Genomic DNA, 54,174 nt, shown 5'->3' on the forward strand with positions numbered 1-54,174 from the left:
ATTCGAGCTCTGGAATCAGCGGCCACTGGTACCATGAACGAAATCAATTAAGCCTTGCTATTTCATAAATAGAAAAGCAGGGCTTTTTTGTGCCTGCCGTTTGGGTAGAGCGATATAGGGGATTCGCTTTCTAAAAGATCATCGCCCGCCCTTAAAAGCGTGCCGTTCATGAACCCGATTCAGTGGTCTCTGACACCATGAACGACATCAATTAAGCTTTGTTTCTTAACAGTTTTTGTGTCTCCTCCCAAGTCGATATCTTAGCTTTCGTCTGCACGGTTTCTTTGCGTCACTTCATCCAAGGATATCCATCGGAAGGCAACTCTATCCAACATCGGAGTTTGAGCGTCGTTTGACGATACAAGCCTGTCTATCTTTCATATAAGCCTCCCCTACATCCGTTTCCCAATATAAAACTGAAACGCGGAAGTTCACTATCTGACCCGATGCAGACATTAAGAATGTGCAATAGTCTATGACTGGCTATCGACACAAAGTAGAAATGTCATTAGTGCTATGTTAGCTTGGATATTCACCAATTTCAGATTCCGTGAATACCATAGCCTAACTCAAAGGACGAGAAATGATTTCCATAAAAAATTTGTGGAAATACTTTATAGCTTCAATATTAGTATTGATAGCTATTAACCATAGCGCCTATGCAAAAGAAAGCCTGTATCAACAGAAGCTAAGAATAGTCAACGAAGTGCTCTGGCCTGTGATGGGAAGTATAACCTTAGAAGATTTACGCTCTCGAACAATTGGAAACTCCTCTGTGAATGATAAATTTTCCCACTTATCTGATGAGAGCCTCCAAGTAACATCAAAGATGTATTTGATGGTTATAGCAAACATGCTCAACTTGGAAGAAGTAAAAGCCTTGAAGGCGATGTCATTAACAATGGTTGGTGGAGTGATAGTTCAAGACCTTCCTATGACTATATATGGTCATCCTGCATTAAAAATTTCCGAAGAGATGTATTCTCCAGAAGAATGGCAAGAGTGGGAACACTTTCTTATCGGAAATTCCACCTTGATTTATTCTATACATTATAAGATGAAAAATAATTTAGAGGACGAACTAGAAAAAGCTAAAGCAATTATTGCGTCTCAGAAGAAATCAACATAAAGGGGTCAAAGCCCTTTTAACCAATAAATCTCTTTGGTCGCCCCGTCTTGCCTACTCCATCTTTGGGGTCAGGTATTGAGTTTTGCATTTCGGCTTACTACCCAATATAAATAAAAAGATATATATATTTATTGAGATAAGAAAGAGATAGGGCTGGCGCTAACAGCCCACCCACCCGCTGCTAAAAATTCACGACGAACAGCTGTAATGAGATACGCCGCCAAGCTCTCTGAACTCGGACGGTTTCAGCCGATAGTATTTATCTTCAACCTCCTGTGATTGCTCATCATAGGGCTGGGTCATCACCTCCTGCAGTTCCCGCACCAACGCGTAGTCGCCTTCTGCGGCTTGCTGATAAGCTGGAGCAACCAACCACTCCCGCAGGCTGTATTTCGGGTTAACCTGTTTCATCTGCTGCGCAATCTCCTCACGGGAACCGGACTGGCTGTCGATCAGGGTATTCCATTTTGCCAGCCACGCTGACCAGCGCTGATCCATCGTTTCCGGATCGGCCTGGTAGACCGCGCCTTTGTAGAAGCTTTTCTTGAGTGAACTGATGTCGTCAGGCAGATTCGATAGTTCGCGAAAGAGGATGGTGTAATCCACCGGTGTTTGCACCATCAACCCGCCCAGCTCATTGAGTAGTTCTTTGTTAAAGTGTTCCAGCCCGAGTTTGGCGGCCCACATCGCTTCCAGCTTCGCCTGCATCACGGTAGCAAAACCACTGCGAATATCGTCCAGCTGCTGCAAAGCCGCCTCATCTGCGGCCAGCAGCGGCCGCAATGCGGTCCAGAACATGTGGTAGTTTCGCTCAGCAGCGGCGGGCTGATTCAGAAAGGAGAAGTGTTGGCCGCCGCCGGTCCAGGGTTGATATTGCGGATCGAACTGCTCACAGAATCCGAACGGGCCATAGTCGAGGGTGAAACCACCCGCAGCACAGTTGTCGCTGTTAAAGTTGCCCTGACAATATCCAACGCGGATCCAGTTCGCCACCAGCGAGGTCAGGCGGTCGCGGAACGCGTCCGCGAGCAACACCACTTTCTCAGCGAGGGACTGGGCGTTGTCAATAACGTCGGCGTACTCTCGTTCGATCAGATGCAGCACGATCATCACCAGCTCCTGCAGCGCATGGGGATGCGCCTGTTTACGGGCCCGGCGAGCGAACAGCTCCAGTTGTCCAACCCGCAGGAACGATGGTGCGACCCGGGTCGAGATAGCGACGGGCTCCGATACCATGGTGTCGGGATCCATCGAGTGCGAACCCTCTGTGTACCAGGGTCGTTGAACCTGCTCAATGGTAGATACGTACAGGCTCAGCGAGCGGGAGGTTGGCACGCCCAGGGCGTGCATATGCTCCTGCGCCAGAAACTCACGGACACTGGAGCGCAGCACCGCGCGCCCATCCGCGCCGCGGCAGTACGGAGTCCGACCGCCACCTTTGAGCTGCATCTCCCAGCGCTGCCCCCTGATCACCGCCTCAAGCACTGAGATAGCCCGACCATCGCCATAGCCGTTGCCGGTTCGGAACGGACACTGCTGATCGTATTCAGTGCCATAGATGGACAGTGCATAACCACAGGCCCAACCGGCCCTGCGCAGAGGCGCAGGCACCTGAGAGAGATCGCCTGAGAACATCCTCATAAAGTCGTCTGACTGTGCCAGACTGTCAGCGAAACCCAGTTCGCGAAACAGCGCTTTACTGTGGGTGATGTACTCGGGATCGGCGATGGGCGTGGGTTTTACCGGGACATAGTGGCCCGTAAACACTTGGCGTGGCGCGTGGTCAGCGCCATCGGCTTTGGCATCAGGGTCGGCGTTGAGCCTGTCCATGAGCGAGTAGTTTGCCAACGGTGCGAGATCGTCAAGGGTCGCAACAACGGGTGAGGCTTCCTCGGTCTTTCGATTGTTCATAGGGGTACCTCATAATGCAGCCAGAACAATGATTTCCCTTAATAACAGGAGTTAGGCGTATTATCAGGATCAACCTCTCCATATACTTCTTCAGGGTCCACATCATTCAGCAGCAGGATCTCTCTGACAGTTTCAATATGAGCAAGAACAGCCTGGTAGCGATCACCGTACTCATACTGAGTCACTTCAATTGCTTTGGGCATATAAGTAAAGGCTATTTTTAATGCCTTCAGTGCATCTTCGTCCATCTTTTCACTCATATCAGATCCTGTGTATTGAAATTGAATAGACAAAGAAAAGGGTAAAACGTCAGGCTTTGAACGTAAAGGCCCATGCAGAATGCCCGAAGAATCCACGCATAATGGATCATTCACCGCGAAAAGCATTAAGAATCGATGAATGCAGCCGGGTTTACACTACAATCCTGGAGAAAATGAGTGGGAAAAACGTCAGAAACGGGAGCACTTTCTTTACAGTACCAAAGACTAGCATAACTATACGATCAAAGCTGACCCAATCAGATAGGCGGTGCAATCAATTTTCCCGCTCGTCCCCGTTTTCCTGCTAGAATGCCGCCCCTTTCACTACGATCAGCAACGGTCAGCGAAATAACACGATCAGGAGTCACCCATGTCTAAATGTTTCTATAAAGGTACTCCCGATATAATGGGCCACTACGGTAAAAGCGGTTATAACACCAAAGCGAAGGTTAAGCCGGGTAGCGACATCAGCCCATTATCGCTGACGGTCAATTCGCAAGCGCGCGAGCAGGAAGTTGCCGCACTGGTGGCACAACATGGACTGGTCGCAACGATTGTTGTGGATGGTGATGCTGAAGAGAATATCGCTGAACTGACGGCGATGTTGGCGACACCGAAGACCGTGCAGGTTGAAAAAACACCGGAAAGAAACGCACCCTGCTCCTGTGGCAGCGGCAAGAAATACAAAAAGTGCTGCGGTTAACCTCTGATCACAGCAGTTGACAGTAGGGCCCATCCTACCCGGTTATAGAAATAAACCGATGCGCCCTGATATCACAGACCGCACCGGTTCACTGACGCTGACGTTAGCGGGTTATTTGCAGCTTTCTGCCAACTCTTTAGCACGCGCATAGACGGCTCGTGCGGGTAGTCCTTTCGCTTCCAGTTCGGCCAGATAGTCTTCAGACGCTTTATCCAACACCGGTTTCCAGGCCGGGTTTTCACTGCCGCCTTCAACGGTATAGATCTCATGCCCCAGCGCTACCGCCTGCGCACGCCCTTTAATATCCGCGTCATCGAACACACCGGCGGCGATCTGAGACCAGGTTTCACCGGAGTTATCATCAATGACCTTTTGCAGATCGGCAGGCATACTGTTGTACACATCCTTGTTCATAGTGACCAGAAACGACAGGGTGTACAAACCACCCACCTCAGTATGTTTCGGTGTCAGCTCATTCATACGAAAGGTCAGTTGTCCCTCCCAAGGTAATGCAACGCCATCGATAACTCCCCGCTGAACCGATTGAAACGCCTGCGGCGCAGGCATACCGACAGGTTGTGCCCCTAATCCTTCCAACAGTTTTGCCACAACCGCAGTAGGGCGACGGATTCTCAGCCCTTCAAAGTCAGCAGGTTCTTTAATCATTTTTTCGGTGGTATGAATATGACCGGGGCCGTGGGTGAACAGGAACAGCGGTCGGGTATCGCTATATTCGTCACTGATCAGCTTTTCATCGTACAGGCGCTGAATAATACAGGAGCCCTGGGCTGCACTCTTGGTAATGCCGGGCAGCTCAACCACCTGGGTCAGCGGGAAACGGTTGGCAGTGTAACCCTGTACGGTGAGTGACACATCGGCGATGCGACTGGTCACGGCATCATACAGCGCCGGGGGTTTAGCCAGTGTTGAAGAGGGATACACCTCTACCGCAATACGCCCGTTGGAGTCAGCCATCACTTTATCTGCCCACGCCTGAGCAACATTTTTATGTATCGCCGCCACCGGAGGAAAAAAATGCGCCAGACGCAAGGTGAAGTCTGCCGCCTGAACAGTTTGAACCATTGCGCCTGCTGCCATAGCCAGAACGCTGCCTAAAATTAGTTTTTTCATTGCATAGATTCCATTTAGATTATTTTTGTTTTGTTATTTTCAGGACATAACATTTATAACCAATTGATTTAAATAATATATCCAAAAGGTGTTATAAACTGACGAGTACGGCTCAACACTCACTGCAACATGCGGACCTGAAGCCGGAAACCGGGATATTGTTCCGTGTCGGGTTTGGCCTTAAAACCGCCACCACAACAGAAACCAGAGGATCAGAGAAACGGGGATATCCCCGATAAGCGTTTTCAACATAAAGCTGCATCGTTAATCTGCCATTCTTATTATTAGAATGATCACTTTAAACCACAGACAATATAAGGAATAATCAGTTTTTAGCCCCAGATACAAAGAATGCGTATATATGAATCCTAACCTGTTGAAACAATTAGCCATCGTCGTTAAACAAGGATCGCTCACCAGTGCCTGTGAACAGCTGCATGTGACCCAACCCACCCTCACCCGGAGTATTCAGCAACTGGAGATGAAGGTGGGGGCTCCTCTGTTAAAGCGCACCCGCTATGGTGTTATTCCCACAGAAATTGGGGCACGGTTGTCGCAGATTGGTGAGCGGATTCTGGCAGAAACGGTCCGGGGCGAAGAGGTTATCCGCCAGTTTCACAGCGGTTATAAAAGCGAGTTTGTTATCGGCATCGATCCACTCTGGGAGTTTGCCACGGTGAGCAGCATGACCGATTACTTTTTGCAGGAGAAACGCTACGCATTTCACTTCCGCACCGGCTCCGCTGCATCACAAATCAACCTGTTACAGAACGGTGAGTTAGATTTCCTGCTGGCGCCGGCACACCTGTCGGTATCACAGAAATCGCTGGACCGTCAGATTCTGTTCCGTGACCGCTCAGGCATATTTGCAGGCAAGAAATCAAAACTGATCGATTCAAACACGCCGGTGACAAAAGAGGATATCGCCCGGCAAAAGTGGTTTATCGCCGGGGCCAGCGCCGGTTTTCTCGAGAGCCAGACGGAAGTGACCGGAGCCAATGCTGCTCAGATGGCCTTTACCGGCAGTATCCGCTCAGTAATTCACCTACTGAACACAACCGATATGCTGGTCTGGCTGCCTGCCCGTTTAGCCCTGATGACAGAGCAGATCGCTCCCGGGCAGATGCTCAGGGTGGAAGGCGTCACCTCCTCACGACGGGATATAGCACTGTGGTCATCGCTGGAACACAACGAGCGTCCCGAAGTGCTCAAGGTTCAGGCGCTGATCAGCGACTTTGTGAAGCAACTCGATCAGCAGAGCTCAACCTTTGGCCTTGAAGTGTGATTTTGCCGGTTAAGACTGCCTGCTTTTAGTGCGATCAGCCGGTCTGATATTGTTCACTGCTCTCCCCTGAGAGCCTGAAAACGGCAGGACCTCCCTATCCGCCACAGAACTACCACTAACCTGCAAAAGTGCTACTCCTGTTTGTCGACAGGCGTCACGGATCGCCCCTTTGCGAACCCCCTTTGCAAACATAGTTATCCTGAAACAGAAAAGATTGTGCGAAATATTTTCAGTTGATTTATACCAATGTTACCGGTAAAGTTAATTATGTTACCGGTAACAATGTAGCAAAAAATCAATTAAGCACTTGCTCACTCACACTGACCCTAAAATAAAAAACACAGGAACCTACAGATGAAACTCTCTTCCAAGCTGCTGACCGCAGCGCTGTCCGGTCTGATCTCTGTCTCGGCCTTCGCCGCTGACTTTACCTTTAAAGTGCAATCGTCAGATCCATCAGGTGACAAGAACTTCCAGATTCAGCAACAGTGGGCAGAGCGGGTCGGCAAGATGTCCGGTGGACGCCTTGAGATCAAGCTGCTGCCCGTGGGCAGCGTTATCAAACACACCGAAACCCTCGACGCGATTAAGATGGGGATTCTGGATGGTCACGTCACGGCCACCGCCTACTTTTCCGGCAAAGATCCCGCATTCGGTCTGATCGGTAATACGGTTGGCGCATGGTCTGACACCTCTCAGTTGCTGCAATACATCAACTATGGCGGTGGTTATCAGGTGATGACCGATCTCTATGCCCCCTATGGCGTGAAATTTGTTGGGGGATCGACCACCGGTGTTGAATCTTTCGTTTCTAAAGTACCGGTCGATGGTGTTGATGACCTTAAGGGGTTGAAGCTGCGTGCACCGGAAGGCCTGGTGCAGAAAGTGTTTGCGGCGGCCGGTGCAGCGCCGGTTAACCTGCCGGGTTCCGAGGTATTTACTGCGCTGAGCAAAGGGGTTATTGATGCCGCCGATTACACGGTGTTCTCGACTAACCAGAAAGCCGGCCTGAATGATATCGCCCCCCATCCGGTACAGCCGGGGTTCCATTCACTGCCCCTGATCGATGTCTCTGTCAGCCAGAAGAAATGGGACAAGTTGCCCGCTGATCTGCAGGAGATCCTGACCGTATCCGTACGTGATTTTGCTCAGGATATCACCACCCAGCTGCGTATCGCCGATCAACAGGCGGTGAAGGAAGCGCAAAGCACCCCTGATATCACTATTCACAACTGGTCTGCTGAAGAGCGCAAAAAGTTCCGTGCGATCGCCCGTTCCCAGTGGGAAGAGTTTGCCAAGGGGTCGGATAACGCAATGAAAGTGTATCAGTCGATCACAGCATATCTCGAAGAAAACGGCCTGCTCTAAGCGGTTATCACCGCACTGTCCGTTAACTGACTGTGGGGCGTTCAGCCCCACTTAATTCTCTGGATGACTTTATGAAAGCTCAAGAACGCATTCACGAAGAAGCAGTTCGAGAAGCGGACGCGCCCGGCCGTACCTGGCTGGACCGCGCTATTCTCCGGGTGGGCAACCTGCTCAGTCTGCTGTTCGTATTCACTGTCGCGATCTCGTTTTTCGAAATTCTGATGCGCTATCTGTTCAACGCCCCCACCATCTGGGTGCATGAATCAGCAGCCTTTATTGGCGGTTCGCTGTTCATCATCGGTGGCGCCTATGCGCTGGCTAACAACAAACATGTCCGGGTGGTGCTGATCTATGATGTGGTCTCACCCCGAACCCGCTGCTTCCTGAATATCTTTCATGCACTGGGGGGGCTGCTGTTCGCCGGAATGCTAGCCTACGGTGCCTGGATGATGACCACCAATGCCTGGTTAACACCACTGGGCGAGCTGCATCCGGAAAGTTCTGGTTCTGCCTGGAACCCGATATTTCCGGCATTATCGAAGGCGCTGATTCTGTTAGTTGTATGCGTTATGTTTATTCAGTTTCTGCTCCATCTGATTGACGATTTCCGTCAGTTGGGACGGATCAATCGTGGAGAGGTATCCGATGTTTGATCTCTCTGTAATCGGTATCGCCTACGGCAGTCTGTTGATGTTAGGGCTGCTGATATTTCTTCTCCTCACCGGTATGCAGCTGGCGTTCGTCACCGGACTGGTCGCACTGGTGTTCACCATCGGCTGGTTTGGTGTCGATGCGATGCCGCTGATCACCAGCCGCATGTACAGTTTTGTGAATGGTTACGTCTTTCTGGCGGTACCGATGTTCGTACTGATGGCAGCGCTGCTGGACCGTTCCGGTATCGCTGTGGATCTGTTTGATGCGATGAAAAAAGTGGGCCGTAAACTGCGCGGCGGAGTGGCGGTACAGACCCTGGTTGTCGCCGTTATTCTGGCCTCAATGTCCGGTGTTATTGGCGGCGAAACGGTATTGCTGGGAATTCTCGCACTGCCGCAGATGCTGCGTCTGGGCTATGACCGTAAACTGGCGATCGGCACCACCTGTGCTGGCGGCGCTCTGGGCACCATGATGCCTCCCAGTATCGTGCTGATCATCTACGGTATGACCGCCAGTGTCTCGATTGGTGAACTGTTTAAGGCCGCGTTCCTGCCTGCGGCGATCCTGGCAGGTTTCTATGTCGCTTATGTACTGATCCGCTGTTATCTCAATCCATCACTGGCACCGTTGCCCAGTGCCGAGGAGATTGCCGCCGATGATGAGCGGGATATCAACTATCTCAAAGCGTTGTTCTTCCCGGGCCTGACCGTTGCCATCGTGCTCGGCAGCATCTACACCGGAGTGGCATCGGTGACTGAAGCTTCAGCACTGGGCGTGGTCGGCATTATGCTGAGTGCGCTGATCCGGGGTGAGCTGAATGCTGAGATGATTAAAGACAGCGCCAAAGCCACCATGCAGACCTGTGGCATGATCATCTGGATCGGCATCGGTGCCAGTGCGCTGGTCGGTGTCTACAATCTGATGGGCGGTATCGACTTTGTTGAGTCTGTCATTCTGTCACTGAGCGATGGCCATGTGATGACGACGGTGCTGATCATGATGGCGATCCTGCTGGTGCTGGGGATGTTCCTGGACTGGGTAGGAGTTGCCCTGCTGACCATGCCGATCTTCGTACCGATCATCACCAACCTGGGACTCGATCCGATCTGGTTTGGCGTCGTATTCTGTCTCAATATGCAGGTCTCGTTCCTGTCACCGCCATTCGGCCCTGCCGCTTTCTACCTGAAATCGGTTGCCCCCAAAGATATCAGTCTGGGGGAGATCTTCTCTGCCCTGGTGCCCTTTATCGCTTTGCAGGTAGTGGCGCTGGGACTGGTCATCGCGTTTCCTCAACTGGCGTTGTGGTGGAAATAGGAGGAGACACGATGAACAAGAAATATATCGTCATGGGTGTTTCCGGCTGCGGCAAATCGCTGATCGGTGCGTTGCTGGCAGAAAAACTTCAAGTGCCATTCTTCGATGGCGACGATTTTCACCCGCCGGAAAATGTTGAGAAGATGCGTCAGGGAAGCCCTCTGAATGATGAGGACCGTCACGGCTGGCTGCAGACCCTGAACCAACTGATTATCAGCGAAGCCAGTCTGGTACTGGCCTGTTCAGGCCTGAAACCACAATACCGTGAGCTGTTATGCAGCAACAATGATGCCCAACTGATCTACCTGAAGGGCGATATCGAAACCATCTGGTCACGTCATAGCAGCCGCAAAGGCCACTATTTCAATGGCCGGGAGATGCTCGAAAATCAGTTCCAGCAGCTGGTTGCCCCACAGCCCGGCGAAGCGATTGAAATCAGTATCGATCAGTCTGCCGAAGGGGTACTCGCAGATATTCTCAAAGCCCTCGCCATCAGCAGTGAGACGGTCAGCTAACGCCACTGGATCGGTTAATCAGACTTTGCCTGATTGACCGATCAGGGTAATATGTTACGGGTAACGGAAACTCCGGGCGAATAATGACAACGAAGAAAAAAAGACCCACCCTGCAGGATGTCGCCGACCGGGTTGGCATCACCAAAATGACCGTCAGTCGTTACCTGAAAAAACCTGAACAGGTCTCGGTTGCTCTGCATGAAAAGATCCAGAGCGCACTGGATGAACTGGGTTATATTCCCAATAAAGTGCCGGATATGCTCTCCAGTGCGAAGAGCCATGCTATCGGTGTACTCGTTCCCTCGCTGACCAACCAGGTTTTTTCCGAAGTGATCCGCGGCTTTGAATCGGTGACTGAGCCCGCCGGATACCAGACCATGCTGGCCCACTACGGTTATAGCCAGAGCGCCGAAGAGGCACGAATTGCCACACTGCTGGGATATAACGTTGATGGCCTGATTCTATCAGAGAGTGTTCATACCGAGCGGGTGCGACGGATGATCAAAACCGCCGGAGTACCTGTTATCGAGTTGATGGACTCCGTCTCACCGGCAATTGAGCAGGCGATCGGCTTCGATAACAGCGCAGCAGCGCTTGCGATGACTGAACTGATGATCAGTCGGGGCCACCACCACATTGTCTATTTTGCCGCCCGTATGGATGCCCGTACCCGGCTTAAAATAAAAGGCTACGAACAGGCGATGCACAAACACCACCTTGAGCCTTTCAGTTTGCAGACAGAGGAAGCCTCCTCATTTACCCGCGGCGCATTGCTACTGCGTCAGGCACTGCAACAGCGCCCGTCTCTGGACGGTATCTTCTGCACCAATGATGACCTGGCCATCGGCGCTTTCTATGAATGTCAGCGTCAGGGAATACCGGTGCCAGAGCAGATCGGCATCGCTGGTTTTCACGGCCACGATATATCAGGTGCGATGGTTCCGCGGCTGGCGACGGTGGTTACCCCCCGCGAGGAGATGGGACGACTGGCGGCAGAAAACCTGCTGGCCCGCTTACAGGGCAGCCCCATAGCCCGACAGATAATCGATCTTCCATTTCGTCTGGAAGCGGGAGAAAGCCTGCGGCGCTAATGCTGAAGTAGTGCCCCCGCCCCCGTTCTACCTCCTGATAGGTATTGAATCCCCGGCCGTTACATAAGACGATCCCGTGCTTAATATAAAAGCGGGTGATCTATGAGCTGGACCTCTTTAATACGCAAAATATCCCTGCCAGTGGCACTGCTACTGGGACTGACCGTCATCATCCAACTGATCATATCCACCCTGCTGATCAACGCCACAACAGAACAGTTGCGTAACACCATCGAACCGGCCCTGAGTGATGCCGCTCAGGATAAGATGGAAACCTTTGCCAGTGCCGAGAAGTTACGTATAGAAAAACTCTTTACCTCCAACGTACTGGCCGCTACAGGCTATGCCCGTGATATAGCGTTTCTGCGCACGCAGTTTCGCTCACTCTATATCCCGTCGGATGATGTTCGCCATATTATCAACCAGTATATCGCCGGCACGCTGCAGAATAATCCGGATGTCCTCGGCGTCTACGCCGTCTTCCTCCCAAAAGCTCTGGATGGTGCCGATGAAACCCATAAAGGTGAAACCGACCTCGCCTCCAATGACGCCGGGCGTTTCGCTGTCTACTGGGCCCACAACGCTAAAGGCGAAGCGGTTCAGGAGGTGCTCCCTGAACAGGCGCTCAGCGACACAACCCCCAGCAGCAGCGGACACCCTTACAATAGCTGGTTTAGCTGTCCTATTGAGCGTCAGGGTCCCTGCATTATCGATCCCTATACCGATGAAGTGGATGGTATAAAAACGCTGATGACATCGGTTTCAGTACCGATCTATTTTTCAGACCGTCTGGTCGGGGTAATCGGTATCGATCTGCCGCTGTCGCAGATGCAGGCATCGGCGCAAGCCTTTGGTCGTAAACTGGCAGAAGGACAGGGCCGGGTGATGCTGATCTCTGCGTCAGACACTCTGGTAGCCGACAGTCAGAATAAAGGCACTGCCGGACAGAATGTTGCCGAGCTGCTGCCGGACAATGTTCAGCTCAACCAGCCCCTGACGCAACAGGATGATCAGCGCTACACCCTGATCCGACACCTCGATCTGAATAAACTGGCCACCTGGAAGCTCTATATTGAGGTACCCACCAGCCATGTTTTGCAACAGGTAGATAGTGTTATCTCAGTACTGAAACAGGGACAAAACAAACAGACCACCGGGGTTATCATAGCCGGATTGCTGATCGTAGTGTTTGGTTCACTGATCGTCATCTGGCTGGCTATTCGTATTACCAAACCGCTGCGTCAGGTGACCGATGCATTGGCACAGATTTCCAGTGGCGAGGGCGATCTGACCCAGCGCATAAGAGTGCAATCACAGGATGAGGTCGGCATTCTGGCAGGACATTTTAACCAGTTCGCCGGTCAGTTAGCGGATATGATACAGAGTATGGCCCACTCCATAAAAGAGGCGCTGCACCGATCCGAACATGCCACAAAGCTCGCTTTCAAAACCAACGATGATGTGGAACAACAGCAGCAACAGATTGTCATGGTTGCCACCGCGTCGGAGGAGATGTCCCAGTCGTCGGTTGATGTGGCAAAAAATGCAGCGCACGCCGCCGATGCCTCTCACCGGGCAGAACAAGCCTCGCTGTCGGGGCGGAAATCGATCCAGACGACCACCCATAACATTGAAACACTGGCGCAACAGATGCAGGTATCAATGTCCCGGGTTGAGGGGCTGGCCGCTGACAGTGAAAATATTGCTGAAGTGCTGCTGGTTATCCGTTCGGTGGCTGAGCAGACTAACCTGCTGGCCCTCAATGCCGCAATTGAAGCCGCCCGGGCCGGCGATCAGGGCCGTGGATTTGCCGTTGTCGCCGATGAGGTGAGAGCCCTGGCGGCACGCACGGCAACCTCTGTCAGCGAGATAGAAATGGTGATAAACAACCTGCAAAAAGCCACCCACTATGTGGTCAGCAGTATCCAGGAAAGCTCTTCCTTAGCTAAAGACTCCGCCGTTCAGGTACTCGATGCCAGCCAGATGTTTGATACGATCGCCACCGCAGTGGAGGAGATCACCCATCGATCGACCCAGATAGCGACCGCAGCCGAAGAACAGAGCATGGTGGCCGGGGATATCAGCCAGACCCTGCAAACAATTCGTACGGTTGCTGAAGAGGTCACCGACCTGGCGAAAGAGTCGGCGACACTGAGCGATGAGATGACCCAGATGGGCCGGGAACAGAATCAGTTAATCAGCCGGTTTAAGTTTTAAGACTGCGAACCTTTGCGCTCTAAAACACCTGAAACCGATCACTCTGGGGGGAAGCAGGGGCTAACCACTCGCGGACACTTGTGACCCGCATCAGTCAATCAGATTATGTTCAATCGCATAGCGGGCCAAACCCGCCGCTGTCTGAATATCCAGTTTCGTTTTGATGTTCTGACGATGGGTTTCAACCGTCCTGACCGATATATCCAGTTGCCGGGCCGTCGCTTTATTACTGGCCCCCTGCGCCAGCAGCCGAAGAACTTCCTGCTCCCTGCAGGTCAACGCTTCTTTTAACTCAGAGGCCGGGGCCGGCGTTTGAAAATCGGTCTGACTAAACAGGGATTGAGACGCCCCCGCGCTAAAATAGGTCGCGCCGCTGTAGACTGTCTTGATAGCGGTAATCAGCTCGTCAGAGGATACATCTTTTAACACATAACCTGCCGCACCACACTGAATCAGCTTAAGGATATACTCACGACTCTCATGCATACTCAGAATCAACACCCGGACATTGGGTTGTTCAGCACGCAGTCGTTCTGTTGCTTCAAACCCGCTCATCACCGGCATGGAGATATCCATCAACACCACATCGGGCTGCACCTCAGCAATCAGCGTCAACGCCTGAGCACCGTCATTAGCCGAGCCAACAACCTCTAAAGAGGGTTCATTTTCGAGACGCGCAATAATTCCCTCGAGAACCAAAGGATGATCATCGACTAACACAATGCGGATTTTTTCAGTGCTCATATACCCTCCTCTGCCATCGCTACACCAGAGTGAACCCCGCCCGGATACGGGTGCCGCTTCCGGGCTTACTACGGACACTAAAATGACCACTGAGAAGTTCAGTACGCTCGCGCATATTTAGTAGACCGATCCCTTCACCCACATTATCATGCTTGTTAAACCCCTGCCCGTCATCTTTGATCTCCACCCAGATCATCCCGTCCTCTTTCCAGAGTCTCAGTGCAACGGACGTTGCCTGCGCATGACGTTCAATATTGGTTAATGCTTCCTGGGTTATACGATACAGCGTGATCTCAATATCATCGGGTAGCCGTTGCTGCGGCAGATCCAGATGAACTGACACTTTTAACCCGGTGCGTTCGGAAAACTCATCCAGCAGGCTATGCAGGGCCGATTTCAGCCCCAGATCATCCAACAAAATAGGCCGCAAATCATGGGACAGTCGCCGTACCTCCTGAATCGCCTGATTCAGTGCTTCACTGCCTTTACTCAGCTCGATATCTGCTTTGGTGTCATGGGTCTGTAGCTTATTCCGGGCCAGCTCTATGCGAAATTTAACCGATACCATTAACTGATTAATGCCATCATGCAGCTCACGGGCAAAGTTGCGGCGCTGGGCGACCTGAAACTGCACATATCGATGTGCCACTTGCCGCAACCGGGCATCCGCCAGCTGCGAGGCATGTATATTGATCCCGAATCCCAGCAGAGCGATTACTATGACGGTACCCGCCAGAATTGCTACGACGGTCAAAAATGTATTGCGAATATTGTGGGTCACTTTCAGGCGGGTTGAAGCAACCTCTTTAGAGATATCATCAATATATAATCCGGTGCCCATCATCCAGTTCAGTTTTGGGATCTGCACCACATAACTCAGCTTATCTTCTAAACCACCCTTGGAGGGTTTACGCCAGATGTAGCGATAAAAACCACCCCCTTCACTCGCCAGCTGAAGCAGATTACGAATCACATATTTACCATTACGATCCTGCAGGTCATAGAGGTTTTTACCGACCAGTTCCGGCTGGATCGGATGTACCAGATTGACACCCCCGGCATCATACACAAAGAAATAGCCATCCTCGCCATAGGTCATACTGTGCAGGATCTCTTTAACCTCAGCTTCCGCTTTTTTATCGCCCGGTTCCGCTTCAGCAACGATATGGGCAATGGATGTCATCGCTAATTCAACATAGTGCTGTAACTCCTGTCGCTTGGAACGCAGCAGGTTCTCTTCGAATGTTTTAATCTCCTGCTCCGACAGTTGTCGAGCCTGACTCAGGCTGATAAGCGTAATCGCCACCGTCACCAGAATCAGAGGGATAATGGATAGCAACAGCATCTTTGTTTTCAACGATGTGGCAGGCGTTTTCATGCGTTCACAGTCTGATTAATTTAATAGCAACGTTCCTTAAACCTTTCCTGAATACAGGTCAGGGGAAAACCGGGGCCTTTCAGCCCCCTCCAGTGTTTATTAGGTTAACCCATAAAAACCTGGAAATAACAGAATAGAAACCAGCACCGCCACCTGCATCAGAATAAAGGGCATCACACCGCGATAGATATCGATTGTTCGCACCTCTGGAGGTGATACCCCCTTAAGATAAAACAGACTGAAGCCAAACGGCGGCGTCAGGAAGCTGGTCTGCAGATTCATCGCAATCAGTATCGCAAACCACACCGGCGCAATACCTAGCGCATCCGCTACAGGCGCCAGAATAGGCACAATAATAAAACTGATCTCAACAAAGTCGATAAAGAAACCCAGCACCAGAATAGCCAGCATCGACAATATCAGAAACCCGGTTGTGCCTCCCGGCAGATCGGTCAGAATCTCCTCAACGATGTAATCACCACCAGTATAGGTAAAGGCCATAGAGAATGCGGTCGCACCCAGCAGAATAGCAAACACCATGGCGGTCACTTTGACGGTTTCAGACGCTGAATCTAACACCATCTTCCAGCTAAACTGACGATACAGAGTCGCCAGTATAATAGCCCCTACCCCGCCCAACGCTGAGGACTCAGTCGGTGTCGCGATACCGGCAAAGATAGAGCCCAGCACCACCAGAATCAGAGTCAGTGGTGGGACAATCGCTATCAACGCCTTAACATACTGCTGTCGCTTACTGCTGCCGTCATTATCCAGAGGTAACGCCGGTGCCTTTTCCGGTTTAAGCCAGGCGTAAAACAGAATATAGATAATATATACGCCGATCAGAATAAATCCGGGGCCAACGGCTGCTTTAAACAGATCCCCCACGGGGATACCAAGCACATCACCCAGAATAATCAGAATAATCGAGGGCGGAATAATCTGCCCTAAGGTACCCGACGCGCAGATGGTGCCGCAGGCCAGAGATTTGTCATAGTTGTATTTCAGCATCACCGGCAACGAGATCAGTCCCATCGCCACTACAGAAGCGCCGACCACGCCTGTCGATGCCGCCAATAACGCGCCCACCAATACCGTTGAGATTGCCAGACCGCCTCGCACGCCACCAAAGAGCTTCCCCATCGCCTCCAGCAGTTGCTCTGCCAACCGGGTCTTTTGCAGCACAATCCCCATAAAAATAAACAGCGGTACCGCCATCAGCGTGGTGTTTTCCATAATGCTCTGAATGCGGAACGGCATAAAGGCAAAAATTTCAGGGCCTTCAGCGAAAACACCAAAAGCCAACGCGACGCCACCAAACGTGAACGCTACGGGAAAGCCCAGCAGCAACATCAACAACGCCACCGCGAACATCACAATACCAATCATCGTATACGCCTCTTAATGCTGTGGGGGTTGATAGTTATCTGCCTGACGATTGCCCAGCAGAATATTCAACGATTTCAGGAACATGCCGATGCCGCTGATCAGCATCGCCAGAAAAGAAAGGGGAATCATCGCTTTAATCAACCAACGATACGGCAAGCCACCCGGATCACCGGAGGTCTCTCCCAAGAGAAAGGACTCTTTAGCGAAATCAAAGCCATACCAGGCAACCAGTGCACAAAAGGGCATCAACAAAAAAACAGAGCCAAACATATCGATTAACGCTTTGGTGTTCGCCGTTTGACGTTCATAGATAAGATCGACCCGTACATGCCCCCCGGTCTTCAGGGCATAGGGCACACCCAGCAGGAATACCGACGCATAGAGATGCCATTCGAGTTCCTGCATGCCGATAGAGACATCGTTAAAGAGGTATCGCATGACGACGTCGACAAAGACATTAAACAGCATGACAACAAACAGTACGGCAGAGGTCTTACCTAACAACTCCGAGAAACTGTTAATCATCTGCTCGAGTCTGATTAATAACATCACAGCTCCTGAAACAGTAATAAAAGCGACCTGACCTGAATAACAGGACAGGCCGTCAATGAGTTAATGACGCCGAATTATTCGCTCATATTATCGAGATAAGCCTTATCGGAGATCTCGGTCCAGACACGGGCTTTCTTCATATACTCGGACTGAGAATCGAGAATTTTCTTGGCCAGTGGATCGGCCGCCGCTTTTTCAGCCAGCAACTCGTCATTCGCTTTACGCATCGCGGCAATCACATCAGCCGGGAAGGATTTCACCTGAATATTCGGGAACTCCTTTTTCATGCGATCCCAGTTCACGCCCGATTCATGGTATGACTGGATATACATGTCATAGGCAGCAGTGCGCATTGCCGTCTTCAGAATCTGTTGCAGATCCGCAGGCAGTTTGTCATAGGATTTCTTGTTGATCATAAACTGCAGTTCTGTCGCAGGCTCATGCCAACCGGTGTAGTAAAACGGTGCGATCTTATGGAAGCCCATCCGCAGATCCAGCGATGGACCTACCCACTCCAGTGCATCGATAGTGCGTCGTTCAAGGGCGGTATAGAGCTCACCTGCGGGGATATTGGTCGGTTTGGCACCCAGTTTCGCCAGTACTTCACCGGCAAACCCGGGAATCCGCATCTTCAGCCCCTGCAGATCTTCAACTGAATTGATCTCTTTCTGGAACCAGCCACCCATCTGGTTGCCGGTATTACCGCCGGGAAATGACATGACGCCAAACTTACCATACACCTCGTCCATCAATTCCTGACCACCACCGTAATAGAACCAGCCGTATTGCTCCGGCGCAGTCATACCGAATGGCATCGTGGTGAAATACAGGGTATTCGGGATCTTGCCCTTCCAGTAGTAGGATGCGGAGTGGCCCATATCATACTGCCCCGCGCGCACCATATCGAAGACCCCGAACGGCGCCTTATGTTTATTCTTGGAATCAATGGTAATCTTAAGCCGGCCATTCGACATTTTATCTGCCAACGCCGCCATATTTTTTGGCGCATCACCAAAGATAGGGAAGTTAGTTGGCCAGGTTTCAGCCAGCTTCAGCCGGTACACTTTCTCGGCGGCCATCAGGGGGCTCGCCAGCAGTGATGCACAGGCTGCAACCGCCAGTAACTTTTTCGCAAAGTTCAGTTTTAACATTGTTATTATCTTCCTCTGTTTGCACCACCCCTTCAGGATTAAGGGCAGATTTATCAACGCCGATAACCGCCATAAAGCGGTATTCGCATAGCAAACAGTCTGACAAAACAGGACGATGGCCACTATTCGTGAAAGTGCGCAACCAGAGATGAAAGACTACGTAGAAAGCTCTCCGTAGTTTTACGGATAGTACCCCTGATCTGCTTCAGAACTTTACTATCGCGGAGACAAAAACAGCTGTTACAGTGCCTTCTGTTAAACCATGAAATTTAAATAAAGAGGTAGCGATGGAGCTGGACCTGACACTTATCCTGCTGTTTATACTGACCGGTCTGGGCGCAGGCATTATCGATGCAATCGCCGGTGGTGGCGGTATGATTACCCTGCCGGTGCTACTGGCATCCGGTATGAGTCCGGTGGAGGCGCTGGCGACCAATAAGCTGCAGGGCAGTTTTGGCACCTTTGCCGCCTCTGTCTACTTCATCCGTAAAAAGCTGGTCGATCTGACACAGATGAAGCTGATGATCCTTTGTACTTTCACGGGGGCCGTTACGGGTACACTGATAGTACAGCAGCTGGACACCTCACTGCTGGCATCCATTATGCCGCTCCTGCTGGTCGGCATCGCATTGTACTTTATGTTTTCAAAGCGGGTTGGTGATCTGGATCGCGACCGCAAAATCAGTCACGCGCTGTTCGCCTTGCTGTTCAGCACCGCCATCGGGTTTTATGATGGCTTTTTCGGGCCCGGCACCGGAACATTCTTCGCGCTAGGCTTTGTATCACTACTCGGCTTCAGCATGTCACGGGCAACCGCTCACACCAAGATCCTGAACTTTACCTCCAACCTGGCTTCACTGATTTTCTTTGCTCTGGGAGGCAATATCCTCTGGCTGGCAGGCTTTATCATGGCGGCAGGACAGCTGATCGGAGGCCAGATAGGCGCTCATCTGGTGGTTAATCAGGGCGCCCGCCTGATCAGACCTCTGGTGGTCATTATCACGCTGATCATGTCGGCTAAGCTGCTGTCAGATCAGTATCAAAACGATTCGCTGCTGTCGCTGCTATCGGTGTTTTAAAATCGCTAAAAAAAAGGGCTCATAAAGAGCCCCAAAACATACCTCAACAAACAACTTTAATCGCTATCATTCCGCCAGCAGGTATCGCTGGTGAAATCTTAGCTGATCCTCAATAAAACTGGCGATGAAGTAGTAGCTATGATCATAGCCCTCATGCTGTTCAAGCTGTAGCGGATAGCCTGATTCAGCCGCCGCCTCTGCCAGTTTTTCCGGCTGTAACTGCTCTGCCAGAAAATCATCTGCCAGCCCCTGATCCACCCGGGTTGGCAGGTGAACCGGATTGTTGCGCAACAGAACCGTGGTATCGTACTGCTGCCAGCTGCTCTCATCACTGCCCAGATAGGCGGTGAACGCTTTACGCCCCCAGGGGCAACTGACCGGATTGCTGATCGGGCTGAAAGCGGACACCGAAGTATAACGCCCGGGATTACGCAGACTGATCATCAGGGCACCGTGCCCCCCCATTGAATGACCGGCAATCGCTCGCTTTGAAGACACCGGAAAAGTTGCTTCAATCAGCGAAGGCAGCTCTTCAACGATGTAATCATACATCCGGTAGTGCTCGCTCCAGGGCGCCTCTGTGGCATTGACGTAGAAACCCGCGCCCTGTCCCAGATCATACCCTTCATCGTTCGCAACATTATCTCCCCGGGGGCTAGTATCCGGCGCGACGATGGCGATACCCAGTTCTGCTGCAACCCGCTGAGCACCGGCTTTCTGCATAAAGTTTTCATCGGTGCAGGTTAAGCCGGACAACCAGTACACGACCGGCACCTTCTCGCCACTCTGCGCCTGTGGTGGCAGATAGATGGCAAATCGCATCGTCACACCCAGCGCCGATGACTGGTGGTTATACTGTTTGTGCCAGCCACCAAAGCTTTTGGTCTGACTTACAAGCTCAAGACTCATAGATCCTGTCCTCAACGGCTGCCATGCTGAAACAGCAGCCGCTATCGCTGATGGTTACTTGTCGTAATGAATAACGCTGCGGATACTCTTACCTTCATGCATCAGATCAAAGGCACTGTTGATATCCTCCAGACCCATGGTGTGGGTAATGAAATCATTCAGTGCAAACTCACCCTGCAGGTAACGTTCAACAATCTCAGGCAGCTCAGAACGGCCTTTAACACCACCAAAGGCGGAACCACGCCATACACGACCGGTTACCAGTTGGAACGGACGGGTAGAGATCTCCTGGCCAGCACCGGCGACACCGATGATGACAGACTCACCCCAGCCTTTGTGACAGCATTCCAGGGCAGAGCGCATCACATTAACGTTACCGATACACTCGAAGGAGTAATCAACACCACCGTCGGTCAGCTCAACAATTACTTCCTGAATCGGCTTATCAAAATTTTGCGGGTTGATGCAGTCGGTGGCGCCCAGCTTACGTGCCAGATCAAACTTAGACTCATTGATATCGATCGCGATGATACGGCTGGCTTTTGCCATCGTTGCACCGATAATTGCCGACAGGCCGATACCACCGATACCGAAGATTGCGACCGTGGCACCCTCTTCAACTTTGGCGGTATTCATGACAGCCCCCATACCGGTGGTCACACCGCAACCCAGCAGGCAGACCTCTTCCAGCGGCGCTTCTTTATTCACCTTAGCCAGCGAGATCTCCGGCAAAACAGTGTATTCAGAGAACGTAGAGCACCCCATATAGTGATAGATCGGCTGACCGTCTTTATAGAAGCGGGTGGTACCATCAGGCATCAGACCTTTACCCTGGGTCTCACGGATTTTCTGACACAGGTTGGTTTTACCCGATTTACAGAACTTACACTCGCCACACTCAGGGGTGTACAGCGGGATAACATGGTCGCCAACCGCCACACTGGTAACGCCTTCACCAACCTGCTCAACAATGCCGCCGCCCTCATGGCCCAGAATCGCCGGAAAAATCCCTTCAGGGTCTTCACCCGACAGTGTAAAAGCATCCGTATGACAAACACCGGTAGCGACGATGCGCACCAGCACCTCGCCTGCCTTAGGTGGCATGACATCCACTTCTTCAATAGACAGGGGCTGATTCGGCCCCCATGCAATAGCCGCTCTAGATTTAATCATAGTCATTCTCTTCAACTCTCATTCTGGGTTGTATTTATGACGAGGGATAGTCAGTTAAGTCACCATTGTAGTTGTTTATGAAATCAGGATAATCTACCTTTTTGTCAATATACTTTTACGAGACTGTAATAATGAACCGATGGGAAGGGGTGTCTGAACTGATTGCGGTCACGGAAACAACCAGTTTTACGGCCGCCGCAAAGCGACTGGGTATCTCTACGGCACAGGTCAGCCGTCAGATAAGTTCGCTGGAAAACCGTCTGGGGACCAAACTGTTCTACCGCACCACCCGTCGGGTGACTGCAACAGAGGCGGGGGAAACCTATTATCAGTACTGTCGGCAACTGCTGAATGGCCTGGAAGAAGCCGAACGGGCCGTCAACAATCTACAGAACACGCCACGGGGTAAGTTGAAGGTCACTGCTCCAGCCACCTACGGTGAGCAAAAGATCGCCCCGCTGATCAACGACTTTATCAATCTATATCCGGAGCTGGAGGTACAGTGCCATCTGACCAATCAGACCGTGGACCTGGTGGCTTCTGGATATGACCTGGCGATCCGTCTGGGTAAGCTGGAAGACTCCAGCATGATCGCCCGGCAACTGATCTCCCGGCAGTTATATGTCTGCGCCTCTCCTGCCTACCTGGCAACCCATGGTGAACCCCATGTCCTGAATGAACTAAGTCACCATAACTGTCTGCTGGGCACGCTGGAGTACTGGCGTTTTCTGGAACAGGGACATGAACGTAATATCCGGGTCAGCGGTAACCTGCACTGTAACAGTGGTCAGGCACTGTTGGATGCAGCGCTGAAAGGGATCGGCATAGTGCAGCTACCCGACTATTATGTCGAACCCTATATTAAAGACGGAGGGCTGATCTCGTTACTACAAAACTACCAGCATTCAAGCGAGGGGGTCTGGGCAGTTTACCCCCATAACCGTCACTTATCCTCCAAAGTCAGAATGCTGGTTGATCATCTGGCAGCCCATTTAGTCTGAAGAGTGAAAAGCGCACCATCATCCGTCCCTGTCGCTGTCACCTTCCTGGGATTCGCTACCCGCCAGTGGAATATCGATAATTACCTGCAAACCGCCTAAGCGCGCTGCATGCAACTGCATTTTGCCACCATAGCTGCTGACCACGGAGTGGCATATTGATAACCCCATTCTATGGTTATTGCTGCCATCGGAAGTATCCTGTTGATTTTTCGGGATCATATCTTCAATACATTCCGGAGCAATCCCCGGACCATCATCGCTAACGATAATGGTCCAGAATCCCCGGTTCTCCCTGATACTCAGTAACACTCTGGAGTTGGCATAACGCCAGGCGTTATCGAGCAGATTACCCACCAGCTCCAACATGTCATCCCGGTCAAATGGAATGGCAAAGTCAGGAATATGCTGAACCACTTCGATCTCCTGACCTTCCCGTTTACGATTTAATATCTGTACCAGGTAGGGCAGCTCTTCCTGAGGGTTAAACAGCTCCATCGGCGCAGGTGAACCGGAAATTTTAGCGCGTCGTAACTCTCCCTCAATACGACGCTGCAACTGGCTGTATATCTGCTTCAGATTGTCACGGTTATCCTCCACCTCTGTCGCTTCAGCCAGCAACAGTAGATGTTCCAGTGGCAACTTCATCTCATGGGCCAGATTACTGGTGGCACTCCTTGAGCGGCTTAACTGTTTTCTTGAATGTTCAATCAGACGCTCAATGGCATCCGCCAAAGGTTTTACCTCCACAGGAATTCCTTGTGGCAGATCCAGCGCACCATCAATTTTTCCCTTTAATAAGGCGGTTTGCATCGGCTTAAGGCTGGCAAAACCCCAATGTAAAATGCGTCGCTGCAACAACATAATTAACAGGGTTAAACCCACTAAGATGGTTAACAGCGAATACTCATATTCGTTCTGTTTAGTAATAAACGCTGTGATATCTTCAGCGACCCAGATGGTCAGATCCCGCTCCGCTTTACGAACACCCTGTTGCCGTACCATCCATTGTGTCTCAGCGGGCCCGGCAATCTGAAACTGCAACTGTTGACCCGGGGGTAACAGTCTTACGTCAGGCGCCGGATCCGACAGACTGCCTGCACGCAACTGACCACTATCCCAGCGGATAATGAAGTAATGGCCACTGCCGACCCGTTTAAAGGCTTCGCCAACCTGGCTCTCATCGACCTGCCAACCGGCATCAGTCCACTGCAATGCCATGAGAATATTTTCAACATCATCCCCCAGACGCGAACCAACATACTCATCGGTAATGCGTGCCATCGTCAGATGCAACAACAATAACAGGCAGACAAACGCAGGTACCATCAGTAGCATCAGCCCCCGTCGGATCTTCTTTTCTAAAGACGTCTCTTCCCGGCTCACGAGCCAACCCCCTCAGCCTGGCGACTAAGGGTATTCCATCCGGCAGCCCGCTTCAGCACAGATAATGGCTGAGTCTTACTGGTGCTATTCGCTATGATCAGAAACCTCATGTGGTCACTACGCTCCTCAATCGTTCCTTACACACTCGCGGGTAAACGGTGCAAACAGGTTTACACCACAATATCCATTTCAATGCCCCCGTAAACCGTCTCTCGTTCTGCTGCTCAGAATCGGCTATCCGGTCGAGGGCCTGAGTCAATAACAGGTCAAAAGCGTCAGGCTCTGCTCTATAAATTTCAACCGTATAGCCAGGATCAAACTACCCTTCGCATCGGAAACCCAGCACCAGGGATGAAACAAACAGCCATCCCCCCGCCTGTCATAAGAGAACGCATTCCGACCTTTAGCCTTTGTTTATTTAATGACAGTTTAGACAGGCAATGCAATACAGGTATAAAAAAACGCATAAATACGCGAAAAACAAGAGAAAATAGCGGCCACAGGTTAATCATTGTGGCGCAGCATTGCATAGACTGATTGAAAGACCGGGAGCGATTCCCCCGGCGAAGAAACCACTGATTCTGATCAGTGTTCAGACTTTTTAAGTGGCATATAGCCGTTGGAGGCCCGCAGTAACCCTGCCAGGTCATCCGCACTCAGCGGCCGGCTGAAGAGATACCCCTGCACCTCTTCACAGTCATGCTGTTGCAGAAATGCCAGTTGCGATTCATCTTCCACCCCCTCTGCGGTAACACTCAGCCCCAGATTATGGGCCACCGCGATAATAGCCTGGGTTACTGAGGCATCTCCCGGATCCGTGGTCACATGAGTGATAAAGGAGCGATCAACCTTCAAGCGGTCAATGGGGAAGCGTTTCAGATAGCTGAGACTGGAATAACCGGTGCCGAAATCATCAATCGCCAGCTGTACCCCCAACGCCTTTAAGCGGTGCAGGGTTTCAACCGAACCATCAACATCATCCATCAGCATGTTTTCGGTGATCTCAAGCTCCAGACAGTGCACCGGCAGGCCGGTGTCCAGCAGCACCTGGTACACCAGTTTTTCAAGGTTTTGCTTCGCAAACTGGCGCACCGAAAGGTTCACCGCAACCCTGATCTGCGGCAGCTCTTCCAGTTGCCATTGACGGGTTTGCCGACAGGCTTCCCGCATCACCCACTCACCAATCGGTGCAATCAGCCCGGTTTCTTCGGCGATAGGGATAAATTCAACCGGCGAAACAAAGCCCAGCTGTTTGCTGTTCCAGCGCAGCAGTGCCTCGACACCGACGATTTTACCGCTGTTCATCTCGATCTGAGGTTGATAGTTCAGTGACAATTCATTCTCAGCTATCGCGTGACGCAGATGACTTTCCAGCTCCAACCGTCGTTTTGCCACGACATTCATCGACTTAACAAATAGTTCATAGCCGTTTTTGCCCGCATGTTTTACATAGTACATAGCGGCATCAACGTTTTTCATCAGGCTGTCTACATCCTCACCATGATGGGGGAAAACAGCGATCCCAATGCTGGGCGTTATAACGACTTCATGCCCGGCAAGGTCGATCGACAGACCGATAGAGTCGAGCACTCTGCGGGCAACATTTTCGGCATCCATCACCTGATTAATTTCAGGCAGCAAAACGGTAAATTCGTCCCCGCCAAACCGGGCCACCAGCGGGGGCAAGAGATCCTCATCAGTATTGGTGAAGTGATCATTCAGACCCGCTGTTGCAGAGTGGTCAGCATGTCGGTCAGTCAGGCGGACACTCTCCGTCAGGCGCTGCGCCACCTCCTTCAGCAGCAGGTCACCGATTCCGTGTCCAAAGGTGTCGTTTATCCGCTTGAAGTTATCCAGATCCAGAAACAGCACCGCGCCCAGACAGCCTTTACGTTCTGCCTGATCGATAGCCAGCTGCACCCGGTCACAGAAGACACTCCGGTTTGACAGCCCTGTCAGACTGTCAAACCGCGCCAGCCTTAAGACCTGATCCTGAGCCCGCTTCAGCTCAGACACATCCAGCATGGTTCCGGCAATGATGGTGGCTTTACCCTGATCATTACAAAACACCTCTGCCTGATGCTGTACATTCTTAATCTCCTGTCCGGGTACACTGATACTGTGATTGATCCCGGACATAAACCCGGAATAACCGCAGTTCAACAGCTGTTTAAGCCAGTGACGCATCTGCGGCCTCTCGTTGGCGGGCACGCAGCGCAAGAAGCTGCGAATGCCGGTATCAGTCACTCCTCGCCGTCCCCCCAACAGCTGAAAAAACTGATCAGACCAGTAGACTTCGCCACTTTCCAGATGCCACTCCCAGTTCCCCAGCCGGGCAATCCGCTGAGCGTTACCCAGTCGGGTTTCACTCTTCTGCAACTGGCGCAACTGCTCAGTGGTATTGCTGGCCCGGATCATATAGCTGAGACGGTGCCCCAGTATTTTCCAGTTGAAAGGCTTGGAAACAAAATCGGTAGCGCCGGCCGCATAAGCCTCGCGCACCGAGTCAATATCGTCCTGTCCTGTCGCCATCAGAATAGGAACCAGCTTGCCACAGGGCATATTGCGTAGCTGACGGCAAACTTCAAAACCGTTCAGGCCGGGCATCTCCACATCCATCAGAACAATATCCGGCTGAGCCTCCTGGAAAATCTGCAGCGCGGCAATACCATTTTCAGCCAGCAACACTTCAAACCCCTCATGCTCAAGGGAGTGACTCGCCAGTATCCGGGCAGTGAGGTCATCATCCACCACCAGCACCCGGTAGATTGCGGGTTTACTCACCTGCGTGACTGTCATCATTGCCCTCTGCATGTCTGATCGCTATTAATATCTCCCGGGCGCTCAGGTAGGCCTCTTCTATCTCTGTCAGCAGTGTCGGGGCCTGGTCCAGCATGCCATCCCTGCCTACCTGCTCTAAGGCCTTACATAACTCGGCCAGTGTCATGGCCCCCAAATTATAGCTACTCGATTTAAAACTATGGGCAGCAATCCTCAGCATCTGTCCATCCTGTGCTGCCAGTGCCTGCTTCAACCGCTTGATATCGTCCGGCGACTTTTCCAGATAGGCATCAATAATTTTACGCAGAAAAGCGCCATTGGCATCCATTTCGATCAACTGAGATATAACCCCCTCATCGATAACGGCTTTGTCCAGCTGGAACTCCCGGTCATTTAACAGGGTTTCTCCGGCGACATAGTCTGTCAACCCGGCACCACTGTCCTCTGTTACCCCCTGAGGCAGCCAGTGCCTGAGAATATGAGCGATCTGTTTTTTGCCAAACGGTTTCGCCAGATAGTCATCCATACCCGCATCCAGGCAGCGCTGCCGGTCATCTGACATCGCATTAGCCGTCAGGGCTATTATGGGCAGGTGGGCCCGCTGTTCAGCCTGCTCCTGCTTGCGAATCTCTGCGGTAGCCTGATAACCATCCATCTCCGGCATCTGACAATCCATCAATACCAGCTGATAATCGTTCTCACTGATCATTTTCAGTGCCTGAACACCATTGGCGGCAAGATCAACCCTGACCCCCAACCCCTTTAGTGCCTGAAGTGCATATTCCTGATTCACAGGATGATCTTCCACTAGCAAAATATGCCCCTCAATGACCTCCCGGTCCCCGGACAGTTGCAACTCAGAGGGTTCAGCCTCGGGCTGAGCATCAGTTTTGGCCAGTGTCAGACCAAACCAGAAGGTCGTTCCTCTACCCGGCTCACTGGAAAAATCGATCAGGCCGCCCATCATTTCAACCAGTTGACGAGAGATAGCCAACCCTAGCCCTGTGCCGCCATAGTTGCGGGTGGTAGTGCTGTCAGCCTGAGCGAAAGATTCAAATATTACACTCTGATGCTCGGGTGAAATCCCCACACCGGTATCCGCAACACGAATCTGAAAAGAGAGATTCTCTTCGGTTTCTTCAAACAGCACTGCGGTCACTTCAATTGAGCCATCGCGGGTAAACTTAATAGCATTACCGATAAGGTTGGTCAGCACCTGGCGCAGCCGTACAGGGTCCCCCATTACAACGGTATTCAGCTCATCTGGCAGGTTGCAGGTCAGTTTCAGCCCTTTCTTTTGTGCCTGCAGATTGAGGATGGAGACCTGAGTCCGCAGTAGCTCTGTCAGATTCAAAGGCCGGTAATCCAGCTGCAACTTACCTGCTTCAATTTTTGAGAAGTCCAGTATGTCGTTGATGATATCCAGCAACCCTTCTCCGGAATAGCGGATCATCTGCATAAACCTACGCTGCTCATTACTCAGTTGGGTATCCAGTACCAGATCAGTCATCCCCAGCACACCATTCATGGGAGTGCGAATCTCATGACTCATGGTGGCCAGAAACTCACTTTTGGCTTTACTGGCACTGATGGCGATCTCTTTCTCTTTATGCACCTGCTGAATGGTGGATCTGATCGCCTGTTCCATAAACAGGAATGACTCGGCCAGGCGACCAATCTCGTCCGGCTTGTCCCGGACAAGGTTGAGAATTTTCTGACTCTGCTCCCCCTGACGGATAAAGTCTTGCTCTGGCAGGGATTTGGCATAAGAGGCCAGTGTGTTCAGAGGAGCAGCCATACGGTATACGAGAATAAATGCAGCGCTGATACTGCCCAGAAATATCAACCCGATTATCAGACTTTGCTGCGCGACAACCGCCCGGCCAGGGGCCGCAATTTCAGAAACCGGCACCACCACAGCGGAGTACCAGTCAAATGCTTTAAAGTAACTGAAATAGATCTGCACCTCGCGCCCACCGGTAAACGCGCTATGATGACTGATCGAGCTTTCTCCCCGCTGATAGGCGCTGATTATCTGTTCCAGAACCCCCGCTTTGTTCCAATCCAGATCATCCGTTGTGATCGTGTCGCTCAACCGCTGCGAAGGCGGCTCTATCAGTATCTCCCGGTCACCCCTAAACAGCATAGCGTAGCCTGTCTCAGCCACCTGAAGCTTATTGAAGGTCAGCCGCAGCGTATCGACAATACGATTCATCTGCTTCTGACTTTCCTCCTCAACATCGGCAAAACTGACAATGATTCCCATCGTCCAGCCCCAGTTTGCCAGAGGGAGAAAATAGCCCATATAACGTCCCCCTTCGGGTTCGCCTGGCTTATGCCAAAAGAAAATACCACTATCACCATCAGGCGGTAGCTGATCGAAACGCATCGCCTGATGTAGTTGCCGCCCTTTCAGGTCACGCAACCCCGCTATTGAGGTATCGGTCAGTTTTGGATCAGTTGAACCAACAATCACCCCGTCCGGGGCAAACAGGATAAGGTCGCCGTTATTAAAATCAACATCTGAAAGCCATTGACGGGCCACCTGTTTCGCGGCCTCCTCACTCAGCAGTCCTTGTGCTGAGACGGTCGCATAACTGTCCAGGACCGTTTGCCCCAGACGGGTGAGCTGACGCATATCCGCTTTAATTTTACTGAGGATATCGACCTTTTCACTGATCAGCTGTTCATAGCCAGCACGGATATTCATATCTGCCAGCTGCAGCACGTTGCGGGCTGATTTCTGTTCAGCATCCAGCATCGCCTGCCCCACATCACGCTGGGTGAAATACATCACACCTGCAGCCGTGCAGAGCAATACTGCGACAATCAGGGCGATAATTTTAAACTTGAAACTGGACAACATACTCAGTACTCAGGGTTGTTCTATCTGCCAATAAAGCTGATCCGCTGCAGCCAACAGATCTGCATTGAGGTAAAGTCCTATCTGCTCAGCCGTTTTCAGATTCAGGGTGATTCGGTTTGCTTCCGCAGAGCGATGCGCCAATGATGCCGGCACGCCTCCCTTAAAAATGCCTATTGCCACGTCAGCCAGAGCCTGTCCCTCTTCCGGAAACCCTTGCGCCTGAGACAGGCTCATCAGATACCCCAGTCTCACCTGATCCTGTCCATACTGTGAAAAGGTTGGGATACGGCGATGATTGGCTATCTCAACCAGCTTTGGAATGGTGTCATGATTAATCCCCCCCTGAGCGGTCACGTAGATGGCATCGACCTTCTCTACCAGTTCCCGGAAACAGTTAATCACTGAGCGATTGGCCAGCGACTGATCGGCCACATCACTCTGGGTATAGCAGTTGACTACCTGAAAACCTCGCTCTCTCGCGAGTCGTTGAACCGTATCGATAGACGCATAACTGCGGCCTTCAACACTGTCTTCATAGGCAACCCCCAGGGTTTTAAAACGGATCAGGTCATGAAACAGGGTCAGTTGACGCTCATAACGCTGAGGGTCTTCAGTGACATAGATATGTTGATAGCGCTCCGAATCCCGAATCAGCCCGATATTACGGGGGTTATTAACGGAGATAACCATCGTCGGTACCCTATGGCGATCAACAGCCATATCGATCCCGGCCCAGGTCCCCATCGCTATAAGCAGATTAATCTCACCGGCCTGGTTCAACCGGGCAATAACCTCTTCGCGCAACGCCGCACGGTTACTCCGGTCCCAGCCTGCGCTATAAAAGCCGTCCGGCAAAAATTCGAGGTAATCACTGTGAGCACTCTCAGTTAACCAACGCCACAATTCCCGGGCGGTTGTCAGGTGTTCAGGGATCCGTTGGGGGGTCACCCACCCCCGTGCCATCAGCCCCTCCGTAGTGGCTTTCAGGTATTGATAGTACTCGTAGTATTTCCCACCATGATAATACGCCACCCGCCACTTCTGCCCATGATTCAACACAGGCGAGGTGTCTGCTTCAGCCCCCTGAAGCCACCCCGTTGATAACAACAAAAGCATCCCCACCAGCCATGTCAGCCTTCTCATTTTCCCTGATTTTATAAGTATCACTCGCGCATATATCCTTATTTTTTTATTCTGGCTTTACTCTGAAGGGATATCCCGATACACCTCATCCGCGGCACCCAGGAGCAGTAAAGGAGGATTAAAGCCAACAATCTCAGCCGTTTTAAGATTGACCGCCATGCGAGGGGGCTCTTCAAACAACTGGGTTAGCTGGTTAGGCTCTGCACCATTAAATACCTTGGCAAAGGTGGAGGCGTGGAACTCACCGATATAGCGAAAACCAGCCTGGGACAGACTCAGCAACAAACCTTTGCGAACCTCATCTGATCCGGACTGAGAAAACGTGGGTACCCGGTTTTCATTCGCAATTTTCACCAGTTGACCGATGCTATTAGCGGTAACCCCTCCCTGAACCGTCACATAGATAGCGTCGACCTGAGGAGCCAGTTTGCGAAAACAATCGATGACGCTGGCCTCCGCCTTAGCGGTGTCACTAATGTCACTCAGGGTATGACAGCTGACTATTTTGAAGCCCTGCTGCCGGCTTTGCTTTTCGATAACATCTAGTGCAGCGTAACTGCGGCCGTTCTCAGTATCTTCATACGCAACCCCCAGCGTTTTAAAGTCCACAATATCATGAAAGACCCGCACCTGACGCTCATAACGGTTAGGATCAACCGTAGCGTGAACGTGATCATATCCAGAGTCATATACGCTCTTAATAATACCGGTGGAGATGGGGTCGCTGGCAGACAACACCATGGTGGGAGTATGATGGCGATTATTAGCGAGCGATTTCCCCGCCCAGGTACCCATCGCAATCATCAGATCAAGATCATTCTGGTTCAGCCGGGTAATGATCGTCTCAGTTAACTGACTACGCACTGTTTCGTCCCACTTCGCGGTATAGTGCGCATCGGGCACAAACTCAATATATTCACTGTGTATGCCCTGTTGCAGCCATTGCCAGAGCTGATCTGTTTGTTCGCCCTGCTGTTGCGGGATTTCAGTCTTTTCAATCCAGCCCAGTTGCATTAGCCCTTTAATCGTTTCAATGAGTACTTTCTGATAATCAACATACTCACCACCTTCAAAATAACCAATACGCCAGCGTTCACCCTGATTCATTACCGGAGCAGAAGAAAATTCACCATTATCAGTGAGCCCGCCCGCCTGGGTTAAAGGCACAGCCAGCATCCAGATCATCAGCAGCAACAGACGTTTAACAGATCGCATTATTCTCTCCTAACTAGGACTACAGAAACATTACACTCTTTTATACGCCTGTTTAAAACAGGCCCGCATCAATTAAAGATGCCTTATCGTGATTTTCTCAGATAGCTGCTCTCGCTGAGACCTCAATAGCTGCGTAAACCGGTTTTCCATCTGTAATGCCCCAGGCATTACATCAGCAACGGTTTCGGTCAGCGAAGCTAAGTGCGCGTCCCGCAGAGATATTTTCAGAATCACCTCAAGCTCTGCAGCACTAATGCTGCCGCTGGCCAGTATCTCAAGTAATCCGGCCGGCAGCAAAAACTCACCCTGCTCCACCAAGATCGTTTGCATACCCGAAAGATAACCATTGGTGACACTGTCATGAATCACCGCAGCCAGTTCCGGTAAATTATTCTGCTGCAATACCTCAACAATACCTGCCTGTATCTGTGGCAGGTAGTCTCCCTGATAATACCCCCCCAGGCAGGTCCCCCCCCGCGCCAGTGCAATAACAAGAAAGCAGCCGAACACCGATGGTAAAAGCCGGCCGTCACGAATCGCTTGAGAAAGTGCAGCAGGCTCGAAGCAAAAGTAATACTCCTCTCCATTATCATCGCAACCACAGAGTTGTAACCCACCTGAGATCTCTGTCAGCATCAGTGGAATGCGGCGAAAGCGCTTATCAATCCCCCAGAAACAGAAGGTTCCACAACCCGATGTTTGCAGCTGTTTAAGCTCACGCCTATGGGACCAACGTTGTTCTAAAAGAGCCTGATTCCAACAACCAGGCACCGAGTTCAGCCGTTTACAGACAGCCGTTATCAGCGGATCATTAAATAATTGTGCAACCAGACTGGCTTCGTTGTGAAGGTCTTTAAGAAACAATCCCTCTGCCAGTTTTTCAAGCTCAATCGTAACCAAGTCTGGCATACTAGCAGAGGAACAAAAGAGTCGACTCCAGATCCGTTGGTTTAAGATCACAGATTGGGCAGCATACCCCTGCTGCGACAAGACATCTTCAGACAGATACTCTGCTTCAATCAGCTCAAGCAACGTTTCAAGTAAAGCAGCATTAATCCCATTTCCCATCAAATCATGGACACGCTTAACCAGTTGCTGCAACATCGGCCTGTCCAGCCCTTTAACCCGGGCTACCAACTGACGCCTATATTTATTGGAGAAAGCAGGAATTCGCAGCGGCCAGCTCCCGGCATCCCAGTTGCAGGCATACAGCAGAGCCCCCCGGGGATAGGTGAGATTATCCAATGGAATATTGGCACAGGAAAAAACCGGGAGTGTTGTAACCCCTTCAACCTGAAGTTTAGCCAGCCCAAACAGCAAGCTGCCCTGAACGGATTGGGCAAAAAAATCAACTCCATGGTGATTCGTCGTCAAGGCGATCGGATGCTGAAGAAAATCTGCTGCGGTCCGCTCTGCTATCTGTACCCCCAACAAGGGGGCGACATACTCGTAAATAACATCAGCCACATCTGAGCGAGGCTGATAGCTCTGCGGGCTGAACTGACAAACCTGCTGAAGATATTCAGACAGTGTGCTGTCGCCCGATAACCGCAACACCCGATCAACCACCGGCACCCGATGACAAACATCGCCAAGCAACTGCTCAGCCATACCGGCGCCAACCTCGCCTCTATTCATTGACAACCACCTTAATTCTGGAGGCCGCTTCAACACGCTTTGGAACCCAGGTGAGCAAAGCAAACAGTACCGCTGTCATCAAATACGCTAAACCAAACAGCATCACTCCGGATTCTATATCGGTCATCGCAATAATAGCGGCAAACAGAACCGGTCCCAGCATCTGACCGACCCGGCTGCTGGAACGGAATATTCCCATCGCTTTTCCTTCGCCATACTGCGCGGTCACGGGTTGTTTCAGGACAAAAGCACTCTGGGCAGAAAGCACCAGACAGTTTGACAACCCCAGCAACAGAATTGCCAGGGTAACGGCGATAACGCCATCAAATATAGCGAAGACCAGAAAAGCAAACCCACCCAGCATACAGCCCAGAATGATCGGCGCCCGCTTTGATTCGCTCAGATCGGCAAAGCGACCTATCGCCGGCCCAAACAGCGCCAGTATCACGCCAAACAACATCAGCACCTGACCAATGGCGGCGTCATTAACCCCTGCACGATTCAGATAGAGAGGGCTGAAGTAGTTTAGAAAACCCACCACAGCAATAGATGCCGGCATACTGCTGAAGAGCACCGCCGCCAACACCTGCCGATCTCCCAGAAAGGTCAGAAAACCGCCGATCGGCCGTGGCTTTTGAGGGTCGGGATGTGCCCCTTGGGTGATTGTCACCGGTTCAGGTGTTTCCCCAAACGTAACCCAGCCATAGACGATAACGCTGAAGACGATAACCGCACCTGTCAGGAATACCGGGCCATAACCAAACTGCTCCGCCAGCACCGCTCCGGTTGCAGCACCGCATATACTGCCCGAATACAGCCCGGCAAACAGATGCGCCAGTCCTCTGGATTTATTACTGCTATCCGTGTTCCGGATCACATAACTTTGCGATGCCAGCAGCGTCAATCCATAACCCAGCCCCAGTACCCCGCGGGAGAGAATAAACTGCACCGCATCCGGAGCCAGCCAGGAATAGAAACACCCCAGCCCCGTCAGCACCAGACCGGTATAGAAGGGAGGCTTCCAGCCGCTTCGGTCTAACCAGACACCGCAGCAAAGGATCGCCACGCCGACACAGAGAAACTCAACCGATATCGGCAGGCCGATTAACAGATCCGGACTCAAACCACTAAAGCTCTGGGGCAATGTTTCCATATGCAGCGGAATAAACGCCATCGACAGGTCAATACCAAACAGAAACAGAAAAATAGCCGGGCGCATCTGTTTGTAACGTTCAGGAGGTTCAATCCGCCTCTGGCGACAGCGGCTCTGCTGCAACACAGCCAGCTCCAGCGATACCAGACAGGCAATTAGGAGTACAGTGGCCAGATCAAACAGGCTCAACTGTTTATTCCCCAACCAGAAATGCTGCCAACAAAGCAACCCGAGAGCGGCACCACTAAGCCCCATCATCATCCGGCTCATCGCTTTACCTGTTAACGCGCCACTGCGGCCTGGCAACCCCAGAACCAACAAAAACAGCAATAACAGCGAGGTGGAGGCAGCGGCGGCCCCCCAGAGAACGATCTCATTTAAACCTACGCCAAATCCTGCCCGCTGATAGGCAGCAAACAGCAGTAAAGCGGCTAACAGGAGAACAGCGTAGAGCTGCAAACCGCCCCACAGTAATGCCCTGAACCGTTGCCCCTGACCTGATTGTGCCGTCATGTTATCAGCCTTTTAAGCTCAACTGACTCATCCAGTGAAGGGGAAAGCTTGCCCACCACCCGATGATTATCGGGTAACAACCGGTAAACTCCATCAAACAGCATGACCGGAACACTCGCCAGGGACCAGCCGCCATCAGAACAATGGATCCGGATCCGGGCTTCTTTATCATGCCAGCGACAGCGATGCGGTAAAATATCGATCTCGACCAGATCAGGCTGGCAGATATGATGATGGATATAGGCTACCGCCAGGGCCCCGGTACCACAGGCAAGTGTTTCCCTGTTAATCCCCCGTTCAAAACACCGGTTTTCAATCACTGTTTCACTCTGTTGTCGTGCCAGGTTAACGTTGATCCCGACCGGAAAAATCGAGCTATAGCGTTGATTGAAATACTGCCCGATATGCTCTACCAGCCAGGTACCAAAGTTCTCTCGACGCTCTTTAGTCCCTCCCGGGGCAGTGCTACCGAAGATGCAGTCCGCCAGTTCGGGCAGTGAGAAATCCCGGTCCGGAAAGATCACCAGATGAGGTTCACCGGTAAATACAAGATGCGCCCTGACTTTCAATTGCGTTGCGTGGGTAAAACCACGCAGGTCTCCTTCACGAAACCTGATGGTCATCTCGGGGTAAAAGTCGATCGTCGCGGTCAAAGGGGTCGAATGCTTTGCCCCCGCCAGTTCAACAGGCGTTCGGCGGGGATGCCCAAGGTTAACCCAGCCACCCTGCGGATCATCACCGGCACCGATCTGAATCACTTTTGGGGTCTGCAATGGCACTTCCGTCATAATCGAAGCGGATGACACACCATGTTGATTGAAAAGATGGCTGGCGACACACATTAAGCCGTTGCCGCAACAGAGAGCTTCTTCGCCATCTGGCTCAAACATACGAAACAGATATTCCGCCTGGTCAGCATTCGGCAGCGTGTGCCAATAGCGCCTTGCAACCGCGATCGATTCCAGTGTTGCCGCATTGCAACGCTGGATAACCAGCAGGTTGTCACACCCTATACCGAAGCTGGTATTAGTCGCCTGAAAGGCAAACCTGGACATCTCAGCTTCGGTGAGCCACGAGTGCTCCGTTGCATCTACAATGACAAAGTTGTTACCGCATGATGTGTACTTCACAAACGGAACTAAGTTCATATCAGGTTTCCGGGGGTATGGGTTAGGTACTTCATATCCATATCCATAGCCAGGCTATATCAGACCGGTCAGGATAATTGCCTGTAAATCCCCCTGACCTGTCCGCTGCCGACAACCAAAGGTTGATATAGTATCGCATGTGCTCTGCCAGGGTTAATTCTCAGATAATAGAAACCAAACGCGTGTTTAAATTATTCTTTGAGCAGCAATCTATCACTTGCCCGCTTAATAAATCAAATAATAGGATACCCATTACGGGCCAGAGTGCTCAGCTAACCACTTGATTTCGACCGGTTAGCTTAGCCTGATAGAGTTTATCATCGGCCTGGTGCAGCACTTCATCAATGCCACAGTCTCCTGGCCAGGTGACCACTCCAGCACTGAACGTCAGCTGCACCACTGCGCCGTTTTCAAGCGCTATCTGACTCTGCTGCACAGAGATCAGCAGTGTCTCCACCAACCGGTGGGCTGTCGAAAGATCCGTATCAGGCAGAAGCAATACAAACTCCTCTCCGCCAATACGACTAAACAGGTCGGTTTTTCGCAATACTCCCTGCATGATTCGGGCAAACTCTTTCAGCACCCAATCTCCGGCAGCATGACCATAGCGATCATTGATCTCCTTGAAATGATCCAGATCGATCATAGCAATCGCTATTGTGGTGTTTAACCGTTGCGCCCGGTGGCGCTCTTTGATCGCTTCCTCATTTAAGGCCCGGCGGTTCATGAGCCCGGTCAGTGCATCCTCCCGGGCCAAACGGGTGAGTTTGTCTTCACTGCGTTGCAAAGCATTGGTCATACGATTGAAAGCGCTGGCCAACTGACCTATTTCATCGGATGAACTCACCTCGGCTTTTACCGAAAGATCTCCCGCCTCAACTTTAGCCACCGACTGTTTCAGTCTGACAACCGGGGCGACAATGTTCTGCGCCAGCATAAAGACCAGAACAAAGAGCAGAAACATACTCACCAGCAGCCATGTAGACGCTTCCAGCAGCAGCTTTTTTCCCCCTTCCCGCCAGCCGTGATCGGCGATAAACACCAACAGGGATAACGATGATAACTGGTTGATAGCCTTCTGATACTCTGCAGCGGACACATTCAGAGTCGTTGTACTCACCTGCTCCATCAGTTGATTGAGCACCTGTTCATCGGCAACGGGGGCTGATGCCACAAAACCATCAAACTGATGCCTGAATGCCCCCGATGGCAGACCCGATTTTTGCAATGCTGCGACACTCAGATAGCGGTAATCAGATTCAAAGCGTAAAGGGTTATTTCTCAGCAGCACGACATCCACCGTGTTGATACCCCGGTCTGCCAGACTGTTGCGCAGATCATTAAGGATCTCATCGATCTTACTGCGGTCCAGAAAAGCCGTTACATAACCTTTGAGATGCCCATCACAGGAGAGCAGAGGCTGGGTAAAGAGGAATGTATCCCTCTCAAACAACAACCCCAGAAGTGCGGCTTCCTGCCCCCCGGCATAGTCAATATGAATCGGAGGTCGGGCGATATGTGAGGTCAGCCTGAATATTCGGTTTTGCAAACGGCGGTAATCAACAGAATCGGCATCGCCTCTGCGTTCCATCTCCAGCGCCTGCATAAACAGTTCGTTCTTTTGCTGTTGTAGTTCAGGTAAGTCATCCCGCCAGCGTTGAAATAATGCGTCTATATGCTCAAAGTGCCAGGCATCAAATAGCCAGCTCCCTTGCAGAGTGTGTGGTAGCTCGGATTGAGAACTGCTGGCACGGGCTGTCAGGCTGATATCCACTTTGCCCTTTTCATCGGCAATGATCAGCGCCGAAAAACCCTGACTCTGTTGCAACACATTGCGCACTGACAAGACAAAATTATCAGTGCTGCCCACGTTATCGCAGCTGTTAATACTGCTACCCAGAAGCTCGAACTCACTGACTCTTAAACGGAGAAAGTCGTTAAGCCGCTGAGCACCTGAAGTTGATGCCAGAGAACCAATATTGCCAATCTGTTCGGCGCTCGCATCCAGCTGCACATGATAATAGCTCCAGGTAAAACCCATCACCGGTAGTGCGACCGGAAACATCCAGAGCAGGATTTTGGTCAGCAGGTTCACTCGCAACGCCCCAGCAAGCAGCATACAGAGAGTAGCAACACCCTCATTGAGACGGTTGCATCACTGTCGGACGGTGTGTCTCGTCGGTTTAACAGCCCCTTAGCACTGAAGCCTGGAGCATTTGAAAGCTGCTCTGACATAACTGGCACAACGCCTCTCTCCACGTTGGGTACTCGCCCGGTAACGGTAAGCCTGCCTTTCATCATAGCGTCTGATCAGGTTTGTGCAGCTTTAAGCCAACAAAATGGGGGATAAAATCAGGGATGCAGCTGAATCCGGCGTGCCAGCAGATCAACCAGGATGTTCATCATCGCCGCGATCAGAATCAGCAGCAGAGCCACATCGAAGCGGATCTCCTGAATCGCGCTATCGACAAAAAAACCGATCGTTTGAATACCCAGAATACCCAGAATAGCGGTCTCCCGCATAATCACTTCCCAGCGATAGAGCATAAAGGATAAAAATGCCGGATAACTGCGGGGCAGCAGCTCATAAAAATAGCGGTCTGTGCGTCTCTCTGGAGCATCGGGTCTAAGCTGTATTTCATTGCTATTTCGCCCGGTCAGATAGCCGATCAGGGCGCCATTATGAATCGCCAGTGCGATCACCGCCGGTAACATCGAAGGCCCCAGTAACTGCAACAGAATATAAGCCAGCAGATATTCAGGCGTAGAACGGGCAATCACCAGAAAAATATGGCCGGGAAGCCGTCCCACCGTACCAAAGCAATAACGATTGATCAGGGGGAAAAACAGCAGCGCAAACAGGCCCGTCACCACCAGTGCTATCTGTGACAGGAGCAGTGTATTCCACACCCCTGGCAGCGCCTGATCCATTACAATAGTGCCCACCCAGTCCGCCAGAGAGCGCAGAGATGCATCGTCACTGCGCAACGGGGACGGGATAATATCCTGAGAAAAGAAGCGTCCGACATTCCCCCAGATAATCGGCATCCCCGAGCCCATAAAAAAAGGAGACCCCAGCAAAAAAAGCGGCAGCGTCCAGCGCCTGAGCCACAGTTTTTTCGTCGCTATTAACAGGTAAAACAGGATCATCAGCCCCGCAACTTCGGAGTAGTACCCTTGCGAGAAAGAGGATTCCAGATAATATCCAAGGGTTGGCAGACCGACAAACCCCAGAATCGCACTGCTGCGGATACCACATTCAAGGCGATAGGAGGTGTAGCTGACCAGATGGGGCCAGGCTTGCGGCAACCGGGTATAGAGAAGCGCACTGAGAAAGCCACTGCCCACGGGTAGCGCTTTTTCTGGCTGGGTTTCCACCTGATCAAAAATTTCAGCATACATACGGGCAAAAATCCCGCAATAAGGAACCGCAATAGCCAGCAAACCGGTTAACGGATGCAGACCGAAGAATTGCAAAAAGATCAGCGCCCAGAACAGTTCATGGATCGACCGGATAAGCGCACAGACAGCACGGACAATAAGGTTTTGAAACATCAGTGCTAACAGAAAACCACAGATCACGGCCAGCGCCACACCAGCGAAGGCAAAAGCCAGCGTTGCCAGCAACGCTTCGATCACCAGGGCGGGATCCATCAGCTGTGGAGAGATAACCCCCTGCAGCATCCGGCCTATCTCACGCCAGGGATCCAGGCTGGAAACATCCAGATCAGCGAAGGGCAAACAGAACAGCGCAACCAATAAAAACCACACCCCGGTCCGGACACCTCCGGGCCAGCGGTAGCGCGGCAGCGGCAAAGGCTTAATAGAATTCATTCAGCGCACTTGCAGTCAAACGCCCGGATGGCTGATCAAGGACAAGTTCACCATTCTGAATGGCAATAATCCGCTGACCATAGCGTAATGCCCGGTCAACATCATGCAGAGTAATCACTGCGGTGGAAAAGTTCTGGCCAAGCAGTGACATCACCCGATCAGCTTCCGGTCCGTCTAATGCGGATACCGGTTCATCTGCCAATAACACCGGGGCATCCTGAAAAAGCGCCCGGGCGACGGCGACACGTTGCTGCTGACCTCCCGACAGGTCCGCCACCAGCGAAAAGCACTTATCGGCCAGCCCCAGCCGCTCCAGCAGTGGCTGTACTTCAGCCACCCGGGCCTGAGCAGGGCGGATCAGGTTGCGAATGTTGTGCAAGACGGTGTAGCGCGGTAAACGTCCCATATAAACATTATGAAACACGCTCAGACACTCGACTAACCCCAGGCCCTGAGGGATCAGGGCGCATTCGCTACGATTCTCGCTATAAATATGATTTAGCAGAGTCGATTTACCACAACCACTTTTACCCAGCAGAATCAGATGCTCGCCAGCCCGGATATCCAGGCTGACAGGCCCCAAAACCCGCTGATCGCCGTAGCCCAGCGCATCGCTTTGTATCGCCAGCAGGGACATTAATCCAGCAAACCCACCTGCTTGGCCACTTTACGTACCGGCTCGAAATCATCATTCGATGCGGGAATAAAGCCTGAACGGGGGAAGCTATTCAGCAGTTCAGGATCATTCATCTCCAACAGCGCTTTTTCCAAGCGGGCGGTGAAACCGTCACCATAGACAGCATCCAGATCGCCGCGCACGCTCCACTGATAATCAGGATAGGTGGGGGTTTCCCAGATAACCTGTACCTTAGAGGTATCCACTTTGCCTTCAGCCACAGCCGTTTCCCAGACTTTATAGTTTAGTGCACCCACCTGATAGGCTCCGGATTCGACCAGCGCAATCGTGCGTGAGTGGTTACCACTGAAACCGACCCGGCTGAACAGTTCATCAGGGCTGATACCAAACTGCTCCCGCAGGTTATATTCAGGCATCAGGCGCCCGGATGTTGAGCCTTTTGAACCGAAGGTAAAGGTCAGCCCCCGCAGAGATTCCGGCAGATGATCAGACGGACTGATACCGGTGCTGGTGTTGGCAATAAAAAACGATTTGAACTCGGGATCTTCAACCCCCTGAGCCACAGCACGAGACCCTGGCACCAACTCCCGGGCCTGCACACCGGACAACCCACCAAACCAGGCAAGTTGCACCTGATTATTTCTGAATGCGGTTATCGAAGCGGCATATGATTTAACCGGAATAAACCGCACCTCAGTTTTCAGCTCCTGTTGCAGATAATCAGCCACTTTCTGAAACCGCTGCTTCAGCTGAGTTTCGTCCTGATCAGGAATGGCAGTAAAAACGAAGACCGGGGCAGCATTAACAGCACCCGCTAATAGCATTAAAAACAATCCACGGATCAATATTCTGAGCATTTTTTCATTCCTGAATAATCAGTAAAGTTAAGGCGGCTATTTTCGCACACTCCCCCATGATAATGCAGCTTGTTTAAGCAATGCAGATAGAAAATCAATGAAAAATACAAACACCTGTTTGATAAACTTTACTTTTTAAACACATAAAATAATAACTCCCGGTCTATGCTGAAAGGAGGCTTACCACCCTGTAACAAATATTAGCCTGGGAAAACGAATACGGGTTTGAAGCAGACTGCGTTAATATTCATCTGATCTTAAGTCGCTCCCCTCGCTGTATCAGGGCCTGAACACCTGCGCCGGATATACTATATGCTGCATCATGCGTTAAAACTGCTTTCACTCTTACTGCTATCACTGCTGGCCAGTATCAGCCATAGTGCGGAAAGTAATACCGATAATCTGACCCCTGTTAGTCTGCAGCTTATCTGGAAACACCAGTTCCAGTTTGCCGGATACTATGTGGCGAAACACAAAGGGTTTTACCAACAGGCAGGGCTCGATGTTTCCATTCACGAATTTGAAAATGATGAAGACCCTGTCGCCACGGTGCTAAGTGGCAAACGGGATTTTGCTCTGGGCCGCTCAACTATTCTGGCGCAACGTATCAACGGAGCCAGAGTTACCGCCCTGTTCGCCACCTTTCAAAGCTCCCCGCTGATGTTGCTGACCACCACGGCGTCTGGAATCTCAAAGCCTGCCGACCTCAGGGGCAAACGTATCATGATGACCAGCGATGCAGAGAAACAGGTTGAGCTGCTGGCAATGTTACATCAGTCCGGTATTACTGAAGCGGATTTTGAACGTCAGAATCATAGTTTTGACATCAACGATCTGATCGACGGGAAAACCGACGCGATGGCGTCCTACCGGTCTAATGAACCCTTTCAGCTAATGAAAAAAGGGATCAGCTACACCATGATCCGGCCGGAAAAATTCGGTTTCAGTATGTACTCAGATCTGCTGTTCACCTCAGACACCCTATTACAGGAGAAGCCTGAACTGGTTGAAGCCTTCCGACAGGCAACCATTAAAGGCTGGCGCTACGCTTTCAGCCATATTGAGGAAACCGCAGATCTGATTCTCGCAGAATACAACAGCCAGAATCGTTCAAAAGAAGCTCTGGTCTATGAAGGAGAGCAGTTGGCAACCCTGGCATTTGATCAGGAGGGCAGATTCGGATCGATTAATGAAGAGAAGCTTAACGCAATATCACAGCTTTATCTGCTCTTTAACTTAATCCCATCCGATTACACCATTGGCAACTTTATCTACCAGCCGAAAGATCATAACCGGCTGTCACTGAACCATCGAGAACAACAGTTTCTGGCTAACAATCCAACCTTTAAAGTCTGTGGCGATCCTCTTTGGGAACCCTATAGTCAGTTGACATTCAACCGTTACGAAGGGGTAATCCCTGATTATCTGCAACTGATAAGTGAGCGCACCGGTCTCCGCTTTGAAACCATCACCTCTCAGGTATGGAGTCAGTCCATTGCCGCCATGAAAGCGGCTAAATGCGATATTATCGCCGGGGCGATGCAAACCCCGAACCGGGCGCAATACATGCAATTTTCCCACCCCTATCTGAGCATGCCAGCGGTACTGGCGGTGAGATCGGATACGCCAGCAGATATGCCGCTACAGGAGATATTCAGCCACCCGGTAGCAATCATCGAAGAATCAGCCTTTATCGAGATTATTCGCGGGCGTATTCCTGACGCCCATATCGTGCCGGTTGCATCGGTTACCGATGGCCTTAAGCGAATTCAGAGCGGCGAGGTCTTTGCCTTGCTGAATACCCCCGATGGTCTCAGCTCTGCTATCAGCCAACGTCAGCTATCCGGGATAAAAGTGATCGATCAGGTGAGAGACACCTGGGATATCAGCGTTGCAATCAACCGCTCCTATCAGGACACGCCGTTACTCTCGATCATCAACAAGGCGATCAACTCGATTACCCCAGCGGAGCGAGATGAGATACGCAACCGCTGGATCAGGATAACCTTTGAGCATGAAACCGATTACTCGCTGCTCTGGCGGTTTGTTTCCATCATCAGCATTGCACTTCTGTTTCTTATTTATCGCTATCGGCTGATCCATATGCACAACCAGCAACTGCGCGAAATCGCCCGCCATGATCAGCTTACCGGCCTGTATAACCGGCGCATGCTCAACGATGCGCTCACTGACAGTATTGAGATATCCAGACGTTATAAACGCCCGTTTTCGATTGTTTTTTTCGATCTGGATGACTTTAAAGAGATTAATGACCGGTTTGGCCATAATGAAGGAGACCGGGTACTTAAAGTGGTCGCCGATATATTACACAGTAATTGTCGGTTGAGTGATCATTATGGCCGCTGGGGAGGAGAGGAGTTTCTGATTGTTCTGCCCGAATCAACGCTGAAAGATGCGCAATCCAGCGCTGAAAAACTACGCCGGGCGATAGAGGAACATGATTTCACATTATCTACGGCCGCGCAGATCACCGGCAGTTTTGGTGTTGCACAGTTCGAACCGGGGGACACCATTAACAGCGTTATTGACCGGGCTGATCAGGCTCTTTACCGGGCCAAGTCTTCAGGTAAAAACCGGGTTTGCAAGGCTCAGGGGAATCAAAGGAAAACCGTTGCAGAGCTGCAGGGAAACCATTGATGACAATAGCCTTAAAGAAGGCGAAATAGTACACTGATCCCCGTTTATACCAAGGAGACACTCATGTCTTTGGAAAGTGCTATCACCTTTTTTATCGCTATATTTATCTTTGGCATCACCCCCGGCCCCGGCGTGTTTGCTATCCTGGCCAAAGCGATGGTAGAAGGCTCCCGACGCTGTTTTATGCTGGCACTGGGGATGACCTGCAGCGACATTATCTACCTGACCCTTGCCTGCCTGGGGCTGGCTACTATCGCCGAACACTGGGGGGGGCTGTTCACTCTGATCCGGTGGATTGGTGCTGCTTACCTTATCTGGCTGGGCTTCAAACTGTTTACCAGCAAACCCAGTATTGATCCCGCAGCCACATCTATCGCCAGACGTTCATCGATGGAGTTTATGCAGGGCTTTCTTATCTCGGCCTCCAACCCCAAAGTTATACTGTTTTATATCGCCTTCCTGCCCACCTTTATGGATCTGTCCTCACTCGACAGCAGGGACATTGCCCTGGCGGCGGGACTGACACTGGTAGCCCTGATGCTGGGGCTGATGCTGATCGCGCTCTGCGCTCACTGGGCCAGTAAACGATTGCAATCCCCTACGGCAACCAAGCGACTGAATCAGTGTGCCGGGGGTATTATGATGGGAGCAGGAGTTTATCTGGTTTCGCGCAGCTGATGCTTTATAATCAGCTTCCCACTTTTCAGGTTACAGGATTACGATGGAAACCCTTGCGGTCCCTCAGGGGAATTTTAAACTGTCTCGCTTTCCGGTCCGACAACAGGAGACGCTGCGCGCCTGGGATGCAGCTGATGAGTATCTCCTAGACTACCTGAATGATGAACAGCTGCTACACAGCAACTGCCATATACTGATTGTGAATGATAGTTTCGGCGCGCTGGCCTGCGCCCTCTCAGGTTATGACACCGTATCGGTGAGTGACTCATTTATTGCCCAGCAAGGGATGCAACTAAACCTCAACCAGAACCAGCTTGACCCGGATGCAGTAGAATTCAGGCACTCACTGATGGCTTACGGTCAGGCAGATAAGCCTTACGATATAGTGCTGTTCAAGGTCACTAAAAGCCTGGCACAACTGGAAGACCAACTGCATCGCATCCGTCCCTATATAACGCACAACAGTCGAATTATCGCAGCAGGCATGGCAAAGGGGATTCACACATCGACTCTGCAGCTTTTTACAACGATCATCGGTCAGACGAAAACCTCACTGGCACGCAAAAAAGCCAGATTGATTTTTGCCCACTTCGATCCAGAACTGATTCCGCCTGAAAACAGCTATCCACGATCTTACAGACTAGCAAACACTGAGTATCAGATTCTCAACCATGCCAACGTATTTTCACGGGAAAAACTGGATATTGGCACCCGTTTTTTGATCGAAAACCTCCCCACAGATAACCGTTTTCAACAAATTATCGACCTGGGCTGTGGTAATGGTATTGTCGGTCTGATGGCGGCAGCGGCCAATCCACAAGCATCCCTCCGCTTTGTTGATGAATCCTATATGGCAGTAGCGTCTGCCAGGGAAAATTTCAGCCTTGCATTTCCTGACAGAGAGGCGCAGTTCGAGGTAACCGATTGCCTGAAAGGTATACCATCTGATAGCAGTGATCTGATCCTCAACAACCCTCCCTTTCACCAACAGAATGCTATCGGAGACTTTATCGCCTGGCAGATGTTCACCGAAGCCAAAACTATTCTTAAATCAGGCGGCGAACTCTGGGTGATAGGCAACCGTCATCTTAACTACCACGCCAAGCTGAAAAAGCTTTTCGGCAACTGTTCAACCATCGCCAGCAATACTAAGTTTGTTATTCTGAAAGCAATCAAGCGCTAAGCATCGGGTCTGTTGTCGTATCAGGCCCATGAGTATCAGCCACAAGACAAAGCGTGATAGCGATAAAGCGGTTTTAACGGGAAGATGCTTCATTTTTAAAACAGATGTTTACATTTTCTGAGAATATTCGTCAGAATCTGAATCGACCGGCAAGGTGATATCAGGTATATTCGTAGCCTTTATTTTCCCAGATTTTTCTAACCATTTGTTTATCAGGAACAGGTAAACATGTCGTAGGTTTTGAGTATGCAATGGATAATCGAACACAATGGTTTCATTATCGAAGCAATATTGATGGGTGTTATTGTTATTTGGGTTGGTACACGGATCTGATCAAACCTAATTGCAGGTTAAAACCACAACCATGTCATTTGTAAATATACGCAGGTTTGTCGCTACACTGTCTGTAGTCATCTTGTCTCCCACTTCTGCATTATGTGCCGATCAGAGCGAACTGTCTGAGCTGGATTATCTGAATGATATTCCGGTTACCTTTTCAGCCACACGTTTACCGCAAACCCTGAGCGAGGCTCCTGCCTCTGTTACCATTATTGATCGCCGGATGATTGAGGCGTCCAGTGCCACCACGATTCCGGAACTGTTCAGGCTGGTACCGGGTATGCAGTCATACCATATCGCCACAAATGCTTCAGCAGTGGCCTACCACGGTATGAGTGATAAATTCCCCCCCCGAATGGAAGTTATGATCAATGGTAGATCTGTATACCTTCCGCTTTTCTCTGCAGTTATCTGGGAGAGTCTGCCAATATCGGTGGCAGATATCGAACGTATTGAGGTCATCAGGGGCACAAACACTGTTACCCAGGGATCAAATGCGTTTCTTGGGGCAATCAATATTATTACCCATACACCTCTGAGCGATCAGGGGGGATTTATCCGCTACACTCAGGGTGAATTTAATACCCGGAATGCTCAAGCTGAACATAACCAGAAAACATCTCACGGTCATTATCGGGTTGCTGCTGGCATACTTGGCAATGACGGTTATTCTTTTGAATACGATGCTCAAGACCCATATTTAAAAAGATATTTTAGTTTCGAAAGCACATCATCACCAACATTGCTCGATACCATCACTGTTGATCTGGGTTACTCTGATGGTTATAGCTCTGTGGGGGATATCAGACCAAAACCTGGCTGGAATTTTAAACGGCGGGAATTTGAAACTAATTTCCAGCAAGTCTCCTGGACTCACACCCTTCAGAATACTGATGAACTCAAGCTAAGTTACGCCCGCGCGGTCAATAACTTCGACGCAAGATTATTATCTGCAGCCGAAGCAGCCCAGCTCATACAACAACCAATCAGCGTTGCTCAGCAGTTTCTTGATACCAATGCACCGATTTCAATCACTGCTGAAACCGGCAATATGGAGCAACATGACGTTGAAATAGCATTAAAACAACAACCTTCATATAACTCAAAACTAATATCAGGACTCGCTTACCGATCAGCAAGCGCTCAGAATCGTCAACTCCTGAATACCCGTGAATGGATTAAAGAGGAAAGTACACGGCTGTTTACAAACTGGGAATATTCTGGATTTACGGACTGGACAATAAATACGGGAGCTTTAATTGAGCATGTTAGCAATGGCAGTACCCGAGTATCTCCACGCGTCGCTGCGAACTATCAGCTATCCAACCAGAGTACTATAAGAACGTCCGTAAACCGGGCTTATCGTATGCCTTCTCTTCTGGAAGCCAACTTCGAAAATATTATCTATATTCCACCGCCTTACACTGGATTATACGGAGATGTTTATGATTATGATTTTATCGCCAACAAAGATCTCTCACCGGAAAAGCTTGATTCCATCGATCTGGGCATCATCTTCAAATGGCCAGAACTAAACGCTCAACTGGATACACGCGTCTATTATGAAAAAATTGAGGATGGCATAACAACCAGCTATCAACTGCAGGACGCAGCCATGATCGCCTCAGCCCCCCTTGATCCAGACCATCTGTATCGTAGTTATATGAACCGGGCAGAATGGAGCAACCAGGGCATTGAATTCCAGTATAAATATCAATCAGAAGAAAGCCTTAAGCCTCTGCTCGTTATCAACTACGGCTATATAGACAGCAATGGATATCGGAATGATGGCAACCAGCAAGGTAGTGTCACCGATGTTTTTGATCGACTTGAGACCCGCAACCCGATACACACAGGTTCCATCCTGGCGAGTATTACACTGCCTGACAATCTGAATTTCAGTCTTAGCCATTACTATCTTAGTTCTGTACGCTGGCAAGAAGGAGTAAAGGACACTGATCCTCCTAACGCCCCCTACCACCGAACCGATCTGAAAATTTCTAAGGGATTCAGACTCTCTCCTCAAAATGAGCTAAGTATTGCGCTGATTGTGCAGAACTTACTGGATAAACCCTATTCTGAGTTTTATGCTGAGAATATGTTTGAACAACGAACCTACTTACAAGCCCAGCTAAGTTTCTGATTTTCTGTCAAAACGGATTATGCCGAACGCGACACAGGAAGTAGTCAAAAACACCTTTCACAACTGTCAGATCATCTGTTTACTGATAGCTCTTGTGCTTGCCTGCGGTAATGTGAGGGCGGCTGACTCGCTGCTGTTACTCAGCAGCGATAACCCTGCCTATCAGAGTGTTGCATCGACAATCATCAGCCAGGGGCCAACCATCCGCATGGATACATCGTATCCGGAACACCTGACGGAGAATGCCACAGCCCACCTCGCCGCTTACCAGTTGCTCATCACTGTCGGCAGCCAGGCGACTGAATTTGCCCTGCAGTTCGCCCAGCAAAACAGTACTATCGTCAGCACCTTTATCCCCAGTCAGCGATTCCAGCAGTTATCACAGAAATACGCTGTTGAACTGAAACAGAGAAAAATCAGCATAACCGCTATCTATCTGGATCAACCGCTGCAGCGTCAGCTCAAACTCGCCTCGCATATAAAGCCGGAACTAAAAAGCCTGGGGTTCACTCTTGGGCCTGACTCGCTGTATATGCTACCGCAACTTAAAGACGCGGCAGCCAGCATGGGGCTCACCCTTAACTATCAGACACTGAGCCTTGAAGACAACCCTATTCAGCGTATCCAGCCAATCATGGAGAGCTCTGATCTTTTTCTCGTCATTCCAGACCAGAGCACATTCAACAAAACCACCGCCAAGTGGTTGTTATATATGTCTCTACGCAACCGGGTGCCCCTACTTGCCTTCTCGCAGAACTACGTTAAGGCAGGAGCTATCGCCGCATGCATCACCACCCCGGAGGATATCGGCCGCTTCACCGCTGAACAGCTGCACCTGATCGCCGGAGGCACACTACCGCCGCCGTCCTTCAGCCCCTATTTCAAAGTGATCACTAATCCACGAATTGCCAGACAGTTAAACCTGTCAATACAAACAGCAGAACAACTCCAGAAACAGATTATGGAGGCAGAAATCCAGTGACAAAGGACCGGAAAAATCGTTACGGGATTCGCCAGCAGGTATTACTGATAGCGCTGATCCCCTTGGTCGCCATGACGCTGATTTTAGCAGGCTATTTTGTCTCAACCCGTATAGCAGATAATAAGTCTGCCCTGATTGAACGGGGAGAAACCATGTCACGCCTGCTGGCTCAGGCGTCTGAGTTTGGTTTGATATCAGAACTAACCCATCAGTTATCGGCGCTCAGTCAGGGGCCTATACAGGAAGCCGATGTCGCCGATGTCATCTTTATTAATCGCGATAAACGAGTGCTTTACCGCTCCAACGATTTCCACCTGAAACCCAATCTCCAACCACAGCCCAGTCATCAGACTGATACTTCTGTCTGGCTATTCACCACACCGGTGACCACCCAGGGAATCATCGTTGGCGATTCCCCCGAGACCAGTTCTACCCTGGCCGAGAGGGAGCTTCTTGGCTGGGTCGTGGTTGCCATGTCGACTCAGCCCATGCATAGCCGTGAAAACCAGATTATTACCAATAGCCTGTTGATTCTGCTGGGAGGTCTGGTCTGCACATTTATCATCGCGGCACGATTTGCAGAAACACTGACTAAACCGATCATCAGCCTGACAGCCGTGGTCAAAAAGCTTGAGGAGGGACACCTCGACGCCAGGGTGGATATTCAGTCTTACGCTGAACTGGGCTCTCTGGAGAAAGGAGTGAATCTCCTGGGTGAGCAGGTGCAGAGTTCAAACCAGATTCTGGAAAGCCAGGTAGAAAAAGCCACTGAACGCTTACGCAAGACCCTTCACCACCTTGAAAACCAGAATATTGCCCTGCAAAAAGCCCGTCAGCGGGCAGATCAGGCCAATATGGCGAAAGATCAGTTTCTCGCACGCATGAGTCATGAACTCAGAACGCCACTAACCTCTATTCTGGGTTTCACCAATATTCTGCGCCAGACAGACCTTAGCTTTGAGCAGCAGGAACATTGCCGGATTATCAACCAGACCTCCAATATGCTGTTATCGATCATCGATGACATACTGGATTTTGCCAAGCTGCAATCCGATGCTATAAAACTGGAGCGTATACAGTGCAATCCTGAGCAGGTCATTTTTGAAGCGATTGAGATGCAGTCCCAAAGCGCAGCGGCTAAAGGACTTGAATTGTCTTATCAGGTTGATGAAACGGCCTATGCTGATGTGTTAGGCGATCCAACCCGACTGCGCCAGATCGCAACAAACCTTATCAGCAATGCCATAAAGTTTACCGACACAGGGCAGATCCAGGTTACACTGCGAACCCTGAAAGAAGCCCATGGAGTAAAACAGTTACAGCTGTGCGTCAAAGATACCGGCATCGGTATTTCTGAGGAGCAACAAACACTCCTTTTCAATGCATTCGCTCAGGCGGATTCATCGATAACACGCCGTTTTGGCGGTAGCGGCCTGGGGCTTGTTATTGTACAAAAGCTGGTACAGCTGATGCAGGGGAGTGTTAAGCTTTCCAGTAAGTTGGGAGTTGGAACGGAGATCTGTTGCAGTTTTACCGTCAAAACAGACCATAAGTTACTGCCTGCTTCTGCATTTGAACCTTCTGAAACCAGGCTGATCATCTTTGACAGACACCCCGAAAGCCTCCATGCACTCAGCGATATGGCACAGCCGCTCGCGTCACATATACAGACCTGTGCAACTATCCAGGATCTTGAAAAGACACTATCAGGTATTGAAGGGCATTTAGCCGGACTGATCTTCGGTCTGAGTGCCAATGTGGATATAGCCAATCAGCAAAAGCTTAAAATCACTACAATATTCGCTTCTTTTAAAGGCAATATCCTGCTACTGACGCCCGCCCTTGCGGGTAATACCGATGAGTTTTCCCACCTCATCGATAACCCTCGCCTCACAATTAACAGCAAGCCTTTGCAGCGGGAAATGCTAAAAAAATGGCTACAGCATGCCCCCGTCAATCATCAGCGACTGAAAACAGAGCACAGCGATGACTGCCTGTTGGCCGACCGGGTCATTCTGGTTGCTGAAGATAATGACTTTAACCGATTACTATTAAGAAAGATCATTGAGTCAACCGGCGCCACGGTGTTCGAAGCACGGGACGGTGAGCAAGCGATCAAACGGATCAATGAAATAAAGCCTGACATTGTTATTATGGACGTACACATGCCCAGAATAGATGGTATCAGAGCAACCAGTTCGGTACGTGAGAACTTTCCCGACCTGCCGATTATAGCGCTAACCGCCGATGTTATCTCAAGCGAAGAGCACGCACTACGCCAGGCAGGGGTAACCCGCATTGAATATAAACCGATCAATGACACGCGCCTGATCAAGCTGCTGAAGATGCTCTGCGCAAAAGAGAATCAGAACCATAATGCAAACACTCCCTCGCAAAGCGAACCGGTGGCGAGCACGAACCTGCACAAGTATCAGATGAGCAAAGAGGATCTTCATCAAGAACTGATAACACAGATAGAAGGGTTACAGCAGGCTTTTAATCATAACAACAACAGAGGTATACGGGATCATAGCCATCAACTTATCGGACTTGCCGGACTGTTTGAGCTACCAGAGCTGGAAAACTGTAGTATAGCGTTAAACAATGCTGCAAAAGCCGGCGACACCAGACTGGTATGGGAGACCCTGACCCGTTTGCGACGGCTGATAATGCACCAACAATACCTTGATTAGATTAGAAATTGACCGTCAAAGGAGCATTACGGATAAACTCCTGTAACTCTGCCGCCAGCTGTTTGATATAGTCTCGGCCCTTAAGGTCATAGAGATAGCCATTTAAGCCCGGCCCTGAAGCGATGTTGTCCACCTCCCCCTGATCCAGCTTATAACAGCGACGACGAAACTCTTCGAGATCAGCATCATGGGTAATAGGGGTATGCACAAACAGACTCCAGGCCTGCTCCGTTGTCGAGCGGTCCTCAACCCCCTGCATCAATTTAAGAACATACTCTCTATCGGGCCGATAAGTCGGTGGACGACCAAAGAGTAGCCCAACAACCAGCAACATGAGTATGAAAAGACTCACCAGAAAAACAACGAAGAACTCCATCTACACCTCAATGATAACGATTGAAATCCTGAGAGAGTAAACATTTAGCAGCCCTGATAACCTGATCGCTATAGTCAGACTCCAATACATCCATGTGTGCAATATACTCTAGCTTTTCAGGCCCTTTGAGCTTCTTCCAGGCCTCTTTACGCGGAATATGCTTACTCTGTTCAAAGACCTCATTAAACACAATATAGGCTTCTGACTGAGCTAACTGCGGGTCTAAGTTATCGAGCAACACTTTACACCTGATACTCGCCTCAGTAAGCGGTATCTCATCACTCAGTATAGCCCGGCCAATCACTTGTAAGCTCTCAATAATATGCAACCGATGATCCCTGACCTCAGCGGCTATCTTCTTTAATTTGTTTTCAGCATCCATACGCTTCTGTTTCTGCTGCTGTACTAACCGCAGAATGTAGTACACCAGAGCCAGCACAATAAACAGATTTACCGCGATTAAAATATATAGCGTTGTTTCAGACATAAAGTACCTACATTAAAAGCAGTCATAAAAGCAGTCGCCAGACCGCTGCTGCGCCACTTGCTAGTATCCAGAACAAGCATGGCCGAGTGATACGAAGCGCTGAGAACTATACACTTACGAATCCTCTCTGCCCAAAGATCACACCATACCCGATTAATCAGTTTTTTGCTCTTCCGCTTATTCTAACCACTAGCAGGCGCGCAGCGCCGTTCTAGCGAGCCGCGTAGCGGCGTCTAAACGAAAAAAGCCCCGATCATTTTCATGATCGGGGCTGTTTCGTAATTAGGTGCTTGGCGATGACCTACTCTCGCATGGAGAAGCTCCACACTACCATCGGCGCTAAGACGTTTCACTTCCGAGTTCGGGAAGGGATCGGGTGGTTCCATCTCGCTATTGTCGCCAAGCAAAACTGGTTGCTCTAACGATTTGAACATCAGTGTTAACCTATGCTCAAAGCGTCATTCGAATCCTGTAACTCTTTAGTCGAGAAGAGTATGCACAAACTCTAATCCG

The 54,174-nt window shown here is 50.8% G+C and carries 41 protein-coding genes and 1 rRNA gene; 17 read left to right on the forward strand and 25 right to left on the reverse strand.

Annotated elements, in window-relative coordinates:
• The first annotated feature begins 583 nt into the window (after positions 1-583).
• Complete coding sequence (locus tag BMY09_RS15700; protein ID WP_091360200.1) at positions 584-1,129, forward strand: hypothetical protein; 546 nt, start codon at positions 584-586, stop codon at positions 1,127-1,129.
• 189 nt (positions 1,130-1,318) lie between these two features.
• On the opposite strand, the gene BMY09_RS15705 is transcribed toward BMY09_RS15700, so the two are convergent.
• Together BMY09_RS15705 and BMY09_RS15710 are read right to left on the reverse strand one after the other, a co-directional pair.
• A complete protein-coding gene (locus tag BMY09_RS15705; protein ID WP_091360202.1) occupies positions 1,319-3,040 on the reverse strand; it encodes a protein adenylyltransferase SelO in 1,722 nt (573 codons plus the stop codon).
• Between the two features lie 38 nt (positions 3,041-3,078).
• Complete coding sequence (locus tag BMY09_RS15710; RefSeq protein ID WP_091360204.1) at positions 3,079-3,300, reverse strand: penicillin-binding protein; 222 nt, start codon at positions 3,298-3,300, stop codon at positions 3,079-3,081.
• A 370-nt stretch (positions 3,301-3,670) separates the two neighbouring features.
• Between BMY09_RS15710 and BMY09_RS15715 the strand changes: the two genes are divergently transcribed.
• A complete protein-coding gene (locus tag BMY09_RS15715) occupies positions 3,671-4,003 on the forward strand; it encodes a PBPRA1643 family SWIM/SEC-C metal-binding motif protein (RefSeq protein ID WP_091360205.1) in 333 nt (110 codons plus the stop codon).
• A 111-nt stretch (positions 4,004-4,114) separates the two neighbouring features.
• Here the strand turns inward: BMY09_RS15715 and BMY09_RS15720 are convergent, their stop codons facing one another.
• On the reverse strand, positions 4,115-5,134 hold the full coding sequence (locus tag BMY09_RS15720; RefSeq protein ID WP_091360207.1) for a TRAP transporter substrate-binding protein: 1,020 nt from the start codon (positions 5,132-5,134) through the stop codon (positions 4,115-4,117).
• A gap of 361 nt (positions 5,135-5,495) precedes the next feature.
• On the opposite strand from BMY09_RS15720, the gene BMY09_RS15725 reads away from it, so the two are divergent.
• From BMY09_RS15725 to BMY09_RS15755, 7 genes are all read left to right on the forward strand, one after another.
• Positions 5,496-6,419 (forward strand): LysR family transcriptional regulator, encoded by a 924-nt coding sequence (locus BMY09_RS15725; protein ID WP_091360208.1) that lies wholly within the window; start codon positions 5,496-5,498, stop codon positions 6,417-6,419.
• Positions 6,420-6,773: 354 nt separating this feature from the next.
• Positions 6,774-7,787 (forward strand): TRAP transporter substrate-binding protein, encoded by a 1,014-nt coding sequence (locus BMY09_RS15730; protein ID WP_091360210.1) that lies wholly within the window; start codon positions 6,774-6,776, stop codon positions 7,785-7,787.
• 71 nt (positions 7,788-7,858) lie between these two features.
• On the forward strand, positions 7,859-8,440 hold the full coding sequence (locus tag BMY09_RS15735; RefSeq protein WP_091360212.1) for a TRAP transporter small permease subunit: 582 nt from the start codon (positions 7,859-7,861) through the stop codon (positions 8,438-8,440).
• The gene (locus BMY09_RS15740; RefSeq protein ID WP_091360214.1) at positions 8,433-9,755 is read left to right on the forward strand and encodes a TRAP transporter large permease; all 1,323 of its coding nucleotides are present in this window, start codon (positions 8,433-8,435) and stop codon (positions 9,753-9,755) included. Before BMY09_RS15735 ends, BMY09_RS15740 begins: the two co-directional genes overlap by 8 nt.
• A gap of 11 nt (positions 9,756-9,766) precedes the next feature.
• Positions 9,767-10,270, forward strand: a complete 504-nt coding sequence (locus BMY09_RS15745; protein ID WP_091360216.1) for a gluconokinase — start codon at positions 9,767-9,769, stop codon at positions 10,268-10,270.
• 83 nt (positions 10,271-10,353) lie between these two features.
• Positions 10,354-11,361 (forward strand): gluconate operon transcriptional repressor GntR, encoded by a 1,008-nt coding sequence (gntR, locus tag BMY09_RS15750; protein ID WP_091360217.1) that lies wholly within the window; start codon positions 10,354-10,356, stop codon positions 11,359-11,361.
• Between the two features lie 102 nt (positions 11,362-11,463).
• A complete protein-coding gene (locus BMY09_RS15755) occupies positions 11,464-13,578 on the forward strand; it encodes a methyl-accepting chemotaxis protein (protein ID WP_091360219.1) in 2,115 nt (704 codons plus the stop codon).
• A 90-nt stretch (positions 13,579-13,668) separates the two neighbouring features.
• On the opposite strand, the gene BMY09_RS15760 is transcribed toward BMY09_RS15755, so the two are convergent.
• From BMY09_RS15760 to BMY09_RS15780, 5 genes are all read right to left on the reverse strand, one after another.
• Complete coding sequence (locus BMY09_RS15760) at positions 13,669-14,322, reverse strand: response regulator transcription factor (RefSeq protein ID WP_091360220.1); 654 nt, start codon at positions 14,320-14,322, stop codon at positions 13,669-13,671.
• A gap of 19 nt (positions 14,323-14,341) precedes the next feature.
• Positions 14,342-15,700 (reverse strand): cache domain-containing protein, encoded by a 1,359-nt coding sequence (locus tag BMY09_RS15765; protein ID WP_091360222.1) that lies wholly within the window; start codon positions 15,698-15,700, stop codon positions 14,342-14,344.
• Between the two features lie 99 nt (positions 15,701-15,799).
• Positions 15,800-17,089: a TRAP transporter large permease gene (locus BMY09_RS15770; protein WP_091360224.1), complete on the reverse strand. Its 1,290-nt coding sequence runs from the start codon at positions 17,087-17,089 to the stop codon at positions 15,800-15,802.
• 12 nt (positions 17,090-17,101) lie between these two features.
• Positions 17,102-17,638 carry a TRAP transporter small permease subunit gene (locus tag BMY09_RS15775; RefSeq protein WP_217647456.1) on the reverse strand — a complete coding sequence of 179 codons (537 nt, stop codon included), beginning with the start codon at positions 17,636-17,638 and terminating at the stop codon, positions 17,102-17,104.
• Between the two features lie 77 nt (positions 17,639-17,715).
• Entirely contained in the window at positions 17,716-18,792 is a 1,077-nt protein-coding gene (locus tag BMY09_RS15780) for a TRAP transporter substrate-binding protein (protein ID WP_091360227.1), read from the reverse strand.
• Between the two features lie 287 nt (positions 18,793-19,079).
• Here BMY09_RS15780 and BMY09_RS15785 point away from each other — a divergent pair, with 287 nt between their 5' ends.
• On the forward strand, positions 19,080-19,871 hold the full coding sequence (locus BMY09_RS15785) for a TSUP family transporter (RefSeq protein ID WP_091360228.1): 792 nt from the start codon (positions 19,080-19,082) through the stop codon (positions 19,869-19,871).
• Positions 19,872-19,937: 66 nt separating this feature from the next.
• On the opposite strand, the gene fghA is transcribed toward BMY09_RS15785, so the two are convergent.
• Positions 19,938-20,780, reverse strand: a complete 843-nt coding sequence (fghA, locus tag BMY09_RS15790) for an S-formylglutathione hydrolase (protein WP_091360230.1) — start codon at positions 20,778-20,780, stop codon at positions 19,938-19,940.
• A gap of 54 nt (positions 20,781-20,834) precedes the next feature.
• Positions 20,835-21,959 (reverse strand): S-(hydroxymethyl)glutathione dehydrogenase/class III alcohol dehydrogenase, encoded by a 1,125-nt coding sequence (locus BMY09_RS15795; protein ID WP_091360231.1) that lies wholly within the window; start codon positions 21,957-21,959, stop codon positions 20,835-20,837.
• Positions 21,960-22,084: 125 nt separating this feature from the next.
• Here BMY09_RS15795 and BMY09_RS15800 point away from each other — a divergent pair, with 125 nt between their 5' ends.
• Positions 22,085-22,954 (forward strand): LysR substrate-binding domain-containing protein, encoded by an 870-nt coding sequence (locus BMY09_RS15800; protein WP_091360233.1) that lies wholly within the window; start codon positions 22,085-22,087, stop codon positions 22,952-22,954.
• 18 nt (positions 22,955-22,972) lie between these two features.
• Here the strand turns inward: BMY09_RS15800 and BMY09_RS15805 are convergent, their stop codons facing one another.
• The 12 genes from BMY09_RS15805 to BMY09_RS15860 form a co-directional block, all read right to left on the reverse strand.
• Entirely contained in the window at positions 22,973-24,337 is a 1,365-nt protein-coding gene (locus BMY09_RS15805) for a sensor histidine kinase (RefSeq protein WP_139203204.1), read from the reverse strand.
• A gap of 585 nt (positions 24,338-24,922) precedes the next feature.
• Positions 24,923-27,139 carry a two-component system response regulator gene (locus tag BMY09_RS15810; RefSeq protein ID WP_245756608.1) on the reverse strand — a complete coding sequence of 739 codons (2,217 nt, stop codon included), beginning with the start codon at positions 27,137-27,139 and terminating at the stop codon, positions 24,923-24,925.
• On the reverse strand, positions 27,114-29,984 hold the full coding sequence (locus BMY09_RS15815) for an ATP-binding protein (protein ID WP_091360238.1): 2,871 nt from the start codon (positions 29,982-29,984) through the stop codon (positions 27,114-27,116). Before BMY09_RS15815 ends, BMY09_RS15810 begins: the two co-directional genes overlap by 26 nt.
• A gap of 9 nt (positions 29,985-29,993) precedes the next feature.
• Positions 29,994-31,127, reverse strand: a complete 1,134-nt coding sequence (locus tag BMY09_RS15820; protein ID WP_091360239.1) for an ABC transporter substrate-binding protein — start codon at positions 31,125-31,127, stop codon at positions 29,994-29,996.
• A 57-nt stretch (positions 31,128-31,184) separates the two neighbouring features.
• Complete coding sequence (locus BMY09_RS15825) at positions 31,185-32,342, reverse strand: ABC transporter substrate-binding protein (RefSeq protein ID WP_091360241.1); 1,158 nt, start codon at positions 32,340-32,342, stop codon at positions 31,185-31,187.
• 72 nt (positions 32,343-32,414) lie between these two features.
• The gene (locus tag BMY09_RS15830) at positions 32,415-33,980 is read right to left on the reverse strand and encodes a hypothetical protein (protein WP_091360242.1); all 1,566 of its coding nucleotides are present in this window, start codon (positions 33,978-33,980) and stop codon (positions 32,415-32,417) included.
• A complete protein-coding gene (locus BMY09_RS15835; RefSeq protein WP_091360244.1) occupies positions 33,973-35,646 on the reverse strand; it encodes an MFS transporter in 1,674 nt (557 codons plus the stop codon). Before BMY09_RS15835 ends, BMY09_RS15830 begins: the two co-directional genes overlap by 8 nt.
• Complete coding sequence (locus BMY09_RS15840; RefSeq protein ID WP_091360245.1) at positions 35,643-36,794, reverse strand: diaminopimelate epimerase; 1,152 nt, start codon at positions 36,792-36,794, stop codon at positions 35,643-35,645. Before BMY09_RS15840 ends, BMY09_RS15835 begins: the two co-directional genes overlap by 4 nt.
• Positions 36,795-37,062: 268 nt before the next feature.
• Positions 37,063-38,889 (reverse strand): GGDEF domain-containing protein, encoded by a 1,827-nt coding sequence (locus BMY09_RS15845; RefSeq protein WP_175483567.1) that lies wholly within the window; start codon positions 38,887-38,889, stop codon positions 37,063-37,065.
• Between the two features lie 257 nt (positions 38,890-39,146).
• Positions 39,147-40,628: a PhnE/PtxC family ABC transporter permease gene (locus tag BMY09_RS15850; RefSeq protein WP_091360248.1), complete on the reverse strand. Its 1,482-nt coding sequence runs from the start codon at positions 40,626-40,628 to the stop codon at positions 39,147-39,149.
• Positions 40,615-41,265, reverse strand: coding sequence for an ATP-binding cassette domain-containing protein (locus BMY09_RS15855; protein ID WP_091360250.1), 651 nt, complete (start codon positions 41,263-41,265; stop codon positions 40,615-40,617). Before BMY09_RS15855 ends, BMY09_RS15850 begins: the two co-directional genes overlap by 14 nt.
• Complete coding sequence (locus BMY09_RS15860) at positions 41,265-42,122, reverse strand: putative selenate ABC transporter substrate-binding protein (protein WP_091360252.1); 858 nt, start codon at positions 42,120-42,122, stop codon at positions 41,265-41,267. The genes BMY09_RS15855 and BMY09_RS15860 overlap by 1 nt, the downstream gene beginning before the upstream one ends.
• Positions 42,123-42,434: 312 nt before the next feature.
• Between BMY09_RS15860 and BMY09_RS15865 the strand changes: the two genes are divergently transcribed.
• The 6 genes from BMY09_RS15865 (at position 42,435) to BMY09_RS15890 (ending at position 52,798) form a co-directional block, all read left to right on the forward strand.
• The gene (locus BMY09_RS15865) at positions 42,435-44,780 is read left to right on the forward strand and encodes a transporter substrate-binding domain-containing diguanylate cyclase (RefSeq protein WP_091360254.1); all 2,346 of its coding nucleotides are present in this window, start codon (positions 42,435-42,437) and stop codon (positions 44,778-44,780) included.
• 63 nt (positions 44,781-44,843) lie between these two features.
• Complete coding sequence (locus BMY09_RS15870; RefSeq protein ID WP_091360256.1) at positions 44,844-45,458, forward strand: LysE family translocator; 615 nt, start codon at positions 44,844-44,846, stop codon at positions 45,456-45,458.
• 43 nt (positions 45,459-45,501) lie between these two features.
• Positions 45,502-46,641: a methyltransferase gene (locus BMY09_RS15875; protein WP_091360258.1), complete on the forward strand. Its 1,140-nt coding sequence runs from the start codon at positions 45,502-45,504 to the stop codon at positions 46,639-46,641.
• 364 nt (positions 46,642-47,005) lie between these two features.
• A complete protein-coding gene (locus BMY09_RS15880) occupies positions 47,006-49,123 on the forward strand; it encodes a TonB-dependent receptor plug domain-containing protein (protein WP_091360259.1) in 2,118 nt (705 codons plus the stop codon).
• 19 nt (positions 49,124-49,142) lie between these two features.
• On the forward strand, positions 49,143-50,105 hold the full coding sequence (locus BMY09_RS15885; protein ID WP_091360261.1) for an ABC transporter substrate-binding protein: 963 nt from the start codon (positions 49,143-49,145) through the stop codon (positions 50,103-50,105).
• Positions 50,102-52,798: an ATP-binding protein gene (locus BMY09_RS15890; RefSeq protein WP_091360263.1), complete on the forward strand. Its 2,697-nt coding sequence runs from the start codon at positions 50,102-50,104 to the stop codon at positions 52,796-52,798. The genes BMY09_RS15885 and BMY09_RS15890 overlap by 4 nt, the downstream gene beginning before the upstream one ends.
• A 1-nt stretch (position 52,799) precedes the next feature.
• Here the strand turns inward: BMY09_RS15890 and BMY09_RS15895 are convergent, their stop codons facing one another.
• The 3 genes from BMY09_RS15895 to rrf form a co-directional block, all read right to left on the reverse strand.
• Positions 52,800-53,174, reverse strand: a complete 375-nt coding sequence (locus BMY09_RS15895; protein ID WP_091360265.1) for a hypothetical protein — start codon at positions 53,172-53,174, stop codon at positions 52,800-52,802.
• A 7-nt stretch (positions 53,175-53,181) separates the two neighbouring features.
• On the reverse strand, positions 53,182-53,661 hold the full coding sequence (locus BMY09_RS15900) for a DUF2489 domain-containing protein (RefSeq protein ID WP_091360267.1): 480 nt from the start codon (positions 53,659-53,661) through the stop codon (positions 53,182-53,184).
• Positions 53,662-53,949: 288 nt separating this feature from the next.
• Positions 53,950-54,065 (reverse strand): 5S ribosomal RNA (rrf, locus tag BMY09_RS15905).
• Between the last annotated feature and the right edge of the window lie 109 nt (positions 54,066-54,174).

The sequence above is a fragment of the Amphritea atlantica genome (genome assembly GCF_900111095.1).
Classification (GTDB): Bacteria; Pseudomonadota; Gammaproteobacteria; order Pseudomonadales; family Balneatricaceae; genus Amphritea; species Amphritea atlantica.

Coding starts and splice junctions, on each gene's coding strand:
- BMY09_RS15700 (WP_091360200.1), top strand. CDS start 584: ATGATTTCCATAAAAAATTTGTGGAAATACTTTATAGCTTCAATATTA.
- BMY09_RS15705 (WP_091360202.1), bottom strand. CDS start 3,040: ATGAACAATCGAAAGACCGAGGAAGCCTCACCCGTTGTTGCGACCCTT.
- BMY09_RS15710 (WP_091360204.1), bottom strand. CDS start 3,300: ATGAGTGAAAAGATGGACGAAGATGCACTGAAGGCATTAAAAATAGCC.
- BMY09_RS15715 (WP_091360205.1), top strand. CDS start 3,671: ATGTCTAAATGTTTCTATAAAGGTACTCCCGATATAATGGGCCACTAC.
- BMY09_RS15720 (WP_091360207.1), bottom strand. CDS start 5,134: ATGAAAAAACTAATTTTAGGCAGCGTTCTGGCTATGGCAGCAGGCGCA.
- BMY09_RS15725 (WP_091360208.1), top strand. CDS start 5,496: ATGAATCCTAACCTGTTGAAACAATTAGCCATCGTCGTTAAACAAGGA.
- BMY09_RS15730 (WP_091360210.1), top strand. CDS start 6,774: ATGAAACTCTCTTCCAAGCTGCTGACCGCAGCGCTGTCCGGTCTGATC.
- BMY09_RS15735 (WP_091360212.1), top strand. CDS start 7,859: ATGAAAGCTCAAGAACGCATTCACGAAGAAGCAGTTCGAGAAGCGGAC.
- BMY09_RS15740 (WP_091360214.1), top strand. CDS start 8,433: ATGTTTGATCTCTCTGTAATCGGTATCGCCTACGGCAGTCTGTTGATG.
- BMY09_RS15745 (WP_091360216.1), top strand. CDS start 9,767: ATGAACAAGAAATATATCGTCATGGGTGTTTCCGGCTGCGGCAAATCG.
- gntR (WP_091360217.1), top strand. CDS start 10,354: ATGACAACGAAGAAAAAAAGACCCACCCTGCAGGATGTCGCCGACCGG.
- BMY09_RS15755 (WP_091360219.1), top strand. CDS start 11,464: ATGAGCTGGACCTCTTTAATACGCAAAATATCCCTGCCAGTGGCACTG.
- BMY09_RS15760 (WP_091360220.1), bottom strand. CDS start 14,322: ATGAGCACTGAAAAAATCCGCATTGTGTTAGTCGATGATCATCCTTTG.
- BMY09_RS15765 (WP_091360222.1), bottom strand. CDS start 15,700: ATGAAAACGCCTGCCACATCGTTGAAAACAAAGATGCTGTTGCTATCC.
- BMY09_RS15770 (WP_091360224.1), bottom strand. CDS start 17,089: ATGATTGGTATTGTGATGTTCGCGGTGGCGTTGTTGATGTTGCTGCTG.
- BMY09_RS15775 (WP_217647456.1), bottom strand. CDS start 17,638: ATGTTATTAATCAGACTCGAGCAGATGATTAACAGTTTCTCGGAGTTG.
- BMY09_RS15780 (WP_091360227.1), bottom strand. CDS start 18,792: ATGTTAAAACTGAACTTTGCGAAAAAGTTACTGGCGGTTGCAGCCTGT.
- BMY09_RS15785 (WP_091360228.1), top strand. CDS start 19,080: ATGGAGCTGGACCTGACACTTATCCTGCTGTTTATACTGACCGGTCTG.
- fghA (WP_091360230.1), bottom strand. CDS start 20,780: ATGAGTCTTGAGCTTGTAAGTCAGACCAAAAGCTTTGGTGGCTGGCAC.
- BMY09_RS15795 (WP_091360231.1), bottom strand. CDS start 21,959: ATGACTATGATTAAATCTAGAGCGGCTATTGCATGGGGGCCGAATCAG.
- BMY09_RS15800 (WP_091360233.1), top strand. CDS start 22,085: ATGAACCGATGGGAAGGGGTGTCTGAACTGATTGCGGTCACGGAAACA.
- BMY09_RS15810 (WP_245756608.1), bottom strand. CDS start 27,139: ATGATGACAGTCACGCAGGTGAGTAAACCCGCAATCTACCGGGTGCTG.
- BMY09_RS15815 (WP_091360238.1), bottom strand. CDS start 29,984: ATGTTGTCCAGTTTCAAGTTTAAAATTATCGCCCTGATTGTCGCAGTA.
- BMY09_RS15820 (WP_091360239.1), bottom strand. CDS start 31,127: ATGAGAAGGCTGACATGGCTGGTGGGGATGCTTTTGTTGTTATCAACG.
- BMY09_RS15825 (WP_091360241.1), bottom strand. CDS start 32,342: ATGCGATCTGTTAAACGTCTGTTGCTGCTGATGATCTGGATGCTGGCT.
- BMY09_RS15830 (WP_091360242.1), bottom strand. CDS start 33,980: ATGAATAGAGGCGAGGTTGGCGCCGGTATGGCTGAGCAGTTGCTTGGC.
- BMY09_RS15835 (WP_091360244.1), bottom strand. CDS start 35,646: ATGACGGCACAATCAGGTCAGGGGCAACGGTTCAGGGCATTACTGTGG.
- BMY09_RS15840 (WP_091360245.1), bottom strand. CDS start 36,794: ATGAACTTAGTTCCGTTTGTGAAGTACACATCATGCGGTAACAACTTT.
- BMY09_RS15850 (WP_091360248.1), bottom strand. CDS start 40,628: ATGAATTCTATTAAGCCTTTGCCGCTGCCGCGCTACCGCTGGCCCGGA.
- BMY09_RS15855 (WP_091360250.1), bottom strand. CDS start 41,265: ATGTCCCTGCTGGCGATACAAAGCGATGCGCTGGGCTACGGCGATCAG.
- BMY09_RS15860 (WP_091360252.1), bottom strand. CDS start 42,122: ATGCTCAGAATATTGATCCGTGGATTGTTTTTAATGCTATTAGCGGGT.
- BMY09_RS15865 (WP_091360254.1), top strand. CDS start 42,435: ATGCTGCATCATGCGTTAAAACTGCTTTCACTCTTACTGCTATCACTG.
- BMY09_RS15870 (WP_091360256.1), top strand. CDS start 44,844: ATGTCTTTGGAAAGTGCTATCACCTTTTTTATCGCTATATTTATCTTT.
- BMY09_RS15875 (WP_091360258.1), top strand. CDS start 45,502: ATGGAAACCCTTGCGGTCCCTCAGGGGAATTTTAAACTGTCTCGCTTT.
- BMY09_RS15880 (WP_091360259.1), top strand. CDS start 47,006: ATGTCATTTGTAAATATACGCAGGTTTGTCGCTACACTGTCTGTAGTC.
- BMY09_RS15885 (WP_091360261.1), top strand. CDS start 49,143: ATGCCGAACGCGACACAGGAAGTAGTCAAAAACACCTTTCACAACTGT.
- BMY09_RS15895 (WP_091360265.1), bottom strand. CDS start 53,174: ATGGAGTTCTTCGTTGTTTTTCTGGTGAGTCTTTTCATACTCATGTTG.
- BMY09_RS15900 (WP_091360267.1), bottom strand. CDS start 53,661: ATGTCTGAAACAACGCTATATATTTTAATCGCGGTAAATCTGTTTATT.